At 68.0% G+C, this 56,136-nt stretch carries 51 protein-coding genes (2 of these 51 only partly in view); 31 read left to right on the top strand and 20 right to left on the bottom strand.

The window, feature by feature from the left end; genetic code table 11:
* On the bottom strand, positions 1-297 hold the 5' end (the start) of the coding sequence (locus tag AB0M22_RS36975; RefSeq protein ID WP_364736855.1) for an alpha/beta hydrolase family protein. The gene continues 642 nt to the left of window position 1, outside the view; only the first 297 of its 939 coding nucleotides appear in the window; its start codon is at positions 295-297; its stop codon lies beyond the left edge, outside the window.
* 214 nt (positions 298-511) lie between these two features.
* Between AB0M22_RS36975 and AB0M22_RS36980 the strand changes: the two genes are divergently transcribed.
* The 7 genes from AB0M22_RS36980 (at position 512) to AB0M22_RS37010 (ending at position 8,022) form a co-directional block, all read left to right on the top strand.
* Positions 512-1,108, top strand: coding sequence for an NAD(P)H-dependent oxidoreductase (locus AB0M22_RS36980; protein ID WP_364736856.1), 597 nt, complete (start codon positions 512-514; stop codon positions 1,106-1,108).
* Between the two features lie 207 nt (positions 1,109-1,315).
* Positions 1,316-2,401, top strand: a complete 1,086-nt coding sequence (locus tag AB0M22_RS36985; RefSeq protein WP_150403563.1) for a substrate-binding domain-containing protein — start codon at positions 1,316-1,318, stop codon at positions 2,399-2,401.
* 96 nt (positions 2,402-2,497) lie between these two features.
* Positions 2,498-3,298, top strand: coding sequence for an ATP-binding cassette domain-containing protein (locus AB0M22_RS36990; protein ID WP_364737131.1), 801 nt, complete (start codon positions 2,498-2,500; stop codon positions 3,296-3,298).
* Entirely contained in the window at positions 3,295-4,530 is a 1,236-nt protein-coding gene (locus AB0M22_RS36995) for an ABC transporter permease (RefSeq protein ID WP_364736858.1), read from the top strand. The genes AB0M22_RS36990 and AB0M22_RS36995 overlap by 4 nt, the downstream gene beginning before the upstream one ends.
* A 24-nt stretch (positions 4,531-4,554) precedes the next feature.
* The gene (locus tag AB0M22_RS37000; protein ID WP_364736860.1) at positions 4,555-5,763 is read left to right on the top strand and encodes an ROK family protein; all 1,209 of its coding nucleotides are present in this window, start codon (positions 4,555-4,557) and stop codon (positions 5,761-5,763) included.
* Between the two features lie 124 nt (positions 5,764-5,887).
* Positions 5,888-6,697, top strand: a complete 810-nt coding sequence (locus AB0M22_RS37005) for an SAM-dependent methyltransferase (protein WP_364736862.1) — start codon at positions 5,888-5,890, stop codon at positions 6,695-6,697.
* A 53-nt stretch (positions 6,698-6,750) separates the two neighbouring features.
* Complete coding sequence (locus AB0M22_RS37010) at positions 6,751-8,022, top strand: diguanylate cyclase (protein WP_364736864.1); 1,272 nt, start codon at positions 6,751-6,753, stop codon at positions 8,020-8,022.
* Positions 8,023-8,024: 2 nt separating this feature from the next.
* Here AB0M22_RS37010 and AB0M22_RS37015 read toward each other — a convergent pair whose 3' ends face one another.
* On the bottom strand, positions 8,025-8,624 hold the full coding sequence (locus AB0M22_RS37015; protein WP_364736867.1) for a TetR/AcrR family transcriptional regulator: 600 nt from the start codon (positions 8,622-8,624) through the stop codon (positions 8,025-8,027).
* Positions 8,625-8,714: 90 nt separating this feature from the next.
* On the opposite strand from AB0M22_RS37015, the gene AB0M22_RS37020 reads away from it, so the two are divergent.
* Positions 8,715-10,049, top strand: coding sequence for a nuclear transport factor 2 family protein (locus tag AB0M22_RS37020; protein ID WP_364736869.1), 1,335 nt, complete (start codon positions 8,715-8,717; stop codon positions 10,047-10,049).
* Here the strand turns inward: AB0M22_RS37020 and AB0M22_RS37025 are convergent.
* The 4 genes from AB0M22_RS37025 to AB0M22_RS37040 are packed head-to-tail and all read right to left on the bottom strand — an operon-like array spanning position 10,038 to position 13,463.
* Positions 10,038-10,370, bottom strand: a complete 333-nt coding sequence (locus tag AB0M22_RS37025) for a DUF4873 domain-containing protein (RefSeq protein WP_364736871.1) — start codon at positions 10,368-10,370, stop codon at positions 10,038-10,040. The two genes, AB0M22_RS37020 and AB0M22_RS37025, sit on opposite strands and share 12 nt — an antisense overlap.
* Before the next feature lie 8 nt (positions 10,371-10,378).
* Complete coding sequence (locus AB0M22_RS37030) at positions 10,379-11,467, bottom strand: ferredoxin--NADP reductase (protein WP_364736873.1); 1,089 nt, start codon at positions 11,465-11,467, stop codon at positions 10,379-10,381.
* Positions 11,468-11,469: 2 nt separating this feature from the next.
* Positions 11,470-12,474: a diiron oxygenase gene (locus tag AB0M22_RS37035; RefSeq protein ID WP_364736875.1), complete on the bottom strand. Its 1,005-nt coding sequence runs from the start codon at positions 12,472-12,474 to the stop codon at positions 11,470-11,472.
* On the bottom strand, positions 12,471-13,463 hold the full coding sequence (locus AB0M22_RS37040; RefSeq protein WP_364736877.1) for a diiron oxygenase: 993 nt from the start codon (positions 13,461-13,463) through the stop codon (positions 12,471-12,473). The genes AB0M22_RS37035 and AB0M22_RS37040 overlap by 4 nt, the downstream gene beginning before the upstream one ends.
* 179 nt (positions 13,464-13,642) lie before the next feature.
* Between AB0M22_RS37040 and AB0M22_RS37045 the strand changes: the two genes are divergently transcribed.
* Entirely contained in the window at positions 13,643-13,963 is a 321-nt protein-coding gene (locus tag AB0M22_RS37045; protein WP_364736879.1) for a DUF4873 domain-containing protein, read from the top strand.
* A gap of 125 nt (positions 13,964-14,088) precedes the next feature.
* Complete coding sequence (locus AB0M22_RS37050; protein ID WP_364736881.1) at positions 14,089-15,186, top strand: CSLREA domain-containing protein; 1,098 nt, start codon at positions 14,089-14,091, stop codon at positions 15,184-15,186.
* A gap of 225 nt (positions 15,187-15,411) precedes the next feature.
* Here the strand turns inward: AB0M22_RS37050 and AB0M22_RS37055 are convergent, their stop codons facing one another.
* Together AB0M22_RS37055 and AB0M22_RS37060 are read right to left on the bottom strand one after the other, a co-directional pair.
* The gene (locus tag AB0M22_RS37055) at positions 15,412-16,650 is read right to left on the bottom strand and encodes a hypothetical protein (protein ID WP_364736883.1); all 1,239 of its coding nucleotides are present in this window, start codon (positions 16,648-16,650) and stop codon (positions 15,412-15,414) included.
* 151 nt (positions 16,651-16,801) lie between these two features.
* A complete protein-coding gene (locus AB0M22_RS37060; RefSeq protein WP_364736885.1) occupies positions 16,802-18,058 on the bottom strand; it encodes a hypothetical protein in 1,257 nt (418 codons plus the stop codon).
* Between the two features lie 277 nt (positions 18,059-18,335).
* On the opposite strand from AB0M22_RS37060, the gene AB0M22_RS37065 reads away from it, so the two are divergent.
* Positions 18,336-18,836, top strand: a complete 501-nt coding sequence (locus AB0M22_RS37065; protein WP_364736887.1) for a CGNR zinc finger domain-containing protein — start codon at positions 18,336-18,338, stop codon at positions 18,834-18,836.
* 3 nt (positions 18,837-18,839) lie between these two features.
* Here AB0M22_RS37065 and AB0M22_RS37070 read toward each other — a convergent pair whose 3' ends face one another.
* Together AB0M22_RS37070 and AB0M22_RS37075 are read right to left on the bottom strand one after the other, a co-directional pair.
* The gene (locus AB0M22_RS37070; protein ID WP_364736889.1) at positions 18,840-20,201 is read right to left on the bottom strand and encodes a DUF2252 domain-containing protein; all 1,362 of its coding nucleotides are present in this window, start codon (positions 20,199-20,201) and stop codon (positions 18,840-18,842) included.
* Positions 20,202-20,213: 12 nt separating this feature from the next.
* A complete protein-coding gene (locus tag AB0M22_RS37075; protein ID WP_364736891.1) occupies positions 20,214-21,026 on the bottom strand; it encodes a CPBP family glutamic-type intramembrane protease in 813 nt (270 codons plus the stop codon).
* A gap of 401 nt (positions 21,027-21,427) precedes the next feature.
* Between AB0M22_RS37075 and AB0M22_RS37080 the strand changes: the two genes are divergently transcribed.
* The 7 genes from AB0M22_RS37080 (at position 21,428) to AB0M22_RS37110 (ending at position 30,465) form a co-directional block, all read left to right on the top strand.
* Entirely contained in the window at positions 21,428-22,150 is a 723-nt protein-coding gene (locus tag AB0M22_RS37080; RefSeq protein ID WP_364736893.1) for a hypothetical protein, read from the top strand.
* Between the two features lie 112 nt (positions 22,151-22,262).
* The gene (locus AB0M22_RS37085) at positions 22,263-23,618 is read left to right on the top strand and encodes an FAD-dependent oxidoreductase (protein ID WP_364736895.1); all 1,356 of its coding nucleotides are present in this window, start codon (positions 22,263-22,265) and stop codon (positions 23,616-23,618) included.
* Between the two features lie 248 nt (positions 23,619-23,866).
* Positions 23,867-24,202: a hypothetical protein gene (locus AB0M22_RS37090; protein WP_364736897.1), complete on the top strand. Its 336-nt coding sequence runs from the start codon at positions 23,867-23,869 to the stop codon at positions 24,200-24,202.
* Positions 24,203-24,327: 125 nt separating this feature from the next.
* Positions 24,328-29,004 (top strand): MFS transporter, encoded by a 4,677-nt coding sequence (locus AB0M22_RS37095; protein WP_364736899.1) that lies wholly within the window; start codon positions 24,328-24,330, stop codon positions 29,002-29,004.
* 44 nt (positions 29,005-29,048) lie between these two features.
* Entirely contained in the window at positions 29,049-29,576 is a 528-nt protein-coding gene (locus AB0M22_RS37100) for a hypothetical protein (protein ID WP_364736901.1), read from the top strand.
* Positions 29,577-29,606: 30 nt separating this feature from the next.
* Positions 29,607-29,891, top strand: coding sequence for a hypothetical protein (locus AB0M22_RS37105; RefSeq protein ID WP_364736903.1), 285 nt, complete (start codon positions 29,607-29,609; stop codon positions 29,889-29,891).
* Complete coding sequence (locus AB0M22_RS37110; protein WP_364736905.1) at positions 29,881-30,465, top strand: hypothetical protein; 585 nt, start codon at positions 29,881-29,883, stop codon at positions 30,463-30,465. The genes AB0M22_RS37105 and AB0M22_RS37110 overlap by 11 nt, the downstream gene beginning before the upstream one ends.
* A gap of 1 nt (position 30,466) precedes the next feature.
* Here AB0M22_RS37110 and AB0M22_RS37115 read toward each other — a convergent pair whose 3' ends face one another.
* On the bottom strand, positions 30,467-31,642 hold the full coding sequence (locus AB0M22_RS37115) for an ROK family transcriptional regulator (RefSeq protein ID WP_364736907.1): 1,176 nt from the start codon (positions 31,640-31,642) through the stop codon (positions 30,467-30,469).
* Positions 31,643-31,745: 103 nt separating this feature from the next.
* Between AB0M22_RS37115 and AB0M22_RS37120 the strand changes: the two genes are divergently transcribed.
* The 5 genes from AB0M22_RS37120 to AB0M22_RS37140 all read left to right on the top strand — a co-directional run bounded on the left by AB0M22_RS37120 (position 31,746) and on the right by AB0M22_RS37140 (position 37,181).
* On the top strand, positions 31,746-32,828 hold the full coding sequence (locus AB0M22_RS37120; protein WP_364736909.1) for a sugar ABC transporter substrate-binding protein: 1,083 nt from the start codon (positions 31,746-31,748) through the stop codon (positions 32,826-32,828).
* Positions 32,825-33,562, top strand: coding sequence for an ATP-binding cassette domain-containing protein (locus AB0M22_RS37125; protein WP_364736911.1), 738 nt, complete (start codon positions 32,825-32,827; stop codon positions 33,560-33,562). The genes AB0M22_RS37120 and AB0M22_RS37125 overlap by 4 nt, the downstream gene beginning before the upstream one ends.
* Complete coding sequence (locus tag AB0M22_RS37130; protein ID WP_364736913.1) at positions 33,559-34,773, top strand: sugar ABC transporter permease; 1,215 nt, start codon at positions 33,559-33,561, stop codon at positions 34,771-34,773. Before AB0M22_RS37125 ends, AB0M22_RS37130 begins: the two co-directional genes overlap by 4 nt.
* A 352-nt stretch (positions 34,774-35,125) precedes the next feature.
* Positions 35,126-36,025: an alpha/beta hydrolase family protein gene (locus AB0M22_RS37135; protein ID WP_364737132.1), complete on the top strand. Its 900-nt coding sequence runs from the start codon at positions 35,126-35,128 to the stop codon at positions 36,023-36,025.
* Between the two features lie 130 nt (positions 36,026-36,155).
* Positions 36,156-37,181 carry a cation diffusion facilitator family transporter gene (locus AB0M22_RS37140; RefSeq protein ID WP_364736915.1) on the top strand — a complete coding sequence of 342 codons (1,026 nt, stop codon included), beginning with the start codon at positions 36,156-36,158 and terminating at the stop codon, positions 37,179-37,181.
* Positions 37,182-38,085: 904 nt separating this feature from the next.
* Here the strand turns inward: AB0M22_RS37140 and AB0M22_RS37145 are convergent.
* Positions 38,086-39,492, bottom strand: coding sequence for an amidase (locus AB0M22_RS37145; protein ID WP_364736917.1), 1,407 nt, complete (start codon positions 39,490-39,492; stop codon positions 38,086-38,088).
* Between the two features lie 106 nt (positions 39,493-39,598).
* On the opposite strand from AB0M22_RS37145, the gene AB0M22_RS37150 reads away from it, so the two are divergent.
* Positions 39,599-41,251 (top strand): FUSC family protein, encoded by a 1,653-nt coding sequence (locus tag AB0M22_RS37150; RefSeq protein WP_364736918.1) that lies wholly within the window; start codon positions 39,599-39,601, stop codon positions 41,249-41,251.
* Between the two features lie 30 nt (positions 41,252-41,281).
* Positions 41,282-41,737, top strand: coding sequence for an SRPBCC family protein (locus AB0M22_RS37155; RefSeq protein WP_364736920.1), 456 nt, complete (start codon positions 41,282-41,284; stop codon positions 41,735-41,737).
* Between the two features lies 1 nt (position 41,738).
* Here AB0M22_RS37155 and AB0M22_RS37160 read toward each other — a convergent pair whose 3' ends face one another.
* Positions 41,739-43,358: an LCP family protein gene (locus AB0M22_RS37160; protein WP_364736921.1), complete on the bottom strand. Its 1,620-nt coding sequence runs from the start codon at positions 43,356-43,358 to the stop codon at positions 41,739-41,741.
* Positions 43,359-43,534: 176 nt separating this feature from the next.
* Here AB0M22_RS37160 and AB0M22_RS37165 point away from each other — a divergent pair, with 176 nt between their 5' ends.
* Complete coding sequence (locus tag AB0M22_RS37165) at positions 43,535-44,188, top strand: SDR family NAD(P)-dependent oxidoreductase (RefSeq protein ID WP_364736923.1); 654 nt, start codon at positions 43,535-43,537, stop codon at positions 44,186-44,188.
* On the opposite strand, the gene AB0M22_RS37170 is transcribed toward AB0M22_RS37165, so the two are convergent.
* Positions 44,185-45,432, bottom strand: a complete 1,248-nt coding sequence (locus AB0M22_RS37170) for a cytochrome P450 (RefSeq protein WP_364736925.1) — start codon at positions 45,430-45,432, stop codon at positions 44,185-44,187. The genes AB0M22_RS37165 and AB0M22_RS37170 overlap by 4 nt on opposite strands.
* A gap of 107 nt (positions 45,433-45,539) precedes the next feature.
* Between AB0M22_RS37170 and AB0M22_RS37175 the strand changes: the two genes are divergently transcribed.
* Positions 45,540-46,010 carry a helix-turn-helix domain-containing protein gene (locus AB0M22_RS37175; RefSeq protein ID WP_364736927.1) on the top strand — a complete coding sequence of 157 codons (471 nt, stop codon included), beginning with the start codon at positions 45,540-45,542 and terminating at the stop codon, positions 46,008-46,010.
* Positions 46,011-46,013: 3 nt separating this feature from the next.
* Here the strand turns inward: AB0M22_RS37175 and AB0M22_RS37180 are convergent, their stop codons facing one another.
* Positions 46,014-47,405 carry a pyridoxal-dependent decarboxylase gene (locus tag AB0M22_RS37180; RefSeq protein ID WP_364736929.1) on the bottom strand — a complete coding sequence of 464 codons (1,392 nt, stop codon included), beginning with the start codon at positions 47,403-47,405 and terminating at the stop codon, positions 46,014-46,016.
* Positions 47,406-47,467: 62 nt separating this feature from the next.
* Complete coding sequence (locus tag AB0M22_RS37185) at positions 47,468-48,682, bottom strand: Ig-like domain-containing protein (RefSeq protein WP_364736931.1); 1,215 nt, start codon at positions 48,680-48,682, stop codon at positions 47,468-47,470.
* A gap of 290 nt (positions 48,683-48,972) precedes the next feature.
* On the opposite strand from AB0M22_RS37185, the gene AB0M22_RS37190 reads away from it, so the two are divergent.
* The gene (locus tag AB0M22_RS37190; RefSeq protein WP_364736933.1) at positions 48,973-49,512 is read left to right on the top strand and encodes a nuclear transport factor 2 family protein; all 540 of its coding nucleotides are present in this window, start codon (positions 48,973-48,975) and stop codon (positions 49,510-49,512) included.
* A gap of 4 nt (positions 49,513-49,516) precedes the next feature.
* Here the strand turns inward: AB0M22_RS37190 and AB0M22_RS37195 are convergent, their stop codons facing one another.
* Positions 49,517-51,124, bottom strand: a complete 1,608-nt coding sequence (locus AB0M22_RS37195) for an FMN-binding glutamate synthase family protein (RefSeq protein WP_364736935.1) — start codon at positions 51,122-51,124, stop codon at positions 49,517-49,519.
* A 161-nt stretch (positions 51,125-51,285) separates the two neighbouring features.
* Between AB0M22_RS37195 and AB0M22_RS37200 the strand changes: the two genes are divergently transcribed.
* Together AB0M22_RS37200 and AB0M22_RS37205 are read left to right on the top strand one after the other, a co-directional pair.
* Complete coding sequence (locus tag AB0M22_RS37200) at positions 51,286-52,251, top strand: ketopantoate reductase family protein (RefSeq protein WP_364736938.1); 966 nt, start codon at positions 51,286-51,288, stop codon at positions 52,249-52,251.
* Between the two features lie 72 nt (positions 52,252-52,323).
* Complete coding sequence (locus AB0M22_RS37205; protein ID WP_364736940.1) at positions 52,324-52,770, top strand: SRPBCC family protein; 447 nt, start codon at positions 52,324-52,326, stop codon at positions 52,768-52,770.
* A 4-nt stretch (positions 52,771-52,774) separates the two neighbouring features.
* Here AB0M22_RS37205 and AB0M22_RS37210 read toward each other — a convergent pair whose 3' ends face one another.
* Positions 52,775-53,485 carry a M24 family metallopeptidase gene (locus AB0M22_RS37210; RefSeq protein WP_364736942.1) on the bottom strand — a complete coding sequence of 237 codons (711 nt, stop codon included), beginning with the start codon at positions 53,483-53,485 and terminating at the stop codon, positions 52,775-52,777.
* 129 nt (positions 53,486-53,614) lie between these two features.
* Between AB0M22_RS37210 and AB0M22_RS37215 the strand changes: the two genes are divergently transcribed.
* On the top strand, positions 53,615-54,367 hold the full coding sequence (locus AB0M22_RS37215; RefSeq protein WP_364736944.1) for a GNAT family N-acetyltransferase: 753 nt from the start codon (positions 53,615-53,617) through the stop codon (positions 54,365-54,367).
* On the opposite strand, the gene AB0M22_RS37220 is transcribed toward AB0M22_RS37215, so the two are convergent.
* Both AB0M22_RS37220 and AB0M22_RS37225 read right to left on the bottom strand, forming a co-directional pair.
* A complete protein-coding gene (locus AB0M22_RS37220; protein WP_364736946.1) occupies positions 54,364-55,512 on the bottom strand; it encodes a serine hydrolase domain-containing protein in 1,149 nt (382 codons plus the stop codon). The two genes, AB0M22_RS37215 and AB0M22_RS37220, sit on opposite strands and share 4 nt — an antisense overlap.
* Positions 55,513-55,635: 123 nt before the next feature.
* On the bottom strand, positions 55,636-56,136 hold the 3' portion of the coding sequence (locus AB0M22_RS37225; protein WP_364736948.1) for a class I SAM-dependent methyltransferase. 150 nt of this gene lie beyond the right edge of the window; only the last 501 of its 651 coding nucleotides appear in the window; its start codon lies off the right edge, out of view; it ends in the stop codon at positions 55,636-55,638.

A 56,136-nucleotide genomic window follows, 5' to 3' on the forward strand; every position in this document is an offset into this window, starting at 1 on the left:
GTCGGTCCAGGATTTGTGATCGTCGAAGCCGCCGTGCAGCACCCAGACGGTGGGCCAGCTGCGCGTGGATTCCTTGGTCCAGCCGGGCGGCAGCAGCAGCCGGACCACCTTGACCGACCAGTCCGGCCCTTCGAGGTTGGGGGAGGAGACGCCGATATCGAGAATGCGGTCACTGACCCTGGTTTCCCAGCGGACCGTGCCCGCTGCGGCCTCGGCGGGTGCGTCGACCGCGAAAGGCGCAGTGAGGCTGGCGATTACGGTGGCGACGGCCAGGGTGAGTCGACTGAGTCGGGGCAACGGGTGATCCTTTCCTCTCGGGATCGGCTCCGAACCGTGCGATCCCGCACGAATGAATCTAAAGCAGATGCCCCATTTGCGAATAGTGTTGTTCGCAAATTGGGAGATTTCACGAACAATGCGGTGCTCGGCTGAATCATCATGTAGACCAGTGCTTCTCGGCCGTAGAGCCCGATGGACGATGGGTATGAACCTGTCCGGCACAGTGATCCCCATGCGTATCGCGGTATACCTGGCCCACCCCCGACCCGACAGTTTCAACAGAGCCCTCTTCGACGCAGTCGTCGACGAGTTGCGGGGCCGAGCGGTCGAGGTCGTACCGCATGATCTCTACGCGGAAAACTTCGATCCAGCACTCGCCGCGGGGGAGACCGAAACCGTCGACAGCACACCGGCCGTCAACGAACAGATCCGCCGATACCAGAACGAACTGCCCGAACTCGACGCCCTGATCTTTATCCACCCGAACTGGTGGGGCATGCCACCCGCCATCCTCACCGGCTGGATCCAGCGAGTGCTCACCCCTGCCGTCGCCTACAAACTGTCCGATGCCGCCGGCGAGCCCGTCGGCCTGCTCCGAGCCAAGCGCGCCCTGATCCTCAACACTTCCGACACCACGGAAGACCGCGAACGTGACGTCTTCGGCGACCCACTCCAGCAGATCTGGGCAGCCTGCGTCCTCCCGTACATCGGCGTTGAAGACGTGCGCCGCAAGGTATTCCGCACAGTCACCGACTCGACCGACCAACAGCGCACCACCTGGCTCCAGGAAGCCCGCACCCTGGCTGCGGCACTCGCCGCGGACGGCTAGCCAGATCGGACGCCCGCGATCAAGGTTCGAACCCCCGGGACATGTGAGCACATGCTCACGTGTCCTGATTGTTATCTCGAACAACAAATTGGTCGCTTGAACAGGTTGTGCTGTGGGTCACAGTCGAATATGTTGCAGCGAACAACATTCGCTCGATCTCGACCGCCCGGGCACGCCCGGGGCGGTGGTTCCACGAAAGGCCCCCTCATGCGTAAGGGCATTCTCGGCGTTGCGGCCGTCTCGGTCGCCGTGCTGACCTCCTTGACTTTGACTGCTTGTGGTGACGACTCGAAGAGCTCGGGAGGTGGCGGCGCCAAGATCGGGGTGATCCTGCCGGACAGCAAGACCTCGGCCCGCTGGGAAACCGCGGACCGCAAGTACCTGCAGCAGGCGTTCGACTCGGCCGGCGTCAAGGCCGACATCCAGAACGCGCAGGGCGACAAGACCGCCTTCCAGACCATCGCCGACCAGATGATGACCAACGGCGCCTCGGTGCTGCTGATGACGAACCTGGACAGCGGCACCGGCAAGGCCGTGATCCAGAAGGCCAAGTCGCAGGGCGTCACGGTGATCGACTACGACCGGCTCACCCTCGGCGGCGGCGCCCAGTTCTACGTGTCCTTCGACAACGTGAAGGTCGGCAGCCTGCTCGGCGAGGGCGTGGCCAAGTGCCTGACCGACAAGAACGCGAACAAGCCGGTCGTCGCCTACCTCAACGGCGGCCCGACCGACAACAACGCCACGCTGCTGAAGACCGGCTACGACGGCGTGCTGAAGCCCAAGTTCGACGCGGGCCAGTTCGTCAAGGGCCCGGACCAGGCCGTGCCGGAATGGGATAACACCCAGGCGGGCACCATCTTCGAGCAGATGCTCACCGGCACGCCGAACATCGGCGGCGTGGTCGCTGCCAACGACGGCCTGGCCAACGCCGCGATCGCGGTGCTGAAGAAGCAGAAGCTCAACGGCCAGGTGCCGGTGAGCGGCCAGGACGCCACGGTGCAGGGCTTGCAGAACGTGCTCAAGGGCGACCAGTGCCTGACCGTCTACAAGGCGATCAAGAAGGAAGCCGAAGCGGCGGCCGAACTGGCTATCGCGCTGACCAAGGGCCAGCCGGGCCAGGCGAACGGCACGGTGAAGGATCCCGAGGCCAAGACCGACGTGCCGTCGGTGCTGCTGGAGCCCAAGCCGATCTACGCGCAGCAGGTGAAAGACGTTGTCGCGGACGGCTATGTGACCAAGGCCGAGCTGTGCACCGGCGAGATCGCGAAACTCTGCGCGGACAACGGCATCTGATCGCACCCAGCCCCTTCCGCCGTTTCGATGAGGGGACGGCGGAGGGGGCTCCTTCTCAGGAGCAGCACTATGAGTGAAGCATCGCGAAGCGATTCGATGAGGGGCGGTGGCCGGGCGACGGGTGGGCCGGAAACGCCCGTAGTCGAATTACGCGGCCTAGAAAAGAGTTTCGGGGCGGTTCACGTCCTGCACGACGTCGCCTTCAGCGCCTACTCGGGTGAGGTGACCGCGCTGGTCGGCGACAACGGCGCCGGGAAGTCGACGCTGGTCAAATGCATCGGCGGCACCCACCCGATCGACGCGGGCGAATTCCTGTTCGAGGGCAACCCCGTTCAGGTGCACAGCCCGCGCGACGCGGCGGCGCTCGGCATCGAGATCGTGTACCAGGACCTCGCGCTCTGCGACAACCTCGACATCGTGCAGAACATGTTCCTCGGCCGCGAACGCAAGAACGGGATCGTGCTCGACGAGTACGCGATGGAGGAACTGGCCGGAAAGACGTTGGCCAGCTTGTCCGTTCGCACCGTCAAGAGCGTCCGCCAGCAGGTGTCGAGCCTGTCCGGCGGCCAGCGGCAGACCGTCGCGATCGCCAAAGCCGTGCTGTGGAACAGCAAGGTGGTGATCCTTGACGAACCGACCGCCGCGCTCGGCGTGCAGCAGACCCAGCAGGTGCTCGAACTGGTGCGCCGCCTGGCCGACCGCGGGCTCGCGGTGGTGCTGATCTCGCACAACATGAACGACGTCTTCGCGGTCTCCGACCGGATCGCGGCGCTGTACCTGGGGCGGATGGCCGCCCAGGTCCGGACCTCCGATGTGACCCACGGCCAGGTCGTCGAACTGATTACGGCAGGCCGCAGCGGCGCACTGGGCCTGGACGCGAATGGAGTCAAGGGATGAGCGCCGTTATCGACGAAAAGCCCACTACCGCACCGGTTTCCGATTTAGTGAACACCTACGTCGGCCGGGTGCGCAGCGGTGACATGGGCGCACTGCCGTCCGTGCTCGCCCTGGTCATCCTGTCCTGCGTGTTCTGGGCCGCGCGCCCGGTCTTCATGTCCGAGGCCAACTTCGCCAACCTGTTCACCCAGGGCGCGGCGATCGCGGTGATCGCGATGGGCCTGATCTTCGTGCTGCTGCTCGGCGAGATCGACCTGTCCGCCGGCTTCACCAGCGGCGTCTGCGCCGCGGTGCTCGCGGTGTTGCTCACCGACCGCGGCTGGCCCTGGTACGTAGCGGTGGTGGCGTCGCTGCTCACCGGCGTGGTGATCGGGCTGATCATCGGCGCCATCGTGGTGAAGATCGGCATCCCGTCGTTCGTGGTGACCCTCGCGGCTTTCCTTGCGCTGCAAGGCGTCGCGCTGAAGATCATGGACAACGGCCGCAACATCTCCATCCGCGACGACACCATCCTCGCCATCGCGAACAAGAACGTCCCACCGCTGCTCGGCTGGCTGATGTACCTCGTGCTCATCGCCGGGTTCGCGTTCCTGCAATACCGGAAACTGCGGGCCCGCAACAAACTCGGGCTCACCGGCGAAACCGCGCCGGTGATCGTGGCGCGGATCGTCGCGGTCGCGGTGGTGCTCGGCATCGCGGTGCTGGTGCTCAACGGCGAACGCAGCCGCAACCCGGAACTGCACTCGCTCAAGGGCATGCCGATCGTGGTGCCGTTGATCGCGGTGCTGTTGCTGCTGTGGACCTTCGTGCTCAACCGGACCTCGTTCGGCAGGCACATCTACGCGGTCGGCGGCAACGCCGAGGCGGCCCGGCGCGCGGGCATCACCGTCGATCGGGTGAAAATCCTTGCCTTCGTGCTGTGTTCGACGATGGCCGCGGTCGGCGGTCTGGTCGCGGCGTCCCGGGCCAACTCCGTCGATCCCAACACCGGCGGCAGCAGCGTGTTGCTGCTCGCGGTCGGCGCGGCGGTCATCGGCGGCACCAGCCTGTTCGGCGGACGCGGCCGAATGCTGGACGCGGTGCTCGGCGCCGCGGTGGTCGCGGTGATCGACAACGGAATGGGCCTGATGGGCTACAGCGCGGGCACGAAGTTCGTTGTGACAGGATTCGTGCTGCTCTTGGCGGCCGGCGTAGATGCCTTGTCGCGCAAGCGCACATTACTCCGTAGGTAACTCACGCATAGCGAAGGACGGTGAATGCGAGCAGCCCCTTCTCCGGATGAGATCCGCAAGAGCAACTTGGCTGTGTTGCTCCGGCACGTCCATCGCGACGGTCCGGTCTCGCGGGCCACGCTCGCGGAGCGAATGGGGCTGAACCGCAGCACCATTCTGGCCTTGACCGCCGACCTCGCCGCGGCCGGTCTGATCCGCGAAGAACTTCCGGGCCAGACCGGCAAGGCGGGCCGTCCGTCGCTGGTGGTGCGGCCGGAATCGGAGCGGGTCTACGTCATCGCGTTGGACGTCGGCGCCGACCGGCTCGCCGCGGCCCGGGTCGGGCTGGGCGGTTCGGTGCTCGACCAGATCGAAACCACCAGGCCGCGTGGCACTTTCGACCCGGACGACGTGATCGCCACGCTGGCCACCATGGCCCGCGAGTTGATCGGCAAGGCCGCGCGCGACGCCTTGTGCGTCGGTGTGGGCGTGGCGTTCTGCGGGATGGTGCGGGAGGAGGACGGCGTCGTCCGCTACGGCCCGAACATCGGCTGGGTCGATGTGCCGTTCGGCGCCAGCCTGACCAGGGAACTCGACCTCGGCCTGCGCGTCGTGGTCGGCAACAACGCCAACCTCGGCGCGCTCGCCGAACGCGAGCGCGGCGTCGGCGCGGGCCTGTCCGACCTGATCTACCTGCACGGCGACGTCGGCATCGGCGCGGGCATCATCATGGGCGGTCGGCTGCTCGGCGGCGAGGGCGGTTACGCGGGCGAGGTCGGCCACATGATCGTCAACCGGGACGGACGACCTTGCGCCTGCGGTTCACACGGCTGCCTCGAGGTCGAGGCCGGTGAGCTGGGCTTGATCGCCGCCGCCGGCCGCGACGACCCGGCGGGCCGGGCCGCGGTCGAGGCGATCGTGGAGGCCGCCGCCCGCGGCGATTCGACGGCCAGGGACGCGCTGCACCAGGTGGGGGACTGGCTCGGTTACGGCGTCGCCAACCTGGTCAACATCTTCAACCCGTCGATGGTCGTCTTCGGCGGCGTGCTGCGCGAGATCTACCTCGCCTCGGCCGCCCAGGTGCGCAGCCGGGTCGCGGTCGACGCGCTGCTCGCGGTCCGCGAACGGGTGCGGCTGCGCACCTCGGCCCTCGGTGGGGACGCCACCTTGATCGGCGCGGCCGAACTCGCGTTCACCGACGTGCTGACCGATCCGGTGCAGACGCTGGCCCGGATCTCCGCCGCGCGCGCCTGAAACCGGGTGTGGGCCAACCGCGGTCGGTTGCGAGCTTCCCGCTGCTCACCAAAGCCGACTACTATGCGCAGACCACCGTTCGGGTGATCGAGCACACGATGCGTGAGCGACAAAAGGGGTTTCGATGGATAGGCCGGCGTGGGCGCCCGAAGGCGTGGATATGCAACAGGCGAGCCCGGCACGAATGTACGACGCGCTGCTCGGCGGCTCGCACAACTTCGACATCGACCGCACGGCCGCGGAAATGGCCAAAAATCTGGTGCCGGATCTGCCCAGGTTGGCGCTGAGCAACCGGGCGTTCCTGCGCCGGGCGGTGCGTTTCCTGGCCGATTCCGGAATTCGCCAGTTCCTCGATATCGGGTCGGGGATCCCGACAGCGGGAAATGTGCATGAAATCCTGCAAACCATCGATCCGGAAATCCGGGTGCTCTACGCGGACATCGATCCGGTGGCGGTCGCGCACTCGCGCGCGATCCTGCGCGGCAACAGCCGGGCCGCCGCCATCGAGGCGGATCTGCGCAAGCCCGCCGAGCTGCTCGATCGGGCAGGCGATACCGGGTTGATCGATTTCGACCAACCGGTCGGTCTGTTGTTGATCGCCGTGCTGCACCTGCTCTCCGATGACGACGAGCCGGTCAAGAAGGTCGCCGACCTGCGAGCCGCGGTCGAACCGGGCAGCTACGTGGCCATCTCGCACCTGACCTCGGAGATGCGCCCCGAGGACGCGGGCAAGCTCGGCGCGCACGCGACCGACAAGAGTCGAGTTGGTATCCATTTTCGCAATCGGGACGGCATCGTCGCTATGTTCGATGGATGGGACCTGATCGAGCCCGGCGTGGTCGAGTTGCCGGTCTGGCGCCCGGAGTCCGAGCGGGATCTGCACGAGGCACCGGGCCGTTCGCTCGGCCTGGCCGGCGTCGGTCGAAAGGTCTGAAGCGCGAACCCGAACCAGCAGGGGGTCCCTGAGTGGGGTCGCACGAGCTAGCGATGCGGTGGGCCGAGGCGCTCGACGGCGCAGTGGCTCCCACCCTCACGCGGACCCAGATCGAGGCGATGCTCGCCGGGCTCGGTGAGGCGCTGGAGGCGGTGGTGCTCGGCACCGCCGAACTCGGCGTCGCCCGCGATGCCGCGTCCGTGCTGGTCGCGGCGAACTATCGGGACGCGGTGGCGGTCAGCCGTTCGGTGGTGGTGATCTGCCACGACCTGGTGGCCGACGTCTGCCCGGACCGCGGCAGCGCGGACTACGAGCGGATCCGGGATCGCGCGGTGATCGCCGCCGCCGAGTTCGCGGCGGGTTTCACCGCGGCCCTACGGTCGGCGGCGCTGGCCGAGCAGGAGGCCACGTTGGTCGCGACCCTGGCCGCCGCGCACGACGCCGAGGCCAAACGGCAGCTGTCCGAGGCCAGATTCGCCGCCGTCTTCGCCGGCGCCTCGGTCGGCATCGGCACCATCGACGTCACCGGTCGGGTGCTCGACGCGAACGTGGCCATGGCCGAAATGCTCGGTCTGCCAGTGGAAGTCATGCCCGGACAGACCGTGGACGCGCTGCTCGGCCCGGCGAACATCGGGTACGCCTTCGCCGAGTTGCAGCGACTGCTGACCGGGGCATCCGACCGATTCCGGCTGGAGACCGATCATCTGCGCCCCGACGGCACCATCACCACCATCGACCTGTCCATGTCGGCCGTGCGGGACAGCGCCGGGCAGGTGCGGTTCCTGATCGGGGTGGCGGTCGACATCACCGAGCGCAAGCAGCTGGCCGACCGACTCTGGCACGACGCCAACCACGACAGCCTCACCGGATTGCCCAACCGCACACTGTTTTTCGACCGCTTGGCGAACGCGAGCCCGCCGATCGGCGTGTGCTACCTCGATCTCGACGGGTTCAAGGAGATCAACGACGTGTGGGGACACACGGTGGGGGACAAGGTACTTCGCGTGGTCGGGGAGCGATTACGCGCGGCCGTCGGGCCGGTCGATGGGCTGGTCGCGCGGCTTGGCGGCGACGAGTTCATCGTCCTGATCGAAAAGTGCACGGGCGCAGAGAAATTGGCAGAGGTGTCCGGCTGGCTGTCGCATGCGCTGGTCGAGCCGATGGAGGTGGAGAACCATCTGGTGTCCGTCGCCGCCAGCATCGGCACCGTCTTCCTCGACGAAGTGCCCACCGCGCCGGATCAACTCATGCACGCGGCCGATACGGCCATGTACCGCAACAAGGCGGCGCAGGGCATGCGCGAGTCGCGGTTCCGGCAGCGGTAACGTCAGCGGGCGTTCAGGGAACGGGCCAGATGGTCGGCCAGCCGGTCGAGGTAGTCCGGCTCGGCTTCGGCATGCCGGACGCTCAAGCGCCAGAACATCGGTCCCGCAATCAGATCCAGCGCCAGTTCGATGTCGGTCTCGGCGGGCAGCTCGTCACGGTCGATGGCACGTTGCAACAGCTGGAGCCCCAGCGCCCGCCGCGGTTGCCCGATGGTGGTCCGAACCGCCTGTGCCAGAACGGGATTGCGCCCGGCCTCGGCGGTGAGGTCGGGCAGGATCGCCGCCATCCTCGGGTGGGTGAACCAGGTGTGCAGCAGTTCCAGGGCGGCCATCAGGTCGGTGCGCAGCGCGCCGGTGTCGGCGAATTCGGCCAGCTCGACGCTGAACTCGCCGAGCACCGCGACCACCATGTCCTGCTTGGACGACCAGCGCCGGTAGAGGGCGCTCTTGCCGACGCCCGCGCGCTTGGCCACCGCCTCCATCGACAGCCTGGCATAGCCGTTCGTGGCGAGTTCCTCCATCACCGCCGCGGCGACGGCGGCGGTGATCTGCGGTTGCAGGACGGCGGCACCGGTGGGGGCGCGTCGGGGCTTCTCGGACATGGCCGCAGTATACGGAATGGACGAGACGGTGCCGTCCCGACTATATTAGGACGGGACGGTACCGTATCGTCCAAATGAATGGGAGGGCTCATGCCTCAATCGGCACGTACCCCGGCCGAGGTCGTCGCGGAGGCGTTGCGGCTGCTCCTGGCCAAGGACATGGTCGGATTCGCGGGACTCTGGGCGGAACGGGGCAGCATCGAATTCCCGTTCGCGCCGGCCGGGTACCCGGCGGAGGTGACCGGGCGCGCGGCGATCGAGGACTACCTGCGGGACTATCCCGAGCAGCTCGACATCCGGGCGATCGATGCGCCGACCGTGCACGTGACCGGCGACCCCGAGATCGTCATCGTCGAGTTCACCGCGGACGGCGTCGCCGTCCGGACCGGGCGGCCGTACCGGATGCGCTACATCGCGGTGATCACCGTGCGCGCGGGCGAGATCGTGCACTACCGCGACTACTGGAATCCGCTCGCCGCCGCCGAGGCGCTCGGTGGCGCCGGTGAGCTGGCATCGTTCGGTGCGACGGAGGGGGAATCCATGAGCGAGCCGACCATCCTGGTCACCGGTGGCACCGGGACCACCGGAAGCCGGATCGCCGCGGGGCTGGACGCCGAGGGTGCCGAGGTGCGGATCGCCAGCCGGAACCCGCAGGGCGACAAACACATTCGATTCGATTGGCACGATCCCGAGACGTACGGGCCCGCCTTGGCCGGAGTGGATGCCATCTACCTGGTCCCGCCGATCGGCGCGACCGATCCGGCCCCTATCGTGGAACCCTTTCTGGCGCAGGCGGTTCGGGCCGGTGTGCGGCGAGTGGTGCTGCTCGGTTCGTCGGCGGTCACCGACGAGACGCCGGGGCTGGGCACGCTCTACGGACTGGTGCGCGCGGTGCCGGAATGGGCGGTGCTGCGCCCGTCCTGGTTCATGCAGAACTTCGTCGGCGGGCATCCGGTGGCGGCCGGCATCCGCGCCGCGGGCGAGATCGTGACCGCGACCGGTGACGGCCGGGTGGCCTTCGTCGACGCGGAGGACATCGCCGCCGTCGCGGTGCGCGCGCTGCTGGATCCGGTGCCGCACAACACCGAGCACGTGATCACCGGGCCGGAGGCGCTGAGTTACGCGCAGGCCGCGGTCATAATCGCCGAGCAGACCGGGCGGGTGGTGCGACACGAGTCGATCGGCGTCGCCGAATTCACCGAGCTGGTCCGCGAATCCGGCGTGCCCACCGACTACGCGGCGTTTCTCGCCGGGCTCGACGACGATATCCGGCGCGGCAGCGAAGACCGGGTCACGTCGGTGGTGCCGGACGTGACCGGGCGCGAGGCCGGATCGTTCCGGGCGTTCATCGCGCGCAACTGGACGGAGCTGGCGGTGGACATGGCGGCGGAAGTTGTTGTGCTGCCGGGCGGTTCAGTGTACTGAGCGCGGGCCGTCGAGCTCGGCCAGGCTGTTCGGCACGAAGAACGGCGGCCTGCTGCGGCCGGAAACGCGGTAGCGGCCCCAGAAGTCGAGGTCGCCGATGCGGGCGGGGGCGGTGCCGTAGGCGGTGCTGACCTCCCCGGCGGCTTCGTCGCCGACGGCGGCGGCGAGTTCGGGGTTCGGCCGAATTCGCCCGTACCAGCGATAGATTCCGTCGATGCCTTGGAAATGGCCGCGCAAGGTCAGTTCGACGGGGATCCCGGCGCCGTCGATGGTGACGGTCGCCGGTCCCTCGTAGTCGTAGTCGTCGGCGGGGTCCGCCATGGTCGGTCCTATTGGTCGAAGGCGATGTCGACGTGGTCGGTGAGCGGGACGGATTGGCAGGCCAGGGTGAGGCCGATGGCGAGGTCGGCGTCGACCAGGGTGTCGTTGCGCAGCATGCGGACCTCACCGGAGCGCACGGTGCAGGCACACGCGCTGCACGCGCCCTCGCGGCAGGAGTAGGGGGCGTCGTAGCCGCTGGCGAGCAGGACGTCCAGCAGCGGCGTGTGCCGCGGCCAGGACAGTTCCAGGCGGCGGCCGTCGAGTTCTACCGTTGCGGTGGCCGGGGTTTCGGCATCGTCGCGGGTGATCACGATCTCCGCGAACGGATCACCGGTCAGTGACTGGTAGATCTCGGTGTGCACGTGCCGTTCGGTCATGCCCGCGGCAATCATCGCGGTGCGCGCGGTGCGCATAAATGCCGTTGGGCCGCAGAGGAAAGCGTCGAAGCCGGTGTACGGCCAGAGACGCTCGGTCAATGCCTCGGCGGAGGGCAGACCCTGCGCCGACTCCAGCCAGTGGTCGACGATGAGTCGATCGGGGTACTCGGCCATCATGTCCGCGAGTTCGGTGCCGAAAATGACCGAGGGCGCGTCCCGATTGGCATAGAACAGGTAGATCGTGCCGGTGCCGGCGATCAAGGCGGACTTGATGATCGACATGACCGGGGTGATGCCGCTGCCCGCGGCGATCATCAACAGGTTCGCGTCCAACGACTTCGGGGTGAAGACGCCGGATGGGGACAGGGTGGTCATCCGCAGGCCCGGAGCCGCGTTGTCACACAGCCAGTTCGACGCATAGCCGCCCTCGGTGCGTTTGACCGTGATGATCAGATCGTCGTCGAGATGCGGTGAGCTGGACAGCGAATAGCAGCGCGCGACCGAGCCCGTCTGCTCGCTCGGTACGCGCAGGGTGAGGAATTGCCCTGGGCGGTGCCGGAAGCGCGGAACCAGCAGGTCCGGCACCTCGAAGACCAGGGAGACGGCCTCGGCGGTCTCCCGGATCACCTCGACGATTTCCAGCTCGTGCACATGGGAATTGGTGGTCGCCGCGGGCAGTGGCGTGTCTACCGGCGGCGCGGCGATGTCTGGGTCGGCCATCGTCACGCCGTCCTCGACAGCTCGGCCATGACGTCGTCCGGCAGCGCCCGGGCCAGCCGCAGGATCCGGGTGCTGACCGCGCCGCGGACGAACCCGACCTCATAGGCGAAGCGCAGCAACATCTCTCCGGCGAACTTGGAGTTCTCCCGATAGTTCGGGCTCAGCAAGGCGACGGCCAGCCCGTGCAGCGGATGGATGCCGACCGAGCGATAGACCCGGGGCGTCACGATGGCCGGCTGGATCCCGAACACCATGACCGAGAACACCAGTCGATGAGCGGCGTTGACCAGTTTGCCGTGCTTGGCGATCTGCCGCACCAACTCCTCGCGGGCGTAGGTGATGTGCCTGGCTTCCTCGAGCACGTGAATCTTGTTGAGCTGCCGCATGTGTGGCTGGATCCGCGGATCGTCCATGCTCTCGCGCTGCAACCGGTCCAGGGTCTCCTCGACCAGCAGTAGCCCGCCCATGGTGGCCGGGCCCATCGGGACCAGGCCGACCAGCCGCACCGCCTTGAACAGCGCCTTGGGCAGGAACGGCTGATAGGCGGGCAGGCCGGACTTGTTGATGAGCCTGCTGAACATCGTGGAATGCCGTGTCTCCTCGCCGACTTCGGCCAGCGCGTACCGGCTGTGGTCGTCGCCAGGGTCCCCGTGCTCGAGGAATTGGCGCAGCAGGAACGCCGACAGTCCGGACTCCACGATGATGCCGAAGCTCAGCGCGCTGACCGCCTCGTGCATGCCGAGCGTGCGGCGCTGCTCCTCGGTCAGCCGGTCCCACAGGTACGTCCCGTACAGCGTCTGCCGATGATCGAGCATCCACTTCTTGTCCGGATCCAGCGGCGCGTCCCAATTGATGTCGACCTCACCGTCATACGCGCGATCGGCCGCGGAACGCAGCAGGCGCTGGGCGGTCTTCTGCCGGTCGCCGACGTTCTTGCCGCGGGTGGTCGACATGCCTGCCGTGCTGACCGCGTGCCGCTTGGCGGGCGTGGTGTCGTGGGTGGTCATCGCTGCCTCCTCGAGGTGGAGCCGGGCCAGACGCGGCCGAGCCGGAGAATGGTGGTGGTCACGGGGCCGCCGAACAGGCCGATCTGAACTCCCTGGTGCACAAACGATTCGGTGTAGGTGCGGGCCGAGTCCGCATAGTGGCGGCTGAGCAGGGCGGTGGGCAGCGCATGCCGGGCGCGCACGCCGGCCGCGCGATACGGGCGCGGCGCGAGGAGCGCCGGATACAGCACGCTGGTCGCCGCCGCGGTCCAGAGCGCGGCGATCGCGTTGGAAAGCCGTCCGTGCTCGTCGATTTCGGCGATCAGCTCGTCCTGGGCGTAGGCCAGATTGCGCCGCGCCGAGACCCGGTGGATCTTCATCAGCTGACGCAGATGCGGCTGGATGTCCGGGTCGTCGGCGATCGCGGCGGCCAGGTCGTACATGGCCTGCTGGATCAGCAGCGTCACCGCCGAGGTCGCGGTGTTCTTCGGCGTCAACAGCACCAGCCGCGACACCACCTGGGCGAGCACCGGCCGCCGATACGGAGCCAGGCCGCTCTTGTGCACCATGCGGCCGAACATGGCCATGGTGCGGCTGTCCGCGTGAATGCCGGCCAGCGCGGCGCGGGTCTCGTCGTCGGCCGGGCCGGAGGCCTCGATGATCTCGCGGAACAGCAGCATGGACCGGGCGGCGTCGGCGTAGATGGCCAGCGTCAGCAGATTGGCGAGCTCGTATTTGGCCAGGGTGGCGCGCTGTTCGGTGCCCATCCGATGCCACAGCCAGGTGCCGTGAATGGTGCTGAGATTGTCCGGCAGCCAGCGCTTTCCGGGATCGATCGGCGCCGACCAGTCGATATCCAGGTCGCCGTCGTAGGTTTCGTCCGCGGCATCGAGCAGCAGCCGCTTGGCACTGAGCCTGCGCTCGGTCACGGTGCGACGGCGCCGCACCGGCGTGCCCGAAGTGGTTGTCGGCGAGTGGAATTCGATCGGCTCGGGGCTCGGCGTTCCCATCGTGCTCGGCTCTCTTCCGGGTCACGCACGTGCGTCGCCGGCCTCGACCCGCAACGGCGCACGATCGCGAAAGTTGTATCCGGTACCGCTGGTACCGACACCCTTGAGTCTGGAACCACTGGTCGGTATTGTCAAGATTGTCTGAGACACAGATTGAACGGTTCGAAAAGGTGGACGCCATGGCGCAACGCAGCGCAGCCGACCGCAGCCCGCACGCCGGCGCCGACTACCACGGTGCCGCGACGCTCGTCGTGCGCGGCGTGGAGGTGCCGGTCCGCCTGGAGCTGCGCGGCTACCCGGAGCCGACGGACGGCGTTTACCGCTGGGTCGGCCGAGTCGAGGCCAACAACGCCCTCACCGAGATCCTCGGCGACGAACAGCGGACCGCCTGCGTGGTGCGCGCCGGCGCGGACGCCAGGCCCGCCGTCGTCGGCGACCGTGACCTGTGGGATCGGTACCGGATCATGGGCAAGAGCACCCCGCCCTATCCACTGCCGTGAGCGGCCCTGTCGACACGCCCAGGGCGATTGTGCAATAGCGAAGGAACTGTCCGACCGGCCACGACAGGGGTTTCGGTTCTGTTAGAACCGAAACGACTGAGACAGTGCCGGGAGTGGTTGGTCAGATGAAGATTTCGCCTATTTCGATGATCGGTGTCGTATTCCTCGGCGTGCTGTGCGGAGCGCCGGTCCGCGCGGTGGCCGATACCGGCTCGGCGGGAACGTCGCCCGGGGTGTTCACCGTGACCACCACCGCCGACGGTGCCGCCGCGAATCCGTTCGACGGGCAATGCCGGACCGATGCGGGCGAGTGCACGCTGCGGGCCGCGGTGCAGGCCGCGAATGTTCGCCCGGGCAGCACCATTCGAGTTCCGGAGGGCCGCTATGGGCTGACCATCCCGCCGAACTTCTGGAACACCAACGGTCCCTTCATCGACGCGGCCACCGGCGATCTCGATGTCAACGCCGACACCACGATTCAAGGCGCGGGTCAGGATCGCACCGTCATCGACGCCGGGCACCGCGATCGCGCCGTGCTGACCACGGCACACGTCTCGATCTCGGGTCTGACCATCACCGGCGGCAACGCGAGCGAGCACGAGATCCCGCTTTTCGAGACCGGCGGCGGCGGAATCGCCAACTCCGGCAAGCTGATTCTCGATCATGTGACGGTCACCGGGAACGCCGCCGACTACGGCGGCGGCATCTTCAGCATCCCGGTCGCCGACCTGAAGGCCACCGACAGCATCATCACCGCCAACGCGGCGGGCGAAGCCGGGGGAGTCCGCTGCGACAACACCTGCACCTTCACCCGCACCGAGATCACCGACAACCACGTGGTCAACCCGCGCACCAAGTGGTACCGCTTCGGCGGATTCGCCGGCCGCGGTGGCGGACTCGACATCCGCGGCGTCGGCGAGGTGGTGCTCATCGACACCGTCGTCACGGGCAACAGCGCGGACGAGGGCGGTGGCGGCATCAACATCGCCCCCGCCTATCTCGACACCTTGCCGTACCAGTTCACCGATGTGGTCAATCCCGGTATGGGGCACCTGATCCTGCGCGGTTCGACCATCGCGCAGAACACCGCCGGCCTCGGCGAACAGAACTGCAAGAAGGTGTTCGCCGTCATCATCTCCACCGGCGGCAACCTCAGCAACGACCACTCCTGCGACCTGACCGCCGCCGGCGACGAGGTCCGTCCCGACGCGGGAGCTCGCTGAAAAAATCACAACCAGAAGGAAATTCGCGATGGGTTCGTTCAACGTAGGCGACTGGATGACCGTCCTCGGCCAGGCCTTCGCCTGGGTGATGTCGATGCTGGTCGCCGGCGCCACCGCCGGATCGTCCTGATCAAGCAGTAGCCACCTCCGGCGAATCTGCCGGTTCGACCCACGGCTGTCCACGCCACAACGCGAGACTTCCGCACAACGTGTCGACCTACCCGGTTATGAAATGGCGGCGCGCAGCTTTGCCGCGAAGCTGTCGACACGCCGTTGTTGTTGTGCGGCAGCTGCTTTCGAGTGATGGATCTCGATGCTTAGGCGGCTGCCGAAGGTGCTGAGGATGCAGGTGCCGCCGCCGGGTTGCTGCGGTGCGCTCGGCGCTTCGGCGTCGATCGCCGTGGTGAGGGTGGAGCGGAAGTCATTGATATGTAAGTCTTCCGGTGTTCGCAGCTCCGGTATCCGGCCCCAGTTGGTCATGATCACCAGGCCGGGGATCGGGGCGGTGACGTTCATGGCCATGTCGGGGATGTGTAGCGGCGTCTGCTGCACGATGCCCGCGTCCAATGCGACCCGCAGCGACTCGCAGATACCGCGGGCGAGCTCGAGCAGTTCGACCGGCTCGGCCGGGGTGTAGTTGGCGAACCCGAGCAGATTGGTGCCGTCGGTCAGGCCGGCCGTCGGTGTGATCCTGGTGCGCAGATCGACCGGATAGAGGTATAGGAGTTCGGTGAGCGGCAATTCACGAATCTCGGCCTCGCTCAACAGAACTGCCGCGGAGACGAGTCCGTTGATGGTCACGCATTCCCGATGCCCGAGCTCGACCAGCGCCGCGGTCTCGGCAGCCGAAAGGCGGCACCGCGAAACCTGCGGCGCACTCTGCCAGCCGTGCTCGTCCACCACCGGGTCGACGGCAGGCGTCGATGCCGCTGGCTGCCCAGCGGGATCCGGGAAGGTCATCTTCTCGACGCCGCGTTCGGCCAGCAACTCCTCGATCGACGCCGGATACCCGCGCACCCGCCGCTCGAGCGAATGTCCGGCAACGGCATCGGTGTAGCACGACCACAGCTCGGCCAGCACCGCCAGCGAGTGGTAGGCATCGGCCACGCTGTGATGGGTCAGCAACGTCACGCTCGCGGTGTCACCGTCGCGGACCACGCACACCGCACTCAGCGCGACCCGCTGATCGAATTTCTGGTCGATCAGCAAGTGACCCGAATCATCGTCGACCACCGAGATTTCCGGCGTGGCCGTCGAGGCAACCAGAACGTGGCCGCCGTCGTCGGACGGTTCCAGCCGCCCACCGAACACCGGGTAGGCGCGCACGACCGCCGCATACGCGGCGGACAAAGCCGCCAGGTCCAATCGGCCGGACACCTCGACGGCATATCCCACATAGGCTCCGGCCCCCGCGAACATCAGTTCACTCGGGTCGAGCGGGCGGACAACAGTGGACATGGTCATGGAGCTCCCCTTCAGCTGTACCGAGTTATGCGTGCCAACCGGAGATCAAAGACCCTGCACGCACGCCGGGGCAATTGGTTATCCGGCCGCCGTCAACGATCGCCGAGGGGAGTTTCAGCCACGTCTCAGCGCGGTTTCGCGCCGCAACGCGCTAGGCGACGCCGGCCTCGCGGACCGCGTCCAGATGCGCCGCGAGCAGCCGCACCCGGCGCCGCTGTTGCACCGTGGTCTCCACCGGGTGATGGATCTCGATACTGAGCTGATCGTCGAACGTGCTGATGATGATGGTGCCGCTCGGTTGCTGCAACCGATGCCCGGCCCGGTCCGGCTTCGCGATCATCACCGTGCGAAAGTCGTTGACCCGCAACCCGTCCGGTAGTCGTGGCCGATCGATCCGGCCCCAGTTGGTGGCCAGCACGATGCCGGGAGCACGCGGCGGCGGACCGGCGGCGATGTCGGGGATGTGCAGCGGCGTCTGCTGCACGACGCCGCTCGCCAGCCCGCGGCGGAGCCCGTCGCTGATCCCGCGGGCCAGGCCGATCAGCGTCGTGCCCGCCTGCCGGGTGGGCACGAAATCGGCGAAGCCGAGGACGTTCGTCCCCTCGGTGTGCCCGATCGCCGGGGTCACCCGGTTCCGCAGGTCGACGGAGTAGGTGTAGCTGAGCTCGGTCAACGGCAGCTCGCGCAGTTCGGCCTCGGTGAGCATGATCGCGGCCGAGGCCAGTCCGTTGATCGTGGTTCCCTCGCGGTGTGCGAGCGTGGCGAGGGCGGCGGTCTCCCGCTTGGTCAGACGGCAGCGAGCCGTCAGTGGTAGTAGATACGGCGTGTCGTCCGCTACGAGCGGGGGCTCGCCGAGCGATCCGGCGAGGGCCAGGGGGCGAGTGGAGGCCGTTCCGCCGGACATCTTTTCCACGCCTCGGGCGTGCAGCAGATCCTCGACCGTGTCCGGAAACCGATGTGTCGTGTCCGCCGGCGTGCCGCCGCGGCAGATCTCGGTGTAGCCGACCCACATCTCGGCGAGCACCGCGAGCGCGTGGCACGCGTCCGCGACGCTGTGATGGATCACCAGCGTCACCCCGGTGCTGTCGCCGTCGCGGACGACGCACAGCGCGGCGAGGGCGGCGCGCTGATCCAGTCGCGCGCCGTTCAGCAACTGCTCGGGATCGCCGTCGATCACGGTGATCTCGGGTGTGCTGCCGAGCGACTCGACCAGGAGGTGCCCGTGTGCGTCGGGCTCGAGATGCGCGCCGAGCGCCGGATGCGCGCGGACCACCGCGTCGAACGCGGCGGACAGCGCGACCAGATTCAACCGACCGGACAGTCGCATCGAGTAGCCGACGAGAACCTCACTACCGGCGAAGATCTCCTCGCTCGGTGCCAACGGCCGAATGACGGTAGCCGTGGTCATGTCGACATACCCTCCACATGAGACTGCCCATCGAGGCTAGCCCGAATACCGAGCCCCGCACGGCCTTTCGGGCTCATCACCTCTGTGTGGTGTATCGCGCATACCGAACGAGCTGTTTCCGGTCGTTGCCACAACGAGACCATGCTCGGCGATCAGCCACTGACCACAGATACAGCGCAGGTAGCAGACGTTGCCGTGCGCGGACACGACCGTCGGCGACGGCCAGGAACAGGAGGGGCAGGTCAGGTCCATTGCCCCAGCCTGATGTAATGAGCTAGTGCATTTCAACCCTTACGGTGGCACGGCCGCCGAACTTGCCGTCCGGCTGGTGAACGCAGGTCCGGACGAGGATTTGCAAGAGTTACTCGCCGCCGCGGATTACAAACCGCTCGGCACGCTCGAGCCGGCGCAGGACGCGGAACTGCGCCGGTGGATCGGCGAGCTCGGCGCGGTGTTCGACGATCCGACGGTGCGGCGGCTCAACGCGTTGCTCGCGAAAACGACCAGTCAGCCCTACATCTCCACGCACGACGACCGGCTGCCGCACCTGCACTTCGCGCAGGAGACCGCACCGGTCGACGAACGGGTCAAGGCGTACACGGCGGTCGGTTTGGCCACGCTGTTCTGCGACGACCCGAATCGCATCGGACGCTGCGCCCGCGACGGCTGCGACGACGTGTTCGTCGACACCTCCCGCAATGGCAGACGCCGGTTCTGTTCGTCGCGGTGCTCGAACCGCGTGCACGTGGCCGAGCATCGGTCCCGGCGCGCGAGCTGAGCCTCAGTAGGCCTTCTCCGCCGGCACAACTCGCCCGGAATCTATTGCGGCGAGCAGCTTTTCGTAATCCAGTTCGGTCTGATCGGCGTAGGCGACGGCGAAGTCGATCATCGCGCGGTCGAAGGTGTCGCTCGAGCCGAGATACGAGGCGATGGCGACGCGATCGCCGGACCGGGCGTGCGCGCGGGCGAGGGTGAGTCCGCACAGCGCCGCGTAATCGCGCAGGTAGGACCGCGACATCTCCTCGATGGCCACCGAGCCCTTCATGTCGCGCAGCTGCCGCCAGTAGTAGTGCCGCCCGTCCGGGCCGGCCGCCCAGCCGAGGAAGATGTCGCTCGCGGCCTGGGTGAGCCGCTGCCCGTGCACGACCCGATGTCCTTGGTTGCGGAACTTGCTCGCCGCGGTGTGCGGCGCGAGTACCGACTGTTCGGCCTCCTTCACCTGCAAGAACAGCGGGCTGCCGCTCGACCGCCCGGACAGCAGGGCGATGAAGCAGCGGGTGCCGACGCTGCCGACGCCGACCACCTTGATCGCCAGATCGAGCATGTCGTGCCGGTCGAGCAGCACCCGGCGTTCCTCGGCCAGGGTGCGGCGGTAGTCGCTGAACACGCGCTGGATGGTGGCGGCGTCGAACTCGCCGATCGGGATCAGCAGCGGCGGGCGGTGCCGGATGCGGGGGACGCCGTCGGCATCCGGTTCGGTCAGCTTTTCCAGCGCTTGCAGGTTGGTGCGGGACCGCGCCTCGGCGAGGGCTTCCTCGACGCCCTTGCGGCGCTTGGGTTTCGGGGCCAGGGCGGCCAATCGGTCGGCGTCGATCTTCTCGTACCAGACGGCCAGTTCGCCGAGCCCGGCCAGCCGGAGCATCGCCTCGCGATAGGCCCGGGCCGCCGCGCCGACCGCGGTTTCGGCGTCGGTGTCGGCGAAGCCGTTGGCCCGGGCGGCCACCGCGATGCTGGCCGCGAGTCGCTTGACGTCCCATTCGAACGGGCCGGGCAGGGTCTCGTCGAAATCGTTCAGGTCGAACACGAGCGCGCGTTCGGGCGAGGCGAACAGGCCGAAGTTGGACAGATGCGCGTCACCGCACAACTGGACGGTCAGTCCCGTATTGGGCGAGGCGGCCAAATCGGCGGCCATGATCGCGGGCGCGCCGCGCAGGAACGGGAACTGACCCGCGGCCATCCGCGCGTATCGGATGGGCACCAGCTCGGGCACCCGGGTCTTGGCCTGACGTTCGAGAATGGCGATCGGGTCCGCGCGGTCGGCCGGCGGCTCCCACCCGCCCAGCGACCGCCGTCCGACTCGCTTGCGCGCCCGGCGGCCCTGTTCGGCCGCGCCGCGTTCCACGATCGCCAAGGTGTCCGTCATCGGGTCAGTTTGTCATCCGTTGGCAATCGGCGGGCAAATCTGGTCCGAGTGTCGCCCGCGCCACCAGGACACGAAGGCGAGGACGCCCAGGACCAGCATCGCGAGGGTGATCGCCGCGCGCAGCGGGCCGAGCGGAACGACCGCGACGTTCAGGTCGTAGAGGACGTGAGCCGCGATGAACGGCCAGATCAGCTGGACACGGAGGTACGCGTAGCGCAGCAGCGTGCACCAGACCACGATCATGAGCAGCGCGGCGGGGCCGTAGTAGAGATGGAACGGAAGGCGCAGCGCCATGAGCACCGCCAATTGCGCGGGCCAGGACCAGCGCAGCCGCAGCATGACGGCCATCGGCAAGGCGAGCAGCATGGTCTCCTCGACCAATCCGGCGCGCGCACTCCAGGCCACGCCGTCCCACGCGGACATGGCGCCGAGCGGGCTGCCGTCGGTGCTGGTGACCCAGTCGGGGAAGAAGCCGAGGCCGAACAGGCCGAGCCACATAGTGAGGTAGCCAGCGCCCATCGCGCCGAAGAAGCCGGCGCGGGTAGGCAGACCTGCGCGTAGGCCGAGTTCGGCGGTGGTCAGGCCCAGCCATCGATGGGCGGCCCAGAGCGCGAGTGCGGCGAAGGGGAAGGCGGTCCAGCCCGCGATGCGGTAGGCGTCGGCCGGGAAGCCGGTCCAGTCGGGGTCGGTTCGGGTGACCAGCAAGACGACGGCGACGACGGTGGGTGCGCCGAAGGTCAGGACGAACGCGGCGATTTGCAGAATCCAGGCTTTGACCGCCCAGGATTTGTCGGTAGTCGAAATTTCAACGGAATGTGAAGTCATTGCGCCTTTCTGGTGGCGAGCGTTGTGGCCGACCGGAAATTAGCATAAGAATTTCGCATGACCGCATCGGCAAGTCTTTCGTCGGTGAAGATGCTCGATTGTTATGTAACGCCGGGCTATGTCATTTGTGTTGGGGGATGGCATAACTCACATCTCGTGACATTCATCATTGGGGCCAGGGTTGGGCTGATGGTCGCGAGTCGATGAAAGCATTTGCTGTGCAGCATGATTCGGCCGGACGGCGGTCGGGTCCGTGCTGCCTGTTCCGATCGATATCCACAGATTCTCCGCGATTCCGCGGGAATGAATCCAAGGATTCTCTCAGCAATCGTTGCTTTGCTGTGGCCGGCGGTTCGTGCCGGACGCCTTCTCGAAACAGAAGACTACGGAGGATTTTTCGCATGGCTGACAAATTGACTACTCGCAATACGAAGCGGCACATCCTGACCGCTGTCGCCGCCGCGGTGGCGGTGGGTCCGGCGGCGCTGATCGCCGTTCCCGCGTCCGCCGAACCGTCGACTCGGACCGTCCGCACCGCAACCGCCCTCGAGGACGACCGCTACGGCAAGTCAGGTTATGACGCGTCCGGTTACGACCGTGACGGGTACGACCGATTGGGCTTCGATCGTCGCGGCTTCAACAAAGCGGGCCGCGATCGCGCCGGTTACGACCGCGCCGGTTTCGACACCTCCGGCTACGACCGCAAGGGATTCGACCGAGCCGGCCGGGACCGCGGCGGCTACAACAATTCCGGTTACGACAGTAAGGGTTTCGACAAGTCCGGTCGGGATCGCGCCGGTTACGACCGCGACGGCTTCGACCGTTTCGGCTATGACCGCAACGGGTTCAACAGCTTCGGGCGCGACCGCTCCGGTTATGACCGAAACGGTTATGACCGCGCGGGATTCGACCGCTACGGGTTCAATCGCAGTGGCGTCGACCGCAGCGGCAACCTCCGTGGCGGCAATATTCAACCGCCGCAGCAGAATCCGCCGCAGCAGGCGCCCGCGCCCGCCGCGCCGCTGCCCGAGCCGGTCGAGCAATTCCTGCGCCAACTGCCGCCGCCGATCGAGCAGGTAGTGCGGCCGCCGGTCGAGGCGGTCTTCCGGCTGCTCCCGCGCTGACCGGATCCGGCACCGCGACATCGCGTTCGGCAATTCGGACGCGTCGAGCGGTTGCGCATCGGCGGACGGTGATCAACAGTGGTGTCCAACGGTGTAGTGACGGGAGGCCGACATGGACCACGCGGACGTGGTTGTCGTCGGTGCCGGATATGCGGGACTGTCCGCGGCGCGGGCATTGCGGGCGGCCGGACGCGAGATCGTCGTGCTCGAGGCGGCGGGGCGGGTCGGCGGGCGCGCATTGACCGATCGGATCGGCGACGACTGGGCCGTCGACCTCGGCGCCCAGTGGATCTCCGGTGGTCACACCCGGTTTGCCGCGTTGGCGCAGGAGTACGGCGCCGAAACGTACGCGGCCCCCTCGGACGGGGTGAATCTGCTGGTCGAAGGCGCGGTCCGGCGGCCGTTCACCGGTGCCCGCCCGCCGCTGCCGCCGCTCGTGCTCGTCGTTCTCGCGCAGGCCATGTGGCGGATCGAGCGGCTGGCCGCGCGCATCGACCTCGCCCGGCCGTGGGCCACCCCGGGCGCGGATCGGCTCGACGCGATGACCGCGGCGACCTGGCTGCGCCGCAGCCTGCCCGAGCGCCGGGCCAGGCATCTCGCCGAGGTGATGATCGGTGAGGAGTTGTGCGTCGACGTCGGCAGCGTCTCGATGCTGGCGCTGCTCACCACCATTCGGGCCGCGGGCGGTGTCGAGGCGGGCGTGACGGCCGAGACGGTCACCCGGTTGTTCGTCGACGGTGCCGACGGACCGGCCCGCTCGATCGCCGCCGAATTGGGCGACACACTGCGCTCGAACGCTCCGGTCACCGCGATTCGGCAAGTGGCGGAAGGTCTTTCGGTGCGCGGCGAATTCGGTGAGGTGCGCGCCGCACAGGTGATCGTCGCGCTGCCGCCCGCGCTGGCCGGCCGGATCGCCTACGACCCGCCGCTGCCCGCCGCCCGCGATCATCTGACGCAGCGGATGCCGATGGGATCGGTGTTGAAGGCGTTCGCCGTCTATGACCGGCCGTTCTGGCGGGATGACCGACTAACCGGGCAGGCGTTGAACCTGCACGATCCGGTGCCGGTCACCTTCGACGCCACCCGCCCCGGCGGACCGGGCTGCCTCGGCGCGCTCGTGCCGGGCCGCGCGGCCCATCGGCTGGCGGCGCTGTCCGCCGACGAACGCCGGGCCATGATCATCGGCTCGCTCGTTCGCGCCTTCGGCTATTCGGCGCGCGATCCGATCGACTTCCGCGAGAAGGTCTGGGCCGATGATCCCTACACCCGCGGCGGTTACGGGGCGTTTTTCCCGCCGGGTGTGCTGACCAGTATCGGTTCGGCGCTGCGTCAGCCGATCGGTGCGATTCATTGGGCGGGGAGTGAAACCGCCACGGAATGGACGGGTTATATCGAGGGGGCCATCCGATCCGGGGAACGAGCGGCTGCCGAGGTGCTGGCGAATTATCGCGTGGCCGCAGTCGGGTAATCCTTCGAAACTGGTGCTGGCCTGCGGTTTCCGGTGTTCGTGTGCGGTGCTAAATCAATAACTGGTCATGTGTCCAGTTTGAGATTTGAATCATAGACCGAATAAGAAAGCGCGTATACAACCGTTTACGGTTCCCTGACGCGCAGTGGCTTTCTTGAAGCAAAAAGTGCCGGTTGACCTCGGTGAATGGTCAATGGTGATCTCCGTTATGTTGACTGAGATTCCGCCGTGCGCGAACCATGGACCGCATGGCACATCTGGCAAATGTTCAGCAAAGGCTGGTGCGGCTGAGCCGTACCTTCCCGGCCGCGCTGCTGGTGTTGTGCACAGTGCTGGCCGGCGGATGGTTCGCCGGACCCGGCGCGGCGGCCGCGGACCCGGACATCTCCGGTTGCACCACGGATTCGTCGGTTCCCAACGAACTGACGATCACGTGTGACCCCGGCGCCGGCGTCGGCGAGCACGCCTTCATCCGCTGCCGCGACCTGCTCGGCCTGCCCCACACCCATATCGGCACCGCCATCGGCACCGATGGCGGATGGTCCAGGGCCAATTGCGCCCCGGCCGAAACCGGTCCGGTCTGACCCGGGCGGGGCTTTTGACCCCGATATCGCCTTCCGCGCCGGAGCCCGCGAACTCTCGACTACAGGGCCGTGTGCGCATCGTCGACCAGCACGTCCATCGGACGGGTTCACGGAGAGGCTCCATAATGCGTGTAGTCACCAAGGAACGTCAGCGCGAAACCAAAGCATCGGCCAAGCACCGTAAGAGCGTCGAGAAGTCCCGGCGCGGGATGTATGCCGCGGCCACCTTCGCCTCGATGGCGACCGCCATGATCGGCGCGGGTCATGCCTCCGCCGACATCGATCTGCCGCCGCCGCCCGCCGATCTGAACGGCATGTTGTCCGGCGCGGGCGATGTCGCGGGACAGGTGCTCGACCCCGGCCAGCAGGACGCGCTGAACAACGCGCTCGGTGCGGCGAGCGCGGCAAGTGCGGGCACACCGTTCGGCGATCAGGTGAACTCGGCGATCGACACCTATCGTGCGGGTGGCGCGCCGCCGTCGCCGGAGTCCTGGTTCGGTGGTTCCGGTGCGGGTGGTCAAAGTGCCCCCGGTGCGGTTGCCACCGAGGTGGCAGGCCGCGTTCCCGCTCCCGTCGCTGATCTCGCGGCTACCGTCGCGCAAATCGCGGGGTCGGGGATGCAGCTCGATCAGCTCGCCACCTGGGCAAACAAGACTTTTCCCGATGGTCCGATGCGTGGGCCGGTCAACGATCTGCTTGCGTTCGTCGAGCAGGCCACCGAGTTGGCCGGTACCCGGCGCAGTGGCACCACCCCGGCCATCGATGACCTGATCGATCAGGCGCGCACGCTGTTCGGGTTCCCCAAGGATGGACCCGATCCGGTCAAGGGGCTGCGTGATCTGCTGACTCCGGCTGTGGGACAGCAGGATCCGGTGGCGCAACAGTTGCCGCCCGGACTGCTCGCGATTGCCGCGCCCGTGATCGGCTTGTTCGCGCCGCAGTTGGCTGGCGCGGGGCCGGTGCTCGCGTTCCTCGCACCGCTGCTGGCGCTCGCTTCGAATCCGGTTGCCGGGATCGGCGCGGTCTTCACCCAGATTCGTGAGGCGGTGCGCGGATTGGTCTCCGACGCCAGGCATCCGGCGGCGTTGCCGCTGCTCGCGATTCCGGTGATCGCGGTGCTCGCCATCGTGCCGTTGTTGTTCGCGGGCGGGATCGGCGTGGCTGCGGTACTGGCCCTCGGCGCGGTGGTGCTCGGTGCGATCGTGTTGGCGCCGTTGGTGATCGGTGCGCTGATCGTCGGCGGACTCATCCTCGCGGTGCTGGCGATCCCGGTGCTGATCGTGCTCGCGGTGATCGCGATTCCGGTGCTGCTCATCGCGATCCCGGTGGCCATCGTCGCGTTCTCGGTGCTGGCGCCGGTCATCCTGGTCGGTGGGATCGCCGCGATCGCGGTGGCCATCGTCGGCGGAATCGCCCTTGCCGTACTGGCATTGGCGGGCGGGTTGGTGCTGAGCATCGTCGGCTTCGCGGTGCTGACCGTGGCTGCGCTGCTGGCCACCCTGTTCGTGCCGATTCTCGGGCTGCTGGTCGCGCCGCTGCTGTTCACCGGTGCGCTCGCGTTCCTCGTGGTCAGCCTCGTCGCCACGGCCGTGGCCTTCTTCGGGGTGCTCGGTGTGGCCGGACTTGCCACTGCCGCACTGTTTGCCGGCGTCGGGCTGCTGTCGCTGCTGACTCCGTTCGGGCTCATCGCCGTTCCGATCCTGATCGCGCTCGCGGCCGTCGCCCTGGTGGCGTTCGGCGCGGTCGGGCTGGCGGGTGGCGTGATCCTGGCCGTGGTGGCGCTGGCCGGACTGCTGGTGCTCTCGGTGGCGGGTGGCGCCGCGGTGACCGTGCTGCTCGCGCTCGCGGTGGTGGCGACCGCCGTTCAGCTTGTCGCCGCTGCCGTGTTCTGGGCCGGATTGTCCGCTGCGGGAATCGTTTTCGCCGCGCTCGGGGCGGTCGGTGTCGCGCTCGCGGTGGTCGGTGGTCTGCTCGCCACCATCGCGTTGGTGTTCGCCGTGCCGGTCCTCGGGCCGCTGCTGGCTCCGCTACTCTTCATCGGTCTCGTCGCCATTCCGGCGGCGATCGGGCTCGCGGTGTTGTTCGGCGGGTTCGGCTTGATCGCGTTCTCGGTGTTCGCCCTGACCGGGACGGCTCTGCTGGCGATCGCCGCACTGGCCTCGGCGACGCTGCTCGCGACGCTGGTGTTCATGGTCACCATGCCGTACGCGATCCCGATCATTCTCGTTGCCGCGCTGGCTTTTTCGATCATCGCCGGGGCCGGGATCGGCGTGGTCGCGGCGGCGTTCACGGTGGTGACCTGGCTCGGCGGTGGTGCGATCGTCCTCGGCCTGCTCGCCTTCGCGCTCGCTGTCGTGGCGACGGTGTTCGCCGGTGGGCTGGTCGTCTCGGTGCTGACGTTCGCGATGCTCGCCCTCACCGCGCTCGCGCTGATCGTGATCAATCCGCCGTTGGCGCTGATCGCGCTGCCGCTGCTGTTCGGCGGGGTGCTGCTCGGCACGTTGGCGACCATCGGCACCGTCGCCGTGGTCAGCACGCTGCTGGGCGGGTTTGTCGCGGCGCTCGGGCTCGGCCTGGTCGCCTCGTGGGTGTTCTTCGGTGTGCTGGCGCTCGGCGTCTTCGTGGCCGCGTCCGCCCTGTTCCCGCCGCTGCTGCTGATATCGGTGCCGCTCGCGGCCGCGGCCTTCGCGGTCATGGCGGTGCTCGCCCTCGCGACGCTCGCCGTCGGCGGCGTGGGCCTCGGCGCAATCCTGTTGGCGGGCGGGCTGATTGCGGCCGTGCTCGCCGTGGCGGCGGTGATCGCGACCGCCGCGGTCGGGATCGTCGGGTTCGTGCTCGCCGCGGTCCTCACGCTGCCCTTCCTGATCTTCGGACCGTTCGCTGTGGTGGTGTCGACGGCGCTGTCGCCGTTTATCGCCCTTGCGCTGCTAGCGGTTTGGTCGCCGATCCTGGTGGCGGGCCTGGCGGTTGCGGCGCTGGGCGTCGGCATCGGCCTGTTCGGTTTGATCGGTCTGCCGGTGCTAGCGGCGATCATCGGCGTCTCGGTGGTGGCGATCACGACGGCACTCGCGGTCACACTGGTCCTCGGCAGCCTGCTCATCGACTTCGCCACGCTCGGCCTCGCCGCCGCAGTACTCGCGCCGCTGGTGGCACTGGCCGGACTCGGCGCGCTGGCACTGCTCGCACTGCCGGTTCTCGCGCTGCTGGCCGCGCCGGTGCTCGGCCTCGCCGCACTCGGTGTGCTCGCGGCGGTCGCACTGCCGGTGCTGGCCCTGCTCGCGTTGCCGATCCTCGGCCTGGCCGCGCTGGGTGCGCTCGCCTTGGTCGCACTGCCGGTGCTGGCCGTGGTTGCGTTGCCGGTCCTCGGCTTGGCCGCGCTCGGTGCGCTTGCCGCCGTGGCGATTCCGGTGATCGCAGTGCTCGCGCTACCGGTCCTCGCACTCCTCGCCTTGGTGGCGATACCGCTACTAGCGCTGGCCGGCTTGGCCGCTCTGGGCGCCACTTTCGTGGCCGGCGCGGTCGCCGGCGCAACTGCCCTCGCAGTGGCCGTCCTGGGTGCCCTCGCACTCGGCGCTCCACTGGCCCTATTGGTGATCGTGCCGCTGCTGGCTCTCGCCGCAGCCGGCGCCCTCGCCCTCCTCGCACTGCCGGTCCTGCTGATCGGCGGAGCACTGGCCGCGGTGGTCGGCGTACCACTCGCCGCACTGGGCGCACTGGCCCTGCTCGCCCTGCCGGTCGTACTGATCGGTGGAGCGCTAGTCGGCCTGGCCGCCTTGATCGGCGTACCCCTGGCCGCAGTGGGCGCGATTGCGCTACTTGCCATTCCAGTCCTGCTGGTCGGTGGCGCCCTGGCCGCCCTCGTCGGCATCCCACTAGCCGCCCTCGCCCTCCCGGTCCTTCTGGCCGGCGGTGCCCTGGCTGCTCTCGTCGGCGTCCCGGTGCTACTGGTCGGCGGCGGACTAGCCGCCCTCGCCGCCGCCTTCATCGCCGTGAAACTACTGATCTGCCTACCCCTGACCCTCGGAGCGCTTGCGCTGCTTGCCCTTCCGGTGCTCCTGGCCGGTGGCGCGTTGGCTGGACTGGTCGCGCTGGTCGGAATCCCGTTGGCCGCGGTCGGTGCGCTTGCGTTGCTTGCCCTTCCGGTCTTGTTGATCGGCGGTGTGTTGGCGGGTCTCGCTGCGCTGGTGGGTATCCCGTTGGCTGCGGTGGGCGCGCTCGCGCTGCTGGCCCTTCCGGTGCTGTTGGCCGGTGGAGCGTTGGCTGCGGTGATTGGGGTGCCGCTGGCGGCGCTGGGGTTGTTCGCGCTGATCGAGATTCCGAAGCTGCTGATCGGGTGGGCGTTGGCTGCGGGGGCTGCGACGCTGCTGGCGCCGTTTGCTGCGATCGGTGTGGCGGCGTTGGTTGCCGCGCCGCTGGTCGGGCTTGCGGGTCTTATCGGTGCACCGTTGGCCGCGTTGGGGGCTGCGGCTGCGGCGGCGCTTGCGCTGGCGGTGGCCGTGCTGCTGACGCCGGGGGCTCGGGTCGGGATCATCTCGGGTATTCGGGCGGCGCTGGATCGCAATGGGCCGCTGGGTGCTTCGGGTGGTGGGGCGGCCGCGGCCGGCACGCAGTTCCTCGACGACATCCCGGACGATCCGACCCTGGAGCAACTGGCGGCCTCATTGCAGCAGCTGCTTGCTCCGCTCCCCAGCCAACCCGCGCCCGCGCCGGTCGCGTTCGCCGACCTGCCCTACACCGGAAAGGGGGCTGCCGAAGCGGTGGCGCACGATCGCGCCTCGCGACTCGTCAGCGTTTCGCTGTGACGAATCCTGCACTGTGTCAAGCCATCTAGCGAAGGAGTTCAGACATGACGCACACCACGGAGACCCTGCACCTCGAGTACCTCTACGGCCCGCAGTGGCAGGACGCGATCCGGATCATCGAGCGGTCCGGCCAATTGACCGCCGAGGAACGGGAAAAGCTGAACGCCGCGGCGAAGAAGCTGATGCAGGACAAGGTTTCGGCCCTGTCCAACGGCTCCGGCCTGGAAGGCGGGCTCGGCAGCCTGCTCGCCGGGCTCGGCATGGGCGCGAATGCCCAGTCGGTAGCGGCACATCCGCTGAATATCGCCACCGCGACCGCCAAGGCGTTCGGGCGCTCCCGCAACGTGCAGGTGGCCGGCCTGATCGCCGGTCAGGCCGTGTCCCCGAACGCGGCGACCAGCCCCGGCGACCTCAGCGGCCTGCTGGAATCGTTCGGCTCGATCGGCGCGGTGACCGTGGTCGGTCAGGCCGTCACCGCCGCGGTCCTGAGCGACCTGGTCGGCCAGGGCGAATTCACCAAGGCCGTCTACGACGAGCTGATGCAGCCATGGAGCAGCAATATCGACGTGTAGTCCACGACGAGCCCGAAAGGGGTTGGCACCATGTTCGATTCGCGAAACATCGGTTCCGGTGGCGTGGCCACCGACACGCTCGGTGGTCTGCTCGACGTCCGTTCGGCCCCCATCGCGTTCGGCTACTACGAACGCAATGAGGTCGCCGTCGCGCGCGGCGTCGAGTGGAATACCCGGTCCCGCACCGCCCCGATCGGGTGGTGGAACCGGCACCAGCACGTGCAGGCCGGCTTCGGCATGGCGATGGTGCTGACCCTCGCCTTCGTGCCCGCCGTGCAGAACGCGATCCTCACGGTGCTGACCCATGCCGGGTAACGCGGGCGGGCGGCCGTCACGCCGGGGGGCCTCCCTCGGCGTGACGGCCATGGCCGTGCTGGCCGCCGCTCTGCTCAGCGCGTGTTCGAGCGGCGGGTCGACCGACGGCCTGCGCGACCGCGTCGCCAACGCGGACACCGCGGACTGCGCGCTCGGCGGCCAAGCCGTGGCGGGCCTGCGCGACACCTTCCGTCAACTGTCCGAACAACTCGACGGGCTCGGCCCGGCCGCCACCCGCGGCGACGTCAACGACGTGAAAACCCGCGTCACCCAGGGCATGTGGCTGTCCAACCAGGTCTCGAACACGATCAACCCGGTGGTCGACCGGATGGCCTCCCCGCTCATCGGCAGCGCCTACCGCGACGTCGCCACGGCCGGCGGTCAACTACACAACTCGCTGTCCGACTTCGCCGCCGTCCTCGACAACGGCAACCCGGCCCAGTCGGTCGCCGACTCGGTCACCGCTGCCCTGACGTCCCTCAACGGCTCGATGGACCGTATGCGCCGCACCTGCCCCAGCGTCTTCGCCGAACCGAAGGGCCCGCAATACGGTCCGCCGCTGAGCGCTCGCTGAATCAGCCTCCGGTCGAACGCCTTTCGAACAGCCGATCCCGGGCGACCGACAGCGCGCGCGATACCGCGCCGGTGAGGACCCCGTCGTCGCCGAGCGTGCTGGCGACGATGCGCGGATGCAGCGGCCCGAGTTCGGCCATCCGCCGCGCGATCGCCTCGCCGAGCAGATCGAGGTTGTTGCCGATACCGCCGCTCAGCACAACGAGTTCCGGGTCGAGAATCGCGGCGACCGCGGTGATGAGCGCGCCGATCCGCCGTCCCTCGGACTCGACCACCGCCAGCGCCCGCGGGTCACCCGCGGCCGCCGCGCCGAAGATCTCCTTGGCGGAAGCACCTGGCAGACCGGCTTGTTCGGCCGCCCGGGCGACTCCGCCCGCCGCGGCGACGGTTTCGGTCATGCCGCGCTCGCGGGCATCGAGTGGGGGAGCGTCGACCTCGGTGGCGGGCAGGAATGAAACCTCGCCCGCCGCACCGGTATTGCCGACATACAGCTCACCGTTGATCACGATGCCCATGCCGACACCGGTGCCGATCGAGATGAGCACGAAGTTGCGCACCCCCGCGCCCGCACCGAAGGTGAGTTCGCCGACGGCGGCGAGGTTGATGTCGTTCTCGATGGTCGACTCGACCTCGAGCGCGTCCCGCAGCTGCCCGACCAGCCCGGCGCGCCCCCAGCCCGGCAGGTTCTGCGCGTAGTCGAGGCGCCCGGTGCCGGGATTGAGCACGCCGGGACTGCCGATGACCGCATAGTGCACATCCGACCAGTCGACGCCCGCCTCCTCGGCGACCTCGTCGGCCAGCGCGCGCACCCGCCGCACCAGATCGGCGGCCGAACGCGCGGAGTTGCGCACATCGCGGCGCCCGATGAAGTCGCCGCGCAGGTCGGCGATGGCGAGCCGAATCCAGTTGCGGCCGATGTCGATGCCCGACACCACACCGGCGCGCACGTTCACGTCGTAGAGTGCGGTGGTCGGTCCCGGCCGTCCGCTGAGCGACCCGACCAACTGCACCAGCCCGGCGTGTTCGAGTCCCGAAAGCGCCGCCGACACTGTCGGTTTCGACAATCCGCTGGCCTTGGCCAGCTCACCGCGCGAGGCCGGCCCGCTGAGCCGCAGGTAGTCGAGCAGCAGCCGCTCGTTCATCGTCCGAAGGAGCTGGGGATTGCCGACCCGACTCATCAATCCTCCTGCTCGTACCACTGGACACCTTGGTGTTAGTAAACTACCTTTCTTACCAACGCTCAACCGGGCGCTCTCACTCTCCTCTCGGCACGGTGACCTCATGCGTCGAATTCAGCTCCTCACCGCGGCGGCGGCCGCACTCGTCCTGGCGGCAGGCTGTAGCTCCGGCGACAGCACCAAAGACGCGAAATCGGGCAGCGACTCCCCGACGATCGCGCTGCTGCTCCCAGAATCCAAGACCACCCGTTACGAAGCCTTCGACCGCCCGCTGTTCGAGGCGAAGGTCAAGCAGCTCTGCGGCAACTGCAAGGTGCTCTACTTCAACGCCGATCAAGACGCGGCGAAGCAGCAGGGCCAGTTCGAATCCGCGCTCACCCAGGGCGCCGACGTCATGGTCTTCGACGCGGTCAACGCGGATGCCGTTGCGCCGCAGGTGAACACGGCGCGGCAGAAGAAGATCCCGGTGGTCGCCTACGACCGGCTGATCTCCGGCATCAGCTACGAGTACTACGTGTCCTTCGACAATGTGAAGGTCGGCAAGGTGCAGGGCGAGGCGCTGCTCGCCGAGCTGACCAAGCGCGGCACCGCCGACAAGGGCCAGCTGGTGGTGATCAACGGCTCGCCGACCGATCCCAGCGCTGGCGACTACAAGAAGGGCGCGCACGAGGCGCTCGACGGCAAGGTGAAGATCGGGCGCGAATTCGACACTCCCGATTGGTCGCCGGACAAGGCGCAGCAGCAGATGGAACAGGCCATTACCGCGCTCGGCAAGGACGCGATCGTCGGCGTGTACTCGGCCAACGACGGCATGGCCGGCGGCGCGATCGCGGCGCTCAAGCGGGCCGGTTACGCGACGCTGCCGCCGCTGACCGGGCAGGACGCGGAACTCGCAGGTGTGCAACGGATCCTGACCGGCGAACAGACCATGACCATCTACCTGGACTACCGCGCCCAGGCGGAGAAGGCGGCCGAGCTGGCCGTCGCCTTGGCGAAGGGCGAAAAGCCCACGGCCCCGGCCAAAACCAACAACGGCGCGACCGACATCCCGTCGTACCTGCTCGACGCCATCGCGGTCGGCAAGGACAACATCAAGGACACCATCGTCAAGGACGGCCTATACACCGTCGCCGACATCTGCACGCCCGATGTGGCCGCAGCCTGCCAGGCCGCAGGTATCAAATGACAGCTCCCACAACGGTTCTCTCGGCCCGCGGCCTGACCAAGCGCTACGGCGCGGTGCAGGCGCTGGCGGGTGCGGATCTCGAGGTGCACGCCGGCGAAGTGGTCGCCCTGGTCGGTGACAACGGCGCGGGCAAATCGACCCTGGTGAAGGCGATTTCGGGGGTGACCGTGGCCGACGAGGGCGAGATCGTCTTCGCCGGCGAGCCGGTCCGCATCACCCGCCCGCAGGACGCGCAGGCGCTCGGCATCACCACCGTGTTCCAGGATCTCGCGTTGTGCGACAACCTCGACGTCGTCGCCAACCTGCATCTCGGCGCGGAGACCAGCATTTGCAGTGTGCTCGACGAGATCGAAATGGAGCGCAGCGCACGAGATCTGCTCGCCTCGCTGGACGTGAAGATCAAGGACGTGCGCGCACCGGTCTCCGCGCTGTCCGGCGGGCAACGGCAATCGGTCGCCATCGCGCGGGCGCTGCTCGGTCGGCCGCGGATGGTGATCCTGGACGAACCGACCGCGGCACTCGGCGTCGAACAGACCGCGCAGGTGCTCGCGTTGATCGGGCGATTGCGCGAGCGCGGCCTGGGCGTGCTGTTGATTTCGCACAACCTGGTCGACGTGCGTTCGGTCAGCGACCGCGTGGTGGTCTTGCGGCTCGGCCGCAACGCAGGTGAGTTCGAGACCGCCAAAGCGACTCAAGAAGATATCGTGGCAGCGATCACGGGAGCAGCTGCATGAGTGACGTAGTTATGAAAAGGCCGGTCTGGCAGGGAAATCAAGGGCGCGGATTGGCCGATGCCGCCATGGATCGGCTACGTCGCGGCGAAGTCGGATCGGTGCCGGTGGCGATCGGCCTGGTCATCATCGGCGCGGTGTTCTACCACCTCAACGCCCATTTCCTGTCCGCGGAGAACCTGACCAACCTGGCCTTGCAGATGGCCGCGACCGGCACCATCGCGCTCGGCATCGTGCTGGTGCTGCTGCTCGGCGAGATCGATCTGTCGGCCGGTTCGGTCAGCGGCCTGACCGCCGTGGTGATGACGCTGCTCTATGTGCGGCACGGCTGGAACGTCATCCTCGCCGTGCTGGCCGCCATCGCGGTCGGCGCCGCGATCGGTCTGCTGCACGGGCTGATGCGGACGATGCTGAGCATGCCGTCGTTCGTCGTCACGCTGGCCGGGTTGATCGGCTGGCAGGGCTTGATGCTGTATCTGCTCGGCAAGGAAGGCACGGTCAACCTGCCGTTCGACCGCGGCATCGCGACCATCAGCGATACCTGGCTGCCCGCCTTGCTCGGCTGGCTACTGGTGGTGCTGCTCGCCGGCGGACACCTGGTCGCGAGTCTGATCACCCGGCATCAGCGGGTGCACGCGGGTCTCGACGCGACCGCCCCGGTCTGGATCGTGGCGCGCTCCGGCGGGCTCGGCATCCTGCTGGCCATCACGGTCATCGTGCTGAATTCCGATCGCGGCGTTCCGCTGACCCTGGTGATCTTCGGCGGATTGGTCCTCGGCCTCGACCTGATCCTGCGGCGAACGGTGTTCGGCCGCCGCATGTACGCGGTCGGCGGCAATGCGGAGGCGGCGCGCCGGGCCGGCATCAACGTCACCTGGATTCGGATCAGTGCCTTCGTCGGCTGCTCCGCGCTGGCCACCATCGGCGGCATCCTCGCGGCGTCGCGCCTGGTCGCGGTCAATCAGAGTTCCGGCGGCAGCGACATCCTGCTCAACGCGATCGCCGCGGCGGTGATCGGCGGGACCAGCCTGTTCGGCGGACGCGGCCGCGCGTATGCCGCATTGCTGGGAATTCTTGTCATCCAATCGATTACGAATGGCATGCTGTTGTTGAACGTGGACTCCTCGGTGCGCTTCATGGTCACCGGTGCCGTGCTCGCGATCTCGGTCGCCATCGACTCGGTCGCGCGGCGCGGAGCCGAGGGAGCGCGCTGAGTTATGGGGGGATCTTGCGATCGCCCCTAGGAGGGCGCCTGGGCGCGGCAGGGTTGTCCCGCGTCCAGGTGGTCCCTTCGCTGCGCTGTGGCCCAGCGAACATCCAGTAACAGACCTGGGCATATGACCGACACGGTGGGGGAGTTGTGAATGAGTTCGGAGCCGTGTGGGTCGGGGTTTTTGGAGTGTGTTCGTGGATCGCAGATCGACGTGGAGGTTTCGAGCTAGGGCGATAGTCGTGGCGGCTTCGCTGTGCCTCGGTGTCGGCACCGCGGCCGGCGCGCAGGCGCAGGCCCCGGCCTCGCCGAGCACGGCATGGGTCGATACGCCCGCCGCGCCCGATGGGTCCGTCATCGCGCGGGTCGAGGAGCCCGACGGGCGCAATATCCGGATCTGGGTGCGGTCGGCGGCGATGGATGGGGCCACCTTCCCGGTCGATATTCAGCGGCCCGCCGATACCTCGCAGGCCCGGCCGACGCTGTACCTGCTGAACGGTGCGGGCGGCGGTGTCGACGACGCCAGCTGGCAGTTGCGCACCAATGTCCTGGACTTCCTGTCCGACAAGGACATCAATGTGGTGCAGATAGTCGGCGGGCAGTTCAGCTACTACACGGACTGGATCAACTACGACCCGGTGCTCGGCCCGAACAAGTGGAAGACCTACCTCACCGAGGAACTGCCGCCGCTGATCGATGCCGCACTGGGCACGACCAAGGTGAACGCGATCGCCGGGCTCTCGATGGCGGGCACCTCGGTGCTGGCGCTGTCGATCGCCAAGCCGGAGCTGTATCGCAGCGTCGCCTCCTACAGCGGTTGCGCGCAGACCAGCGACCCGATCGGCCAGGCCTTCGTCCAGATGACGGTGGAACGGGGCGGCGGCACCATCGACAACATGTGGGGCCCGCCCGGCGATCCGCTCTGGGCGGCCAACGACCCGCTGGTGCACGCGGACAAGCTGCGCGGCGTGAACCTGTTCGTCTCCAGTGGCAGTGGACTACCCGGCGCGCACGACACCTTGGACGGGCCGTTCCAGATCAAGCCCGGCGTTTCGCAGTGGGCCGATCAGCTGGTGGTCGGCGGCGCGATCGAGGCGGGCATCCGGGCCTGCTCGGCCAATCTGCAATACCGGCTCGACCAGCTCGGCATCCCGGCCACCTTCGACTTCACCCCGACCGGCACGCACTCGTGGGGCTACTGGCAGGACGCGTTCGTGGCGTCCTGGCCGGTGCTCGCGAAGGGTCTCTTCAGCTGACCGCCCGCCGACCGCAGGCCTGTGATCCACGTCATTCGACGTAGTAGGCTGCGGTCGGCATAGGGTGGGCTAAGGTGGGTAAACAGATGCAGATATGCGCATACGTGGCGGTGATGAAAGCGGGCGGCTAATGGGACATGAACACGAGCACGGACACGGCCATGGGAACGGCGGCCACGGGCACTCGCACGGAGTGTCCGGCGATGCCGATCGCCGCTGGCTGACCGTCGCGCTGGCGCTGATCGGCGGGTTCATGCTGATCGAGGTCGTGATCGGCCTGCTGGCCAATTCGCTGGCCCTGCTCTCGGACGCGGCGCACATGCTGACCGACGCGGCGTCGATCGTGCTGGCGCTCACCGCGATCCGGTTGGCCGCTCGTCCCGCGCGCGGCAAATACACCTACGGCTTCAAGCGAGCCGAGATCCTGTCCGCGCAGGCCAACGGCATCACCCTGCTCGTGCTGGCCGGCTGGTTGACCTACGAGGCGATTCGAAGGCTGCTCGATCCGCCGGAGGTGACCGGTGGGCTGGTGGTCGCCACCGCGATCGTCGGCATCGTGGTGAATGTGGCCGCGGCCTGGGCGATCAGCAAGGCGAACCGCTCCAGCCTGAACGTCGAAGGCGCGTTCCAGCACGTGCTCAACGACCTGTACGGCTTCATCGCGACCGCCGTCGCCGGCGTCGTCGTGCTGCTCACCGGATTCGCCCGCGCCGACGCGATCGCCACCCTGGTCGTCGTCGCGCTGATGGTGAAGGCCGGCCTCGGCCTGGTCCGCGAATCCGGCCGTATCTTCCTCGAGGCCGCCCCGGCCGGCGTGGACCCCGACGCCCTCGGCCGTCGCCTGGTCGAGATGCCCGGCATCGACGAGGTGCACGACCTGCACGTCTGGCAGATCACCTCCGGCAACGTCGCGCTGTCCGCCCACGTGCTCGTCCAACCGGGCGCCGACTGCCACGGCCTGCGCCAGCAGATCGAACGCCTCCTCGACCACGACTACGAAATCACCCACACCACCTTGCAAGTCGACCACTCCCAATTGGTCTCCGCCGCCACCGGCCCCAGCGCCGACCGCCTACTCCCGGTCCTCGAAGAACACTGCGACGAGTCCCACGGCCCCGTCCACCGCGAGCGCCCCGAGGTCGGCCACACCCACTAGGTGGCGTGCGCTGGCTCCCACACGGCGAAGGTGCACACCCTTTCGAAAAGCCGCACACCCTGTATAGAGGGTGTGCGGCTCACGTAAAGGGTGTGCAGCCGATGGATCGCCCCGTTGGGCGCCGGTGTTGCCTGGATAGTGGTGTCTCGCAACGTAAGCACAGCCAGATGACCACGCTGGAACATGCACGTTGCGTGACCGACTGCGGAGGTAGGTCGGGTACGGCAGGCGACGCGCCCAGCACTACTCACGAGAAAACGTGGGAAAGGTCTTCAGAACTATCGTCCAGCTCTCACCGGGGATCTTTCGCTTGGAGCAGGTGCACTGTTTCGGGGGGTACGCCTAGAGACTTCCCGGGGGTGACCTGTCGAGTGAAAACTGAAGACCTACCACGGTTTTCCCTGGAGTAGTGCTGGGCGCGTCAGGTGGGGTACCCGACCTACCTCCGCAGTCAGGTGCGCGGTGTCGTGTTCCGGCGTGGTCATCTGGCTGTGGTTGCGTTACAAGCGCTTTGGACAAGAAGGGGTTGGTTGGTGGTGGCTTCGACGGTCGTCGGTGGTGGTTCCGATGGTGGTTTCTGGCGGGTCCCAAGCGCCCAGAATGGCTGCCGGGCCGCCCTCTGGTCGGGCTCGCCGAAGATCCGCACTCTTTCTCGGGGTCCGCACCGAGAATAGGGCCCTAAAGCTGGTGCGTATCCCTAGTTAGGGTGCGGATTGTGCGCGGAACCCTAGTGGGGGTGCGGGTTTGCTGTTTACGTGGTGAGTTGCCATTTGCCCCTGGTCGATGCGCGCATTCTGTCTGCTTCTACTTGAGTCGAGTCGAATGGTTGCTGTTGGAGATCGTTTAGCGACCATTCGACTCGATGATGGCGACCGGTGTTGTCGTATAGCGGGGCGGTCGCCGGCTACCGGTTCAGGCGGGGGAAAGGTTGTTCGGCCTCTAGGAGGTAGGCGAGTTCCAGGAGGGTGCGTTCGTTGCCGTGGGTGCCGGCTAGTTGGATGCCGATGGGGAGGCCGGTGGGGGTGAGGCCGGCGGGGAGGGTGATGGCGGGGGTGCCGGTGATGTTGTTGATGGGGGTGAAGGAGACGTAGGTGCGTAGGCGATCGAGGAGGTTGTCGAAGGGGACGGTGGGGCTGAGGTAGCCGAGTTCGGGGGTTTCGTGGCCGAGGGTGGGGAGGAGTACGGCGTCGTATGGGCCAAGGGCGCGTTGGTAAGTGGCGGCTGCGGCGCGTAGTCGGTACAGCATGACGGGGGCGCGCCAGGCGCTGCGGAGGAAGTAGCGGCGTAGGCCGAGGGTGAGGTCGTCCAGTCGGGCGGCGTCGAAGTGGCGGTCGGCGAGCTTGCCGGTGGAGGCGACGAAGGTGGCGAGCAGGCCCCAGTACTGGAGGAACGCCGTCTCGAGGGTGTCATCGAACGGCATGGGTACCTGTTCGACGTGGTGGCCGTGGGATTCCAGTGTGACAGCGACCTTTTCGACCGCGTCCCGGGTCGGGCCCGCGGGTACCGAACCGCCGATGTTCTCCAGCAGCAACGCAATACGGAGCGGCTTCGACCCCGGTCCCTCGACATGCCCGATCGGCGGCAGCGCGGGGTTGCTCCAATACTGTTCCGCCGCAGCGGTATACGCGGCGGTATCGCGTACCGTCCGGGTCAGTACGCCTTCGCTGACGATATTCACCGGCAACTTGCGGGTCAGCGCGGAATCGATGTGCCGCCCCCGGCTCGGCTTCAGCCCGACCAGCCCGGCGCAGGCCGCCGGAATGCGGATCGATCCGCCACCGTCGTTGCCGTGGGCGATCGGCACCACGCCGGACGCGACCAGCGCGGCGGTCCCGCCGGACGATCCGCCCACCGAATAGCCGGTGTGCCAAGGGTTTCGGGTCGGCCGCGCGAACGGCGGTTCGGTGGTCGCGTTGAACCCGAACTCGGGCAGCGTGCTCTTGCCGAGCACCGTCATTCCGGCACTGAGGAATTGGCGGGTATACGCGCCGTGCGCCCGCGCGGGTTTGGCCTGGAACGCCTGGGCGCCGTGGGTGGTCGGCATCCCGGCGATATCGGCGTTGTCCTTCATGAACGTCGGAACCCCGTACAACGCCCCGGTTCGCTCGGCGGGCAGCAGCGGCTTGTCGTAACTCTCGTACGCGACCGCCGCCAACTCCTCGACCGTGCGCGCTCGTTGCACCGCCGCCGCGGCGAGTTCGCGCGGACTTCGTTCCCCGCTGCGCACCAGCTCGGCCAGCGCGACCGCGTCGTGCTCGCCGAGCGCGTCGTCGGCGAAGGAGTGGATGCGGGTCTGAGCGTCAGCGGTCACCCTTCGAATCTAGCGACCCGGCGCGCGGCGGACCGTCTGTCCAGTGGTGGCCGTCACGCGCATACGGTGGAACGGCAACCAGGCTTGACGAATCGGAAGGAAGTCAATGGTCCCGTCGGTCTCCGACCCACTGCCGCCGCAAGGGCGCATCGGCGAATTGCTGTTCGCGCTGCCGCCTGCGGGCCGGCGCTGGAGTCCCGGCCTGCGGTCCGCGGCGGCGTTCGCGCTGCCCGCCGCGGTGGTCGTGGCCGCAGGGCATCCGGAGAAGGCCTTGTTCGTGCTGTTCGGTGCGTTCGCGGTGATGTACGGGGAGCGCCGGGCGTATCGCATGCGCGCCGGGGTGGTGCTCACCACCGGTCTTGCGCTGCTCGCGTCGTGCGGTGTCGGCGCGGTGCTCGGCCATGGACTCTCCGGTGGGCTCGGCGCTTCGCTGCTCACGGTGGCTATGCTGACGGTCGTCGCGGTGGTCGCCGTCTACGCCATCGATGCGTTGCGCCTGGGTCCGCCGGGCGCGTTGCTCTTCGTGATCGCCTGTGGCGGCGCGATGATGGCCGCGGAGGCGGGCATCTCGACGGCGGCGCTGTTGTCCTGCACGGCATTCGGCGTCGGTGCGTCGGTAGTGGCCTCGATGGCCGGCGTCCTGCGCGACCGCCGCAAGCCTGAGCGAGTCGCCGTGGAAGCCGCCATCGGCGCCGTCGACGCCTACCTGTCGGCGCGTGCCGCCGGCCGTCCCGCCATCGACCTGCGCCATCAAGCAGGCGGCGCGGTCGCGGAAGCCTGGGCCGCGGTGTACGACGCGGGATTGCCCACCAGAACGCCTGATTCAGACCTGCTGGCCACCTTGGTCGCCGCCCGCCGCCGCCTCGCCGGCCCGGCCTACGACGACACCAACGACCTGGTCGTCGACCCGCTGATCTCCTTCGTCCGCCCCGGCGTCTGGTTCCGCCTGCGCCGATCCCTCTCGTTCGACTCGCACGCCGCCATCAGCGCGTTCCGCGTCGGCATCGCCTGCCTGGTGGCCGGCGGCCTCAGCGCCCTGCTCGGCCAGGACCGCCCGCACTGGGCGGTGTTCACCGCGCTGATGGTGTTGCAGATCGGCCCGGACCGCGTCCGCGGCAAGGTGCGCGGCATCCACCGCTTCGTCGGCACGGTCGTCGGATTGGTGTTCTTCGGCGTGATCCACCAGCTCGCGTTCACCGGCTACGCCCTCATCGCCCTGGTCGCCGCGCTGCTGTTCTGCATGGAGCTGTTCGTGCCGCGCAACTACGCCCTTGCCGCGATCTTCATCACGCCGATCGCCTTGCTCGCGGTCGGCACCACACCCGGCGGCGCCGTCGCGCCGCTGATCCGAGATCGCTTCATCGAGACCGTGATCGGCGTCGGCGTCGCGGTGCTGGTCCCGCATCTCGTCGTCCCGCGCGCCCACCGCCACACCTTCCGCTGGATCGAAATCCGCGTCTGCGCCGTCGCCCGCGCGCTGCTGGAACTTTCGCGCACCGAACCCGCCGGCGCCCGCGCCGTCGCGCTGACCCAGCAACTGCAATTCGAACTGGTCGGCGTCGCCCGCACCGGAATCGACTCGGCCACCGAGGATCCGCGCTGGACCGCCGAGCATTGGCCCGCCCACGCCGCCACCGCGCACCTCGGCTACGACCTGCTCGCCGCCTACTGGGAGCTGCCACCCGGTGCGCTACTCACCGACCCGGACCGCTGGCACGCGGAATTCGACGCACTGACCGCCCTCCCCGACACCCGGTAGCGCGGTGCTTACTCCTGCTAGCGTTCGAGCATGCAGGACAGTGTGACAGTGCGAATGGCCGCGCCCGCCGACAAGATCTGGGAGTTGGTCAGCGATATCACGAACACGGGGCGATTCAGCCCGGAGACCTTCGCCGCCGAATGGCTCGGCGGGGCTACCGCGCCCGCGGTCGGGGTGAAGTTCCGCGGGCACGTCAACCGCAACGGCTGGGGCGTCAAGTACTGGACCGTGTGCCGGATCATCGCCTCGGATCCCGGCCGTGAATTCGCGTTCACGGTGCTCGGCCCCGGCGGCATGTCGATCAACACCTGGACCTACCGCTTCGAAACGGTCGAGGGCGGCACCGACGTCACCGAGTCGTTCCACCTGCACAGCAACCCCGTATTGCGGGTGTACTGGCTGCTGGCCGGGCGGGCCCGCACCAAGACGAACGTCGAGGGCATGCGGGAGACGTTGAACCGCATCAAGGCGTTCGTCGAGCAGTAGGTCAGTTCACGCAGGGGATCGTGCTGCCGATCGTCGTCGTGACCGGCTTGCCCGCATCGGGCGCGGGGTCGGCGGCGGTCGACGGCGTGGCCGGGGTGGTCGACGCGGTGGTCGGCGTGCTCGTGCTCGAGGCCAACTCGGTGGGCATGGTGAAGTCGCTGCCGAGGGTGACCTGGATGTGTCCCGCCGTGACGTTCGGCGAGGCCGTCGGCGTGAGTCCGCCGAGGGTCTCGGCCAGTTGGGTCGCGTCCGCCTCGGCGCCGGCGCCGTAGGTGACCTTGGTCGTGGTGAGGGTGCTGCCGAGGTTGCCGACCTCACCCTCGCGATAGCCGAGGTTGGTCAGCGCGGTGGACACCTTGCCCGCCATGCCGGTCGCGCTGCCCGCGTTCTGCACGTCGACCGTGCTGGTCGGCGGATGCGCCGGGGTGGTGCTCGGCGCTTGGACCCCGAACGCCGCCCGCACTTCCTTCTTGATCGCGGCCGGATCGATGATGTTCACGTCCTGGCCGTTGATGTTGTCGTAGCGCAACACCGGCAGCGTCCGGAACTCCACCGACATCGAGCCCGCCGCCCCCAGATTCTTGGCGAAATCGAGCAGGTCCCAGTTGTCCGACAGCACCACGTCCTGGTGCGCGACCTTCATCAGGTCGTTCAGCTTGCCGAAGTTGGTCAGCGTCCCGGAGTCCTTGAGCGACTTGGCGACCGAGGTGAGGTACGCCTGCTGCCGGTGTGTCCGGTCGAGGTCGCCGTTCTCCAGGTTGTGGCGCTGGCGGACGAATGCGAGGGCGTCGGAGCCGTTGAGGTGCTGCGGCCCGGCGGGGAACTTCGCGCCGGAGTAGTAGCTGTCGTCGACCGCCTTGTTCAGGCACACGTCGACGCCGCCCAACGCCTCGGCCAGGTGATAGAACCCGGCGAGGGCGACCTCGGCGAACCGGTCGATCGGCACGCCGGTCAGGTTGCGGACCGTGGACACGATGGACGCCCGGCCCGCCTCGCGACCCGCGCGTTCCAAGGTGACCTGATCCTTCTCGCCCTTGGCGATCAGCTTGGCCTCCGCGTCCGCCTTCTTCAGGCCGTACGACTCTTTGATCTTGACGTGGTCGTAACCGGGGATGCCGGAGACCGCGACGTAGTCGTCGCGCGGGATGGAGAACGCGACGATCTTCTGCATGTCCGCCGGTATGTGCAGCAGGATTAGCGAATTGGCGTTGTAGCCGCCGTCGTCGCTGTCGCCCGCGTGCAACTGGTCCAGGATCTCCTTCGACAGGTCGTTGCCGTTCTGATCCTTGCGCGAGTCCAGGCCGATCAAAAGGATGTTCAGGTCACCGCCGAGCGAGTGGGGCGCGTCGGCGCCGATCGCGTCCGAGCGGTTGAACCCGTTGTTGAAGTCGATCTTGGCTGACCAGGCGAACCCGGTGCCGGAGAGCACCGCGAGCGCGGTCACCGAGACGACGACCCGCACCCCGATCTTCGCCGCGCTGCGCAGCCGATGCGGTTTCGCCGCCGGACGCGGCGGTTTCGCGGCCACCCGCCGTGCTTTGGGCGCGGCTCGCCGATGCCGCGCCGGTCGCGCGGGCGGGTCGCTGACCCGGGCAAACTCGACTGTGTCGTCGTCGGCCATCGCCGCAGACTCTGTGCCCTGCTCTTTCCTCGGCACTCGCGCCACGGATCGTTCCTCGCCGTCTTGTTCCTCGTCCGACTCGTTCGAGAGTACGCACGCGCGCGTAATACCCGGATCATCGCTGGTTATGTAGCGGAAATCGAGGGCGCGGCAACTGGGGCTCTAGGCTCGAGATCATGTCTGCTCCCGTGCTTCTCGTGCTCGGCGCCGGTCCCGGCGTCGGATTGGCTGTCGCCCGACTCTTCGCCGACGACGGTTATGCGGTATTCCTCGCCTGCCGGCTGCCCTCGGAGGCCGAGCCGCTGGCCGAACAGTTACGCGGCGAGGGCTTCGACGCGGAGGGCGTCGGCGTCGATCTGTCCGATCCGGCCGACATCGCCCGCGTGGTGACCGCGGTGGGGGAGCAGCACGGCCGGATCGACGTGCTGCATTTCAACCCGAGCATGTTCCGGCAGTCCGATCCGTTGCAGCTGTCGGTGCCGGAGTTGATCGAGGACTTCACCATCGGCGCCGCCGCGCTGCTGCCCGCCGTCCAGACGGCGCTGCCGTTCTTCGCCGAGGGCGCGCGAGTACTGGTCACCGGGAGTGCGGCGGCGGACAAGCCGTGGAATCAGGCCGCGTCGCTCGGCGTGCAGAAGGCGGCGGTCCGCAACCTGGTCACCAGCTTGGATACCACCCTGGCGCCCAAGGGTTTTCGCGCCGTGGCGGTGCAGATCAACGGCGTGCTCGGTGAGGGGGCGTTCACCAGGGAGCGGGTCGCGCAGGCGTTGCACGCCGCCGCGATCCGGCCCCTCGACGAATGGACGCCGCACACCTCGTACGACGGTTAACGCGGCCGGATCGCGGCGTACTCGATCGGCATATGCGCAGGCCCGCGCAGGTTCACATGTTCGCGATAGACCGGCGGATCCGTGGGCAGGCGCGGCGCTTCGACGCGTTGCGCCAGCCGGGTGAGCGCGATCCGCGCCTCCAGCCGGGCGAGCGGCGCGCCGAGACAGAAGTGCGCGCCGAGTCCGAAGGCGAGGTGCCGGTTGTCGCGCGCCGGGTCGAAGCGGTCCGGGTCGGCGAACGCGGCGGGGTCGCGCTGCGCGGCCGCAACCAGCATCACCACCAGGTCGCCGCGTTCGACGGTGAGGTCGCCCACCGGCAGATCGTCGGCGGCGATGCGCGGAATCAACTGCACCGGCGGATCGAAGCGCAGCGTTTCCTCGACCACGCCTTGTGCCCGTTCGGGATTCGCGCGCAGCGCGGCGAGTTCGGCGGGGCGGCGCAGCAGCGCGAGGGTCGCGTTCGAGATCAGGTTGACCGTGGTCTCGTGCCCGGCGACGAGCAGCAGCGCGCAGGTGGAGATCAGCTCGTCGTGGGTGAGCATGTCCCCGGCGTCCTCCGCCGCGAGCAGCTGGGAGAGCAGGTCCGGTCCGGGATCGGCGCGGCGGCGTTCGGTCAGTCGCTCGAAGTAGAGGCTGAGTTCGGTTCCGGCGCGCTGCAATTCGGCCGGATCGACCTGATGCTCGGCGGCGTGCCGGGAGGTGGGATCCAGCGTGCGCGACAGCAGCGAGGACCAATGACTCAGCTGCGCTTCGTCTTCCAGCGGCACGCCGAGCAGTTCGCAGATGACGGTCACCGGCAGCGGATAGGCGAACTCGGCGACGGCATCGAATGTCCCTGCCGCCGAATGCTTGTCGAGGATGTCGTCGACGAGTTCGGTGATCCGCGGTTCGAGTTGCTGCACCACCCGCGGGGTGAACGCCTTCGACACCAGCCGTCGCAGCCGCGTGTGGTCCGGCGGATCGAGGAAGAGGAACGACGGCTTCGCCTGCTCCACCGTGGTTTTCGACGAGTCGTAGATCGGCATCGAGCTGAGTTGTAGCTTCCCGAGCGAGCGGTCGACGCTCACCCGCGGATCGCGCAGGATGGCCGTGCAGTCGGCGTGGCCGGGCACGATGACGACCGGCGCGGTGCCGATCCGGAACGGCCCGCGCTCGCGCAGCCGCGCGAACAGCGGATAGGGGTCCGGCCGCTCCGCGGGATCGAGCAACCGGATGTAATCGGCGATCGACTGATCTGACGTCATGGGACTCCCACCTCATCGGCCCGTGCCTTGCTGCGCTCGGCTGAGTAGTATTATTCCGATACCAACAGTAGGAATGCAATACCGATGACGAATGCGAAGATAACCGCATGACCATCCGACGCCCGGCCGATGATTCGGTGACCCGTGTCGTCGAGCTGCTCGGCGACCGGTGGAGCATCCTGGTCATCGCCGAGGCGTTCTTCGGCGTGCGCCGGTTCAGCGATTTCGCCCGCAATATCGGCATCACCAACCGCAACCTGCTGACCAGCCGCCTGCGCATGCTGATCGACGCGGGCATCTTCGCCCGCACCGACGAGGGCGGCGGCCGGGTCGATTACCACCTCACCGCCGCGGGCCGCGAGCTGTATCCGATCATCATCGCCATGTCGGCGTGGGGCGACCGCCACCTGGCCGATCCGGACGGACCGCCGCTGATCCTCGAACACCGCACGTGTGGTCACGCGATCACGCCGCTGCTGGTGTGCGAGCATTGCCGCACCGAGATCGACCCGCGCGACGTCGAGCCGCAGCCCGGTCCGGGCTTCCACGCGCCGCCCGCGACGGAGGCGGCCGGCTGACGATCAGGACAGGGCGAGTGCCGCCGCGGTGATCGCCTTGGCCGCCCGGTCCACGTCCGCGTCGGTCGTCCGCCAGTTGCTGAATGCGGCGCGGATCGCCGGTTGACCGTCGTAAACCGTTGGCGTCACGAAGGTTTCACCGGTCTCCGCGATCGCGTCGACCAGCGCGTCGACCCGCTCGGACGTCGGCCGGTCGGCGAGCGTGAAGCAGACGACGTTGAGCCGGACCGGAGCGACGAGCCGGAGCAGACCACTCGCGGTGAGCTGTTCGGCCAGGCTGTTTGCACTGGCGATATTGCGCTGCACGATGTCTCGGTGACCGTCGCGCCCATACGCGGTCAGCGAGAACCACGCGGTGAGCGCGCGCAACCGTCGTGAGTTCTCCGGGACCAGATGCCCGAAATCCGGTGTGTCACTGGGGGCGGTCAGATAGGCGGCGGAATTCAGGAAGACCCGCAATTGCAGATCCCGATGCCGGGTGAACTGCACCGCCGCGTCGTAGGGCACGTTCAACCACTTGTGCAGATCGACGCACACCGAATCCGCCTGGCCGAGACCATCGACCAGCGCGGCATGCTCCGGCGTCAGCGCCGCGAACGCACCGAACGCGCCGTCGACGTGCAGCCAGAACGGATACCGTTGCCGCAGTGCGGCAATCGCGCGCAGATCGTCGAAGTCGACGGTGTTCACCGTGCCCGCATTGGCGACCACGATCGCCGGCCGGCCATCCAGCGCTGCGAGGGCCTCGGCAAGCCGATCCACATCGATCGCCTCCCGTCCGGGCAGGGTCGGCACCAATCGCACACTGTCCCGGCCGATGCCGAGCATGGACAACGACTTCACGATGCTGGAATGCGGCGTTCCCGACAGCACCCGCACCGCCCCGAGCGCACCGACTCCGGCCTGCGCCACCGAAATCCCCAGCTGCTCACCGAGCCACTCCCGCGCGATCGCGAGGCCGACGAAGTTCGACATGGTCGCCCCGCTGACGAACGCACCGGTGTGCTCGTCCAGCCCGAACATCCGCCCGATCCAGCGCACCGTCTGGTGTTCCAGCTCGACCGCCGCGGAATCCTCGCCCGACATCGCGTTCTGATCGAGCACCCCGGTCAGCCAGTCGCCCGCGACCGACGCCGGCGTGGCGCCGCCGGTGACGAAGCCGAAGTAGCGCGGCCCCGCGCTCCCGGAGAACTGCGGCTCCCACCGCTCCCGGAACCGCGTGAGCGCCGCACGCAGGCCGACGCCGCGTTCCGGAAGCTCCTCGGCCCCCACCGCTTTCGGCGCCCGCGCGACCGGCCGAGTCTCGATGCCGGTCAGCATGTCGGTCGCCGACTCCCGCACCGCGTCCAGCAGTGCGGGTAGCTCGGCGAGGTCGTTGGCCAGGTTTTCGTCCACACCCCGACGCTACGAGTGACCCACCCGTTTTGTCCGGAGCCAGTCCGAAGACGCTGGCCTTGCTACTTCAGCGCGCTGCCGGCCTGCCACTGGTCCCACGGCAGGCCCCAGTCGCCGTTCTGCCAGACGTCGAGCGGCGCGCCACCGGTGTTGCGGACCTCGACCACATCGCCGGGCACGGCGAAGTCGTAGAACCACCGCGCGTTCTCCGGGCTCAGGTTCAGGCAGCCGTGCGAGGTGTTGGTGTTGCCCTGCGCCCACACCGTGGACGCCAGTTCGTGCAGGTAGATGCCGTCGGTGCTGATCCGGGTCGCCCAGTTGATGGTTTCCTTGTAGCCGAGCCGGGAGTTGACCGGCAGGCCGAAGGTGGAGGAGTCCATGATCACCGGGTTGGCCTTGCTCATCACCGTGTAGACGCCCGGCTGGGTCCAGAAGGTGATGGTCTTGCCGCCGACGTTCTCGCTGCCGCCCATGCCCATCGAGGTCGGCATGGAACGGATCATCTTGCCGTTCTCGAAGACCTGGACCTGCTTGTTGTTGTCGTCGGCGATGGAGACGTGCGAGGCGCCGATGGTGAACGACGCCTTGGTGTCCTCCTGGCCGTACAGGCCGCCGCCGAGGTCGACCGCGTAGATATTGGCCTCGACCGAGACCTTCGTGCCGGACGGGTAGTACTCCTTCGGCCGCCAGTGCACGTGCTGGTCGTCGAGCCAGTACCAGGAGCCCTCCACCTGCGGGGTCGTGGTGACCTTGAGCCGCTTCTCGGCGAGCGCGCGATCCGGGACGTCCTCGTCGAAGTGCGCGGCGATCACCGCGCCCACGCCGAAGGTGCCGCCGTCGAGCAGCCCGCCGCCGGTGGTCTCGAAGTAGACCTTGGTCTGGTTGTTCGGCGTCAGCGTGGAGAACGTCGAGGTCAGCGGGCCGCTACGGCCGGTGATGGTCAGCCCCTCGGCGGTGATCGTGTACGAGTGGCCGTAGCCGACCGGTTCGGTGGGCTTCCACGCCGTCTTGTCCGGCGTGAAGATGCCCTCGATGGGCTTGCCCTTCTCGTTGGTCATGGTGACCGAGGTCAGCACGCCGTCGCCCGCGGTCACCTGGACCGGGGTTTTCGGATCGACATCTTTCGCGCCCGACGCCGGGGTGATGGAGATGGCGGGAGGCGCGGGGTCGGCCGATCCCGGCTTCTTCGACTCCGACGCTGAACAACCGGCAACCACCAGTGCTGTTACCAGGATGACTATCCCGGCAACACTGGATCGGAAGCGGCGACTCGACATGATTTCTCCTGTGTTCGCCGTGCGCTTCCCGCTGCGCACCCTCGACTTACTATCCCGCTCAGCAGTTTACCGGCCCGCGAGAGTGTGCTTTCGCCGGTGGCGGCCCGTCAGTTGTCGGGGCCTGGTCGAAACCGGATCGCCAACTGCTGGGCGGCTTCGTCGCCGAGGACCAGTGGCGAGCGCCACAGCGGATCTACCGGATACTCGTTGACGGCTCATGTTTGCTCATGATTTGCTGACTCATCTTCGAGTGATCGCCCGGCACGATGGGAAGGCTTGTGATGATCAGCATGACAACCGCTCCGCAGGACCGGAGACGTATCGGCGCCCGGAGCAACGGATCCGTCGGACTACCCGACGCGGCTGTCGAACGCGCCGCGATCGAACGCTTCTACGAACTGCTCTTCCTTCAGGACCACGAGCAGATCCTGGACCTGGTCACCACCGATGTGCGGTTCCACGCGCCGTGGCAGCTGCCCGGTCTGCCGGACACCATCCAGGGCCGCGCGGAGCTGGGCGAGAGCATGCTCTGGTGGAGCACCGAGCTGTGGCAGCCGGGCAGCCTGTGCCGGATCGCCGTTCGCCCGTTCGCCGCGCCGCATTCCTGGTTCGCCAACATCGAGGGCGACTTCACCGCGCTGGAGAGTCAACGTCATTACCACGCAACATTTCTCAGCGAGATCCGGTTCCAGGATGGCCAGATCGCCGAGGTGCAGCAGCATCACAACACGTTGAACCAGGTCATCGCGCTGGGCGCGGACGTGCCCGGCATAAACGTGCCCGGCTATGGCGTTGCCGCGCACCGCGATTGCGCGACCGAGGTCGCCTGACGACTCACCGTGCGGCGGGATGCGGCGCGTTGATCCGGAACGAGTCGGCCGAGGCGTAATTCCAGTCCTCGAGCCAGGACTCGGGGGTGTCGGCGAGCAGTTGGCCAGGGGTGAGCCATTCGTAGAGTTCGGCGTAGGAGCGAACGGTGGTGGCGGAAACCCGTTTACGCAGCATATGCGGGGTGAGATCGGCCGGATGCTGGACGCCGAGGGTGGACATCAGCCCGACGGCCTGCTCGACGACCGCCTGGTGGTAGCGCTGGACCCGCAGGCTCTTGTCGGCCACGTCCAGCGCGCGGGCGCGCTTGGGGTCCTGTGTGGCCACGCCGACCGGGCACTTGTTGGTGTGGCAGACCATGGCCTGAATACAGCCGACCGCCATCATCATGGCCCGCGCGGAGTTGGTGAAGTCCGCGCCCTGGATCAGCCGGATGACGATATCGCTTGCGGTGGCGACCTTTCCGCTGGCGCCCAGCTTGATCCGGTCGCGCAACCCGGTGCCGACCAGCGCGTTGTGCACGGTCATCAACCCGTCGGTGAGCGGCAGGCCGACATGGTCCTCGTATTCCAGTGGCGCGGCGGCGGTTCCGCCCTCGGCGCCGTCGACGGTGATGAAGTCCGGCGTGATCCCCTCGGCCACCATCGCTTTGCAGAACGCGAGCACATCGATCCGGGAGCCGACGCAGAGCTTGAAGCCGACCGGTTTGCCGCCGGACAGTTCGCGCAGGCGCGCGATGAACTCGATCATCTCCCGCGGCGTCGAGAAGGCCGAATGCATCGGTGGGCTCACGCATTTCACGTGCGCGGGCACGCCGCGGAAGCCGGCGATCTCCGCGGTCACCTTCGCCGCGGGCAGCACGCCGCCGATGCCCGGTTTCGCACCTTGACTGAGCTTCAACGAGATTGCCTTCACCCGGTCGTCGGCGGCCTTGTCCGCGAACCGCGCCGGGTCGAATTCGCCTGCCTCGGTGCGGGCGCCGAAGTAGCCCGAGCCCAGCTCCCAGATCAGGTCGCCGCCGCCGTCGAGGTGATAGGAGGTGAGTCCGCCTTCGCCGGTGTCGTGCGCGAAACCACCAAGAGCCGCACCGCGATTCAAGGCGCGGATGGCGTTGGCGGACAGCGCGCCGAAGCTCATCGCCGAGACGTTCATCAGCGACATCGCGTAGGGCTTGGTGCAATCCGGCCCGCCGACCACGACCCGCGGCGGCTCCGCGGGTTCGGGCACCGGCGCGATGGAATGCACCAGATATTCGCTGCCGATCTCGTTGAGGTCGCGTTCGGTGCCGAAGGACTGCTCGCCGTGAATTCCCTTGGCGCGCTCGTAGATCGTCGAGCGGATCTCGCGGTCGTAGGGGCGGCCGTCGAAATTGCGCTCGACGAAGTACTGCTGGATCTCCGGCCGGATCTCCTCGAGCAGATAGCGCAGATGCCCGATCAGCGGATAGTTCCGCAGCAACGAGTGCTTGCGCTGGAGCAGGTCGTAGACGCCGAGCAGTAGCAGGGCGCCGAGCAGGACCAGCACGACCGACCAGGCCCAGCCGCCGATCACGGCGGCGAAGCCGACGATCAGCACCAGCGGAACCAGCGCGCCGAACAGGAAGAAACGCAGCATCGGCCATCCTTCTGAGCGAATGCGACCTGGGGTGGAACCCCACCCGACAGCGGAACCGATCCTACTGATCCTGGCCGCGCGAGCGGGCGACCGCGAGCAGGTCGAGTGGGTCGCGGCCGGCTGAATGGGCGGCATCGGGCCCGCAATGGCAGGCTCGGGGCATGGCGACGAAGCGGTTCATTGTGTACGGGGCGGGTGCGGTCGGCGGCAGCCTCGGCGGGCTGCTGCACCGGGCGGGACACGAGGTCGTGCTCATCGCGCGCGGGCCGCATCTGGACGCGATCCGGTCGAACGGCCTTCGCCTGGTGACCGGCGACGGTGCCGAGGCGTTGTCGATCGAGGCCGTGCCGAGTCCGGCCGAACTCGACAGCGCGCCCGGCGATGTGGTGCTGCTGGCGATGAAGAGCATGAATACCGAAGCGGCACTGCGGGACCTGGCGGCGGTGGTCGATCCGGCGACGCCGATCGTCTGCGTGCAGAACGGCGTCGCCAACGAACGCGCCGCATTGCGCCTGTTCCCGAACGTGTACGGCGTCTGCGTGATGTTCCCGAGCACACACCTGGAGCCGGGCGTCGTCGAGCCGTACGCGTGGCCGGTGCCCGCCATCCTCGACATCGGCCGATACCCCGCGGACGTGGACGAGACAGCGGAATCCATTGCGGCGGCGTTCCGTTCGGCGGGCTGCCATTCCGAGCCGCGGGCCGACGTCATGCGCTGGAAGTACCACAAGCTGCTGATGAACCTCGGCAACGCGATCGATGCGACGGTGCAGCCGGGCGACGGCGTCGCCGAGCTGCTCGAACTCGCCCAGGCCGAGGGGCGGAAAGTCCTTGACGCGGCGGGCATCCCGTTCGTCTCGTCGGCGGAAGACCAAGCGCGGCGCGGTGACATCTTGCAGGTCGACCGCGCGCGCCGGTCCGGCAGTTCGTCCTGGCAGAGCCTGGCCCGCGGCACCGGCACCATCGAAACCGACTACCTCAACGGCGAAATCGTGCTCCTCGGCCGCCTGCACGGCGTCCCGACCCCGGTGAACGAGCGCATCCATCGACTGGCCAACGCCTTCGCTCGGGAAGGCCGAGCGCCCGGCTCGCTCCCCGCGAACGACCTGCTCGCGGCGATCGGATAGCCCGTGCTGTGATAGAACTTGCCGTTAGTTCGGCCGAATGCGGCCGGTGTCGGCGGTCGAAGGAGGCGCGTTATGTCGATGATCACGGTTACCCGCGAGATCGCTGCCCCGCCGGAACGAGTCTGGTCGGTGATCACCGATCTCGACCGTACCGCCGAGGTCATCCGGGGTATCACCCAGCTCGAACGCGTTGCTGGCGGAACCGGCTTCGAGGTCGGCACCAGCTGGCGGGAGACCCGGGTCATGCTCGGCAAGTCCGCCACCGAGACGATGTCCGTGACGGCCATCGTGCCCGGCCAGTCCTACACCACGGAAGCCGATTCGCACGGCACCCACTACCGATCGATCTTCACGCTCACCGCCAAGGGCGACAACACCCTGCTGGCAATGGGTTTCGAAGGGAAACCGCACGGCAAGGTCGGCCGGGTGGCGGCGCTCATCGGCAAGCTGCTCGAGGGCCCGACCCGCCGGATGCTCCGCCGCGACCTCGACGACATCGCCGCCGCCGCGGAGCGCTGAGCGACTACTCGGCCGGCCGGATGTCGAGCAGCTGCTCGAAGAATCCGCCGATGTTGTTCGCGCGATCGACCAGGTGGATCTCCAGGATCCAATGGCAGATCCGGCCCTTGGGATCGAGGCGTCGCATCGGCGGGGTCGAGCCCGCCGCGACGTAGGAGGTCACCGCGGTGCCGGAGATCTGCTTGTGCGGGAACTCGCCCACCAGGTGCCCGGCGATCTTCGCGGTCAGCTCCCAGCCCTGCTCCTTCGCCTGCTCGCCGACCCAGGCGTAGAGCTGTTCGCCGGTGATGTCGGGCTGCGCCTCGAAGTAGGCCCGGCCCTGTTCCCAGAACGGTTCCAGTGCGTCGCGCAACTTCAGCTTGGCCGGATCGTCGCCGAGCACGTAGGTGCGGCCGAAGTCGGCCTCCCATTCGGCGAAGATCGGCCCGAAGTCCAGGAAGCAGATGTCGTCCGCGCCGATGACCCGGTCCGGCGGCTTCGCGTCGTACGGCTCGAGGGTGTTGATCCCCGATCGCACGATCCGCTTGTGCCAGAACCGCCGGGTGCCGAACATCTCGTCGGCGAGGTCGCGCACCTCGTCGCTGACCGCCGATTCGTACTTGCCTGGCGCGATGATCCCGCGCGCGATCACCTCGTCGAACAACGCGACCGCTTTTGCCTCCGCCGCCAGCAGCGCGGAAACCCGCTCGGCCTCGACCACATCCAGCGTCTCCATAACCCCGACACTAGATCATTTCGGGCGCATGACCAGTAGTCGCTCCGCACACGCGAGGACCCCGCGCGATCGTCGAATCATGAGCACGTTTCTTGCGTCGCGTGCGGCGCGGGCGGGAAGAATCGACGCATGCCAGTGTTGACCGACGACTTGGTCGCGGCCGAGCGGTTCACTCAGTCCGCGCAGCCGGAAATCGCCACCGGCGACGGGTTGCTGTTGCGACCGTGGACGGCAGATGACGCGCCCGCGGTATTCGAGGCATACAGCGATCCCGCGATTCAGCGCTGGCACGTCCGCAGCGCGGGCTCGGTTGCCGAGGTGTGTGACTGGCTCGAGCGGTGGGCGGAGACATGGAGTGCGGGCACCGCCGCCAACTGGGCGGTCGCCGACCTCGAGACCGGGCGGCTGGTCGGCCGCGCCGCGTTGAAGAACCTGGAGCTGGCCGGCGGTGTGGCCGAGGTCGCCTACTGGACTATGCCTGCCGCCCGCGGCCGAGCCGTAACGCCGCGTGCCGTCGTCGCGATGACGAACTGGGCGTTCGCGGTCGGGTTCCATCGACTCCAGCTCTCCCACTCGGTGGCGAACCGGCCGTCCTGCCGGGTGGCCGCCAAGCTGGGCTTCGCGCTGGAAGGGACCATGCGCAGCGCGGCGCTGCACGCCGACGGCTGGCACGACATGCATCTGCATGCCCGGATCGAGAGCGGGTATCCGGGCGGCATGAGTGGACCGGAGAAGGATCGGACGACGGCCGAAGTGCAACAGCAGGAGCCGGATTTCGCGGAAGAGCATTCGAAGCCGACGCACGCCGACGAGCATCCGCAGGGGGCCGAACTCGAAACCGACGAGTCGACCCCGGACGGGCACGGCGGAATGGACGCTTAGGCACCGGGTTTCGCGGCGGCGGTCGTGCACAGCGCCGCGGTGAGGACGGCGCGGATGTCCGCGTCCTGTGCCTCGCTCGCGCCGGGGTAGAGGTTGGCCATCACGGTGGCGCTGCGGCCGTCGGTCGTGGTCACGCCCATGGTCTGGAAGCCGGGGATGCCGCCGTCGTGCCCCCAGTACAGGCCACCGCAAGGCAGCGGTGTGCTCTGTAGACCCAGCCCGTAGGCGTCGTCGAACGAATTGCCGGTCGGCCGGGTCGTCATCATCGCCTGGAGTTCGGGTTGGCCCAGGAGGCGACCGTTCAGCAGGGCATCCAGGAACTGGTTCAAATCTGTTGCGCTGGAGATCATCCCGCCTGCCGCGCCCGCGACCGACGGATTGAACTCGGAGACATCCACCGGATCGGAGCTGCCCTTGCGGTAGTAGCCCCGTGGGTGATTGCCCTGGATGCTCGATTCGTCCCCGGGAACGAAGGTGTCGTGCAGGCCGAGCGGTCGGATGATGCGCTGGTCGATCGCCTCCGCGTACGGCCGGCCGGTGACCTTCTCGATGAGCAGGCCGGCCAGCAGGTAGTCGGTGTTGGAGTACGCCCAGCCGGTTCCCGGTGGGAACGACAGCGGCTGGGCCAGTGCGAGGTTCGCCAGTTCCAATGGATCATGGTGCGCGAGTGGATCTTTCAGTACCTGCTCGACGGACAGATAGTCCAGGTAATCGGGCAGCCCAGCGGTGTGCTGGAGCAACTGCCGCACCCTGACACCCTGCCCGCCATCGCGGATCAGGCCGGGCAGGTACTGCTCGACCGGCGCATCGAGGGCCACCCGATGCTCACCCGCGAGTTGCAGCACCACGGTGGCCACGAACATCTTGGCCATGCTGCCGATGCGGAACCGGCTGTCCGCCACCATCGGCGCCCGGGTTTCGAGGTTCGCGACACCGCTGGTCAGCACGGTCCGGCCGGTGGCGTCGCGCACCTCGATCAAGACGCCCGGTGCGCCGTCGGCAGTGGTCAACCGTTGCAGAATGTTTCGCACCTCGGCATAGCTCGGCGCGGCCGCGGTGTCCGGGTGATCCGCGGTCCCGCACGCGGACAGCGTCAGCGCGGCGGTGGCGCAAACAGCGCCGAGAATACCGATGTACCTGCGCATTTCGTCCTCCCACAGTTGGCAGGACTTATGCTAGGAAGCTCTGACCGGACGCACCTCACCCCGGAGAGCCAAACCGATACTCCGCCTTGCGATACCCAGGTACCGGACGCGGCCGAACCGGTGCTAGACGCGGCGGATGCGCGCCAGCCACGCGATGACGTCGATGGAATCACCCTCGGGGACGCCGAGGTCCGGATTCTGTTCGAGGGCCGCGGCGGTGACCCTGCCGCGATAGTGGGTGGACTGGATATCCTCCAATTCCCAACCGTCGGCGAATGATTCGCGAATCACCGAGTCACTGATCTGCGGCCCGAAACCGGGCCCGGCATCGGAGAGCGCCAGGATATTGACCAGCCCGCCCGGCTTGCAGAGCGCGTGCAGGCTGCGCACGTAGGCCGCCCGCGGCTCGGGTTCGGTCCCGAAGACGTGGAACAGCGCACTGTCCACGATCGTGTCGAAGGTCGGCGCATCCTCGCCGGCACCGAACGCGATCGCATCGGCGACCTCGAACCTCGCTCCCGGAACCCCTTGCGCGGCAGCGTTTCCGCGCGCGAACCCGACCGCGCTGGAGGAAAGATCGATACCGAGCACGTCGTATCCGAGCTTCGTCAGCAGAATCGTGTG

This window comes from Nocardia sp. NPDC051756, assembly GCF_040681495.1.
Lineage (GTDB): Bacteria > Actinomycetota > Actinomycetes > Mycobacteriales > Mycobacteriaceae > Nocardia.

Coding starts and splice junctions, on each gene's coding strand:
- AB0M22_RS36985 (WP_150403563.1), top strand. CDS start 1,316: ATGCGTAAGGGCATTCTCGGCGTTGCGGCCGTCTCGGTCGCCGTGCTG.
- AB0M22_RS37095 (WP_364736899.1), top strand. CDS start 24,328: ATGCGTGTAGTCACCAAGGAACGTCAGCGCGAAACCAAAGCATCGGCC.
- AB0M22_RS37010 (WP_364736864.1), top strand. CDS start 6,751: ATGCGGTGGGCCGAGGCGCTCGACGGCGCAGTGGCTCCCACCCTCACG.
- AB0M22_RS37210 (WP_364736942.1), bottom strand. CDS start 53,485: ATGGAGACGCTGGATGTGGTCGAGGCCGAGCGGGTTTCCGCGCTGCTG.
- AB0M22_RS37215 (WP_364736944.1), top strand. CDS start 53,615: ATGCCAGTGTTGACCGACGACTTGGTCGCGGCCGAGCGGTTCACTCAG.
- AB0M22_RS37025 (WP_364736871.1), bottom strand. CDS start 10,370: ATGGCGGACCCCGCCGACGACTACGACTACGAGGGACCGGCGACCGTC.
- AB0M22_RS37155 (WP_364736920.1), top strand. CDS start 41,282: ATGCAGGACAGTGTGACAGTGCGAATGGCCGCGCCCGCCGACAAGATC.
- AB0M22_RS37020 (WP_364736869.1), top strand. CDS start 8,715: ATGCCTCAATCGGCACGTACCCCGGCCGAGGTCGTCGCGGAGGCGTTG.
- AB0M22_RS37120 (WP_364736909.1), top strand. CDS start 31,746: ATGCGTCGAATTCAGCTCCTCACCGCGGCGGCGGCCGCACTCGTCCTG.
- AB0M22_RS36990 (WP_364737131.1), top strand. CDS start 2,498: ATGAGGGGCGGTGGCCGGGCGACGGGTGGGCCGGAAACGCCCGTAGTC.
- AB0M22_RS37040 (WP_364736877.1), bottom strand. CDS start 13,463: ATGGGAACGCCGAGCCCCGAGCCGATCGAATTCCACTCGCCGACAACC.
- AB0M22_RS37110 (WP_364736905.1), top strand. CDS start 29,881: ATGCCGGGTAACGCGGGCGGGCGGCCGTCACGCCGGGGGGCCTCCCTC.
- AB0M22_RS37075 (WP_364736891.1), bottom strand. CDS start 21,026: ATGACTTCACATTCCGTTGAAATTTCGACTACCGACAAATCCTGGGCG.
- AB0M22_RS37105 (WP_364736903.1), top strand. CDS start 29,607: ATGTTCGATTCGCGAAACATCGGTTCCGGTGGCGTGGCCACCGACACG.
- AB0M22_RS37185 (WP_364736931.1), bottom strand. CDS start 48,682: ATGTCGAGTCGCCGCTTCCGATCCAGTGTTGCCGGGATAGTCATCCTG.
- AB0M22_RS37205 (WP_364736940.1), top strand. CDS start 52,324: ATGTCGATGATCACGGTTACCCGCGAGATCGCTGCCCCGCCGGAACGA.
- AB0M22_RS37190 (WP_364736933.1), top strand. CDS start 48,973: ATGACAACCGCTCCGCAGGACCGGAGACGTATCGGCGCCCGGAGCAAC.
- AB0M22_RS36995 (WP_364736858.1), top strand. CDS start 3,295: ATGAGCGCCGTTATCGACGAAAAGCCCACTACCGCACCGGTTTCCGAT.
- AB0M22_RS37160 (WP_364736921.1), bottom strand. CDS start 43,358: ATGGCCGACGACGACACAGTCGAGTTTGCCCGGGTCAGCGACCCGCCC.
- AB0M22_RS37165 (WP_364736923.1), top strand. CDS start 43,535: ATGTCTGCTCCCGTGCTTCTCGTGCTCGGCGCCGGTCCCGGCGTCGGA.
- AB0M22_RS37140 (WP_364736915.1), top strand. CDS start 36,156: ATGGGACATGAACACGAGCACGGACACGGCCATGGGAACGGCGGCCAC.
- AB0M22_RS37130 (WP_364736913.1), top strand. CDS start 33,559: ATGAGTGACGTAGTTATGAAAAGGCCGGTCTGGCAGGGAAATCAAGGG.
- AB0M22_RS37060 (WP_364736885.1), bottom strand. CDS start 18,058: ATGACCACGGCTACCGTCATTCGGCCGTTGGCACCGAGCGAGGAGATC.
- AB0M22_RS37170 (WP_364736925.1), bottom strand. CDS start 45,432: ATGACGTCAGATCAGTCGATCGCCGATTACATCCGGTTGCTCGATCCC.
- AB0M22_RS37085 (WP_364736895.1), top strand. CDS start 22,263: ATGGACCACGCGGACGTGGTTGTCGTCGGTGCCGGATATGCGGGACTG.
- AB0M22_RS37090 (WP_364736897.1), top strand. CDS start 23,867: ATGGCACATCTGGCAAATGTTCAGCAAAGGCTGGTGCGGCTGAGCCGT.
- AB0M22_RS37175 (WP_364736927.1), top strand. CDS start 45,540: ATGACCATCCGACGCCCGGCCGATGATTCGGTGACCCGTGTCGTCGAG.
- AB0M22_RS37035 (WP_364736875.1), bottom strand. CDS start 12,474: ATGACCACCCACGACACCACGCCCGCCAAGCGGCACGCGGTCAGCACG.
- AB0M22_RS37055 (WP_364736883.1), bottom strand. CDS start 16,650: ATGACCATGTCCACTGTTGTCCGCCCGCTCGACCCGAGTGAACTGATG.
- AB0M22_RS37220 (WP_364736946.1), bottom strand. CDS start 55,512: ATGCGCAGGTACATCGGTATTCTCGGCGCTGTTTGCGCCACCGCCGCG.
- AB0M22_RS37115 (WP_364736907.1), bottom strand. CDS start 31,642: ATGAGTCGGGTCGGCAATCCCCAGCTCCTTCGGACGATGAACGAGCGG.
- AB0M22_RS37150 (WP_364736918.1), top strand. CDS start 39,599: ATGGTCCCGTCGGTCTCCGACCCACTGCCGCCGCAAGGGCGCATCGGC.
- AB0M22_RS37070 (WP_364736889.1), bottom strand. CDS start 20,201: ATGACGGACACCTTGGCGATCGTGGAACGCGGCGCGGCCGAACAGGGC.
- AB0M22_RS37100 (WP_364736901.1), top strand. CDS start 29,049: ATGACGCACACCACGGAGACCCTGCACCTCGAGTACCTCTACGGCCCG.
- AB0M22_RS37125 (WP_364736911.1), top strand. CDS start 32,825: ATGACAGCTCCCACAACGGTTCTCTCGGCCCGCGGCCTGACCAAGCGC.
- AB0M22_RS37080 (WP_364736893.1), top strand. CDS start 21,428: ATGGCTGACAAATTGACTACTCGCAATACGAAGCGGCACATCCTGACC.
- AB0M22_RS37030 (WP_364736873.1), bottom strand. CDS start 11,467: ATGGCCGACCCAGACATCGCCGCGCCGCCGGTAGACACGCCACTGCCC.
- AB0M22_RS37195 (WP_364736935.1), bottom strand. CDS start 51,124: ATGCTGCGTTTCTTCCTGTTCGGCGCGCTGGTTCCGCTGGTGCTGATC.
- AB0M22_RS36980 (WP_364736856.1), top strand. CDS start 512: ATGCGTATCGCGGTATACCTGGCCCACCCCCGACCCGACAGTTTCAAC.
- AB0M22_RS37000 (WP_364736860.1), top strand. CDS start 4,555: ATGCGAGCAGCCCCTTCTCCGGATGAGATCCGCAAGAGCAACTTGGCT.
- AB0M22_RS37045 (WP_364736879.1), top strand. CDS start 13,643: ATGGCGCAACGCAGCGCAGCCGACCGCAGCCCGCACGCCGGCGCCGAC.
- AB0M22_RS37005 (WP_364736862.1), top strand. CDS start 5,888: ATGGATAGGCCGGCGTGGGCGCCCGAAGGCGTGGATATGCAACAGGCG.
- AB0M22_RS37050 (WP_364736881.1), top strand. CDS start 14,089: ATGAAGATTTCGCCTATTTCGATGATCGGTGTCGTATTCCTCGGCGTG.
- AB0M22_RS37015 (WP_364736867.1), bottom strand. CDS start 8,624: ATGTCCGAGAAGCCCCGACGCGCCCCCACCGGTGCCGCCGTCCTGCAA.
- AB0M22_RS37200 (WP_364736938.1), top strand. CDS start 51,286: ATGGCGACGAAGCGGTTCATTGTGTACGGGGCGGGTGCGGTCGGCGGC.